Source organism: Herbaspirillum sp. DW155, from assembly GCF_037076565.1.
Lineage (GTDB): Bacteria > Pseudomonadota > Gammaproteobacteria > Burkholderiales > Burkholderiaceae_D > Herbaspirillum.
The window spans coordinates 3,959,901-4,017,571 of the sequence record NZ_AP029028.1 but is presented as its reverse complement, the minus strand read 5'-3'; the positions used below and the strand labels follow the sequence as shown (position 1 = coordinate 4,017,571).

Annotated in this window: 44 protein-coding genes (1 of these 44 only partly in view); 19 read left to right on the top strand and 25 right to left on the bottom strand. The window is 61.7% G+C overall.

Annotated features, from left to right (window positions below):
* Positions 1 to 48 precede the first annotated feature (48 nt).
* Positions 49 to 1,974, bottom strand: coding sequence for a hypothetical protein (locus AACH55_RS18195; protein ID WP_338716068.1), 1,926 nt, complete (start codon positions 1,972 to 1,974; stop codon positions 49 to 51).
* Positions 1,975 to 2,204: 230 nt separating this feature from the next.
* Between AACH55_RS18195 and xopAG the strand changes: the two genes are divergently transcribed.
* Positions 2,205 to 3,710 carry a XopAG/AvrGf1 family type III secretion system effector gene (gene xopAG, locus AACH55_RS18190; protein WP_338716067.1) on the top strand — a complete coding sequence of 502 codons (1,506 nt, stop codon included), beginning with the start codon at positions 2,205 to 2,207 and terminating at the stop codon, positions 3,708 to 3,710.
* A 107-nt stretch (positions 3,711 to 3,817) separates the two neighbouring features.
* Here the strand turns inward: xopAG and AACH55_RS18185 are convergent, their stop codons facing one another.
* On the bottom strand, positions 3,818 to 4,324 hold the full coding sequence (locus AACH55_RS18185) for a hypothetical protein (protein ID WP_338716066.1): 507 nt from the start codon (positions 4,322 to 4,324) through the stop codon (positions 3,818 to 3,820).
* Positions 4,325 to 4,624: 300 nt separating this feature from the next.
* Here AACH55_RS18185 and AACH55_RS18180 point away from each other — a divergent pair, with 300 nt between their 5' ends.
* Positions 4,625 to 4,951 carry a plasmid stabilization protein gene (locus tag AACH55_RS18180; RefSeq protein WP_338716065.1) on the top strand — a complete coding sequence of 109 codons (327 nt, stop codon included), beginning with the start codon at positions 4,625 to 4,627 and terminating at the stop codon, positions 4,949 to 4,951.
* 246 nt (positions 4,952 to 5,197) lie between these two features.
* Here the strand turns inward: AACH55_RS18180 and AACH55_RS18175 are convergent, their stop codons facing one another.
* Entirely contained in the window at positions 5,198 to 6,349 is a 1,152-nt protein-coding gene (locus AACH55_RS18175) for a branched-chain amino acid ABC transporter substrate-binding protein (RefSeq protein WP_338716064.1), read from the bottom strand.
* 192 nt (positions 6,350 to 6,541) lie between these two features.
* Between AACH55_RS18175 and AACH55_RS18170 the strand changes: the two genes are divergently transcribed.
* The 3 genes from AACH55_RS18170 (at position 6,542) to rpiA (ending at position 10,033) form a co-directional block, all read left to right on the top strand.
* Positions 6,542 to 7,054, top strand: coding sequence for an Lrp/AsnC family transcriptional regulator (locus tag AACH55_RS18170; protein ID WP_008331218.1), 513 nt, complete (start codon positions 6,542 to 6,544; stop codon positions 7,052 to 7,054).
* A 448-nt stretch (positions 7,055 to 7,502) separates the two neighbouring features.
* Complete coding sequence (locus tag AACH55_RS18165) at positions 7,503 to 9,266, top strand: cation:proton antiporter (protein ID WP_338716063.1); 1,764 nt, start codon at positions 7,503 to 7,505, stop codon at positions 9,264 to 9,266.
* An 86-nt stretch (positions 9,267 to 9,352) separates the two neighbouring features.
* On the top strand, positions 9,353 to 10,033 hold the full coding sequence (gene rpiA / locus AACH55_RS18160) for a ribose-5-phosphate isomerase RpiA (RefSeq protein WP_338716062.1): 681 nt from the start codon (positions 9,353 to 9,355) through the stop codon (positions 10,031 to 10,033).
* A gap of 84 nt (positions 10,034 to 10,117) precedes the next feature.
* On the opposite strand, the gene AACH55_RS18155 is transcribed toward rpiA, so the two are convergent.
* From AACH55_RS18155 to argA, 3 genes are all read right to left on the bottom strand, one after another.
* Entirely contained in the window at positions 10,118 to 12,865 is a 2,748-nt protein-coding gene (locus AACH55_RS18155) for a pitrilysin family protein (RefSeq protein WP_338716061.1), read from the bottom strand.
* Positions 12,866 to 13,000: 135 nt separating this feature from the next.
* Positions 13,001 to 13,276 carry an oxidative damage protection protein gene (locus AACH55_RS18150; RefSeq protein WP_017453994.1) on the bottom strand — a complete coding sequence of 92 codons (276 nt, stop codon included), beginning with the start codon at positions 13,274 to 13,276 and terminating at the stop codon, positions 13,001 to 13,003.
* A gap of 96 nt (positions 13,277 to 13,372) precedes the next feature.
* Positions 13,373 to 14,686 carry an amino-acid N-acetyltransferase gene (argA, locus tag AACH55_RS18145; protein WP_338716060.1) on the bottom strand — a complete coding sequence of 438 codons (1,314 nt, stop codon included), beginning with the start codon at positions 14,684 to 14,686 and terminating at the stop codon, positions 13,373 to 13,375.
* 185 nt (positions 14,687 to 14,871) lie between these two features.
* Between argA and hrpA the strand changes: the two genes are divergently transcribed.
* A complete protein-coding gene (hrpA, locus tag AACH55_RS18140; protein WP_338716059.1) occupies positions 14,872 to 18,927 on the top strand; it encodes an ATP-dependent RNA helicase HrpA in 4,056 nt (1,351 codons plus the stop codon).
* Between the two features lie 59 nt (positions 18,928 to 18,986).
* Here the strand turns inward: hrpA and AACH55_RS18135 are convergent, their stop codons facing one another.
* From AACH55_RS18135 to AACH55_RS18100, 8 genes are all read right to left on the bottom strand, one after another.
* Positions 18,987 to 19,730 carry a C39 family peptidase gene (locus AACH55_RS18135; protein WP_338716058.1) on the bottom strand — a complete coding sequence of 248 codons (744 nt, stop codon included), beginning with the start codon at positions 19,728 to 19,730 and terminating at the stop codon, positions 18,987 to 18,989.
* Entirely contained in the window at positions 19,711 to 19,965 is a 255-nt protein-coding gene (locus AACH55_RS18130; RefSeq protein ID WP_338716057.1) for a hypothetical protein, read from the bottom strand. Before AACH55_RS18130 ends, AACH55_RS18135 begins: the two co-directional genes overlap by 20 nt.
* 55 nt (positions 19,966 to 20,020) lie before the next feature.
* Positions 20,021 to 20,464: a hypothetical protein gene (locus tag AACH55_RS18125; protein WP_338716056.1), complete on the bottom strand. Its 444-nt coding sequence runs from the start codon at positions 20,462 to 20,464 to the stop codon at positions 20,021 to 20,023.
* A gap of 46 nt (positions 20,465 to 20,510) precedes the next feature.
* Complete coding sequence (locus tag AACH55_RS18120) at positions 20,511 to 21,392, bottom strand: hypothetical protein (RefSeq protein WP_338716055.1); 882 nt, start codon at positions 21,390 to 21,392, stop codon at positions 20,511 to 20,513.
* Positions 21,393 to 22,188: 796 nt separating this feature from the next.
* Complete coding sequence (locus AACH55_RS18115) at positions 22,189 to 23,658, bottom strand: TolC family protein (RefSeq protein WP_338716054.1); 1,470 nt, start codon at positions 23,656 to 23,658, stop codon at positions 22,189 to 22,191.
* Complete coding sequence (locus AACH55_RS18110) at positions 23,648 to 25,525, bottom strand: HlyD family type I secretion periplasmic adaptor subunit (RefSeq protein WP_338716053.1); 1,878 nt, start codon at positions 25,523 to 25,525, stop codon at positions 23,648 to 23,650. Before AACH55_RS18110 ends, AACH55_RS18115 begins: the two co-directional genes overlap by 11 nt.
* Positions 25,526 to 25,646: 121 nt before the next feature.
* Positions 25,647 to 26,699, bottom strand: coding sequence for a calcium-binding protein (locus tag AACH55_RS18105; RefSeq protein WP_338716052.1), 1,053 nt, complete (start codon positions 26,697 to 26,699; stop codon positions 25,647 to 25,649).
* Between the two features lie 44 nt (positions 26,700 to 26,743).
* Complete coding sequence (locus AACH55_RS18100; protein WP_338716051.1) at positions 26,744 to 27,679, bottom strand: hypothetical protein; 936 nt, start codon at positions 27,677 to 27,679, stop codon at positions 26,744 to 26,746.
* 540 nt (positions 27,680 to 28,219) lie between these two features.
* On the opposite strand from AACH55_RS18100, the gene dcd reads away from it, so the two are divergent.
* The gene (gene dcd, locus AACH55_RS18095; RefSeq protein ID WP_198984700.1) at positions 28,220 to 28,789 is read left to right on the top strand and encodes a dCTP deaminase; all 570 of its coding nucleotides are present in this window, start codon (positions 28,220 to 28,222) and stop codon (positions 28,787 to 28,789) included.
* Positions 28,790 to 28,892: 103 nt separating this feature from the next.
* On the opposite strand, the gene AACH55_RS18090 is transcribed toward dcd, so the two are convergent.
* Positions 28,893 to 29,819 (bottom strand): LysR family transcriptional regulator, encoded by a 927-nt coding sequence (locus AACH55_RS18090; RefSeq protein WP_338716050.1) that lies wholly within the window; start codon positions 29,817 to 29,819, stop codon positions 28,893 to 28,895.
* Positions 29,820 to 29,919: 100 nt separating this feature from the next.
* Between AACH55_RS18090 and AACH55_RS18085 the strand changes: the two genes are divergently transcribed.
* Both AACH55_RS18085 and AACH55_RS18080 read left to right on the top strand, forming a co-directional pair.
* Entirely contained in the window at positions 29,920 to 30,552 is a 633-nt protein-coding gene (locus AACH55_RS18085; protein ID WP_338716049.1) for a chromate transporter, read from the top strand.
* The gene (locus AACH55_RS18080; protein WP_338716048.1) at positions 30,549 to 31,079 is read left to right on the top strand and encodes a chromate transporter; all 531 of its coding nucleotides are present in this window, start codon (positions 30,549 to 30,551) and stop codon (positions 31,077 to 31,079) included. Before AACH55_RS18085 ends, AACH55_RS18080 begins: the two co-directional genes overlap by 4 nt.
* Positions 31,080 to 31,224: 145 nt before the next feature.
* Here the strand turns inward: AACH55_RS18080 and AACH55_RS18075 are convergent, their stop codons facing one another.
* Together AACH55_RS18075 and AACH55_RS18070 are read right to left on the bottom strand one after the other, a co-directional pair.
* On the bottom strand, positions 31,225 to 33,477 hold the full coding sequence (locus AACH55_RS18075) for an arginine/lysine/ornithine decarboxylase (protein WP_338716047.1): 2,253 nt from the start codon (positions 33,475 to 33,477) through the stop codon (positions 31,225 to 31,227).
* A 213-nt stretch (positions 33,478 to 33,690) separates the two neighbouring features.
* Complete coding sequence (locus AACH55_RS18070; RefSeq protein ID WP_338716046.1) at positions 33,691 to 34,185, bottom strand: dihydrofolate reductase; 495 nt, start codon at positions 34,183 to 34,185, stop codon at positions 33,691 to 33,693.
* A gap of 406 nt (positions 34,186 to 34,591) precedes the next feature.
* Here AACH55_RS18070 and AACH55_RS18065 point away from each other — a divergent pair, with 406 nt between their 5' ends.
* The 4 genes from AACH55_RS18065 to AACH55_RS18050 all read left to right on the top strand — a co-directional run bounded on the left by AACH55_RS18065 (position 34,592) and on the right by AACH55_RS18050 (position 41,651).
* Entirely contained in the window at positions 34,592 to 36,154 is a 1,563-nt protein-coding gene (locus AACH55_RS18065; protein WP_338716045.1) for a glucan biosynthesis protein G, read from the top strand.
* Positions 36,127 to 38,775, top strand: a complete 2,649-nt coding sequence (gene mdoH / locus AACH55_RS18060; RefSeq protein WP_338716044.1) for a glucans biosynthesis glucosyltransferase MdoH — start codon at positions 36,127 to 36,129, stop codon at positions 38,773 to 38,775. Before AACH55_RS18065 ends, mdoH begins: the two co-directional genes overlap by 28 nt.
* An 85-nt stretch (positions 38,776 to 38,860) precedes the next feature.
* Entirely contained in the window at positions 38,861 to 40,081 is a 1,221-nt protein-coding gene (locus AACH55_RS18055) for an efflux RND transporter periplasmic adaptor subunit (protein WP_338716043.1), read from the top strand.
* A 91-nt stretch (positions 40,082 to 40,172) separates the two neighbouring features.
* A complete protein-coding gene (locus AACH55_RS18050; protein ID WP_338716042.1) occupies positions 40,173 to 41,651 on the top strand; it encodes an efflux transporter outer membrane subunit in 1,479 nt (492 codons plus the stop codon).
* 13 nt (positions 41,652 to 41,664) lie between these two features.
* Here the strand turns inward: AACH55_RS18050 and AACH55_RS18045 are convergent, their stop codons facing one another.
* The 3 genes from AACH55_RS18045 to AACH55_RS18035 form a co-directional block, all read right to left on the bottom strand.
* Positions 41,665 to 42,726 (bottom strand): nitronate monooxygenase, encoded by a 1,062-nt coding sequence (locus AACH55_RS18045; RefSeq protein ID WP_338716041.1) that lies wholly within the window; start codon positions 42,724 to 42,726, stop codon positions 41,665 to 41,667.
* 65 nt (positions 42,727 to 42,791) lie between these two features.
* A complete protein-coding gene (locus AACH55_RS18040; protein ID WP_338716040.1) occupies positions 42,792 to 43,763 on the bottom strand; it encodes a thymidylate synthase in 972 nt (323 codons plus the stop codon).
* Between the two features lie 192 nt (positions 43,764 to 43,955).
* Positions 43,956 to 44,267 carry a hypothetical protein gene (locus AACH55_RS18035; RefSeq protein WP_338716039.1) on the bottom strand — a complete coding sequence of 104 codons (312 nt, stop codon included), beginning with the start codon at positions 44,265 to 44,267 and terminating at the stop codon, positions 43,956 to 43,958.
* Between the two features lie 249 nt (positions 44,268 to 44,516).
* Between AACH55_RS18035 and AACH55_RS18030 the strand changes: the two genes are divergently transcribed.
* Positions 44,517 to 45,158 carry a DedA family protein gene (locus tag AACH55_RS18030; RefSeq protein WP_338716038.1) on the top strand — a complete coding sequence of 214 codons (642 nt, stop codon included), beginning with the start codon at positions 44,517 to 44,519 and terminating at the stop codon, positions 45,156 to 45,158.
* A 205-nt stretch (positions 45,159 to 45,363) separates the two neighbouring features.
* Here the strand turns inward: AACH55_RS18030 and AACH55_RS18025 are convergent, their stop codons facing one another.
* Both AACH55_RS18025 and AACH55_RS18020 read right to left on the bottom strand, forming a co-directional pair.
* A complete protein-coding gene (locus AACH55_RS18025) occupies positions 45,364 to 46,482 on the bottom strand; it encodes an NADH:flavin oxidoreductase/NADH oxidase (protein WP_338716037.1) in 1,119 nt (372 codons plus the stop codon).
* 88 nt (positions 46,483 to 46,570) lie between these two features.
* Positions 46,571 to 48,412 (bottom strand): ABC transporter transmembrane domain-containing protein, encoded by a 1,842-nt coding sequence (locus AACH55_RS18020; protein WP_338716036.1) that lies wholly within the window; start codon positions 48,410 to 48,412, stop codon positions 46,571 to 46,573.
* A gap of 311 nt (positions 48,413 to 48,723) precedes the next feature.
* Between AACH55_RS18020 and egtD the strand changes: the two genes are divergently transcribed.
* Both egtD and egtB read left to right on the top strand, forming a co-directional pair.
* Positions 48,724 to 49,698, top strand: a complete 975-nt coding sequence (gene egtD / locus AACH55_RS18015) for an L-histidine N(alpha)-methyltransferase (RefSeq protein WP_338716035.1) — start codon at positions 48,724 to 48,726, stop codon at positions 49,696 to 49,698.
* 65 nt (positions 49,699 to 49,763) lie between these two features.
* Positions 49,764 to 51,110, top strand: a complete 1,347-nt coding sequence (gene egtB / locus AACH55_RS18010; RefSeq protein WP_338716034.1) for an ergothioneine biosynthesis protein EgtB — start codon at positions 49,764 to 49,766, stop codon at positions 51,108 to 51,110.
* A 54-nt stretch (positions 51,111 to 51,164) separates the two neighbouring features.
* Here egtB and AACH55_RS18005 read toward each other — a convergent pair whose 3' ends face one another.
* The 3 genes from AACH55_RS18005 to leuA form a co-directional block, all read right to left on the bottom strand.
* On the bottom strand, positions 51,165 to 52,892 hold the full coding sequence (locus AACH55_RS18005) for a methyl-accepting chemotaxis protein (protein ID WP_338716033.1): 1,728 nt from the start codon (positions 52,890 to 52,892) through the stop codon (positions 51,165 to 51,167).
* Between the two features lie 251 nt (positions 52,893 to 53,143).
* A complete protein-coding gene (locus AACH55_RS18000) occupies positions 53,144 to 53,458 on the bottom strand; it encodes an NnrS family protein (RefSeq protein WP_338720342.1) in 315 nt (104 codons plus the stop codon).
* 102 nt (positions 53,459 to 53,560) lie between these two features.
* Positions 53,561 to 55,264, bottom strand: coding sequence for a 2-isopropylmalate synthase (gene leuA, locus AACH55_RS17995; protein ID WP_338716032.1), 1,704 nt, complete (start codon positions 55,262 to 55,264; stop codon positions 53,561 to 53,563).
* A 769-nt stretch (positions 55,265 to 56,033) separates the two neighbouring features.
* Between leuA and AACH55_RS17990 the strand changes: the two genes are divergently transcribed.
* The 3 genes in view from AACH55_RS17990 to AACH55_RS17980 are tightly spaced (each overlapping or abutting the next) and all read left to right on the top strand, a layout consistent with a single transcriptional unit that may run on beyond the window.
* On the top strand, positions 56,034 to 56,675 hold the full coding sequence (locus AACH55_RS17990) for a paraquat-inducible protein A (protein ID WP_338716031.1): 642 nt from the start codon (positions 56,034 to 56,036) through the stop codon (positions 56,673 to 56,675).
* Positions 56,672 to 57,448, top strand: coding sequence for a paraquat-inducible protein A (locus AACH55_RS17985; protein WP_338716030.1), 777 nt, complete (start codon positions 56,672 to 56,674; stop codon positions 57,446 to 57,448). Before AACH55_RS17990 ends, AACH55_RS17985 begins: the two co-directional genes overlap by 4 nt.
* Positions 57,445 to 57,671, top strand: the 5' end (the start) of a protein-coding gene (locus AACH55_RS17980; protein WP_338716029.1) for an MlaD family protein. It continues 1,402 nt past the right edge of the window; only the first 227 of its 1,629 coding nucleotides appear in the window; it begins with the start codon at positions 57,445 to 57,447; the stop codon falls past the right edge of the window. Before AACH55_RS17985 ends, AACH55_RS17980 begins: the two co-directional genes overlap by 4 nt.

Below are 57,671 nucleotides of genomic sequence, written 5' to 3'. Positions count from 1 at the left end.
GATCTAAAGTTCAGTCAGATATCGCATCCATATTGGGTGCTCCCAGTCTTACTCCAGGTAGATCTGTGGAGGATTGATACGCCTTCGTACGGCATCTACGGCTGCAATTTCCTCATCATCTATTTCCGGATTTTCACTAAGGTCCACGTGCATCAGCTTCGAGTGCATTACGCCGTTGGCGATTTGTGTTGCGCCCACGTTACTGATCTCGTTACCTAGAAGGCTAAGGTAGGTCAATCGAGAGCCTGTGAGTGCTTCGGCCAGGGCTGTAGCGCCATCGTCGCGCACAAAATTCTCGCTTAGATCAAGGTTGGTTAATCGGGACAGAGGCAGCCGCGCTGCCAGCGCGTTCAGTCCGGCTGACGATATCCTATTGGCCGCCAGTGAAAGCCTCAGCAAGGTGGAGTTTTCCAATGTCGACGTTAGCGCTATCAGTCCCTGATTTCCGATGCCATTAGCGTCAAGAGTAAGATCAGTCAGCTTCGAGTTTTGTAAAGCGCGGCCTATGATGGCTGCGCCCGCGTCTCCTATCATATTCCTCGCTAAGCTTAGTTGGCGTAAGGCGGAATTCGGAATTTTTTCAGCAAGCGCTCTCAGTCCGCTAGTAGTTAAAGCTGCACCATCTAGATGAAGAGCCTCCAGTTTGGAGGATGACAGTGCGTCCGCGAAGGCACTGATGCATTCGTCTGTCAGGTGCACTTCATCCAATGCCAGCCATTTCAGCTTCGAATGCGGGAGTGCATCTGCAAGGCCAAGTACACTTGCTCGGCCCAGACCGCACCGGCTCAGCTGCATGGATGTCACCGCGCTTTCTGGCAAGACATTCACTATCGCCAGTACTCCTTCATCCGAGAGCGGATTGGTGCCAAGTTTTAAATCTGTCACTGCACTTCCCTTGATTCTTTCAGCCAATAATGTTCCACCTAAGTTATCAATCCCCGTATTGTTAATGTCCAGATTTCTGATGCGCGAACCCGGTATTGCGTTCGTGAGTGCTATTGCCGCATCCATATCTATTTCGTTACCACCGATACTCAACTGTGCGAGCGCGGATCTTTTCATCGCCAGAAATATCGCCCTGCAGCCATTTCCATCGATACGGTTGCCGCTGATATTGAGTGAGGATAGAGATGATTGCGGTAGTACTGCGGCGATCGCTGCTGCGCCTGAAGAGCCGATATGGTTTCCCGCTAAATTAAGTGATTCCATACGGGAATTTTCCAGTTTTCCTGCCAGGGCCTTCGCACCTTCCTCACCAAAGGAATTGTCCGACGCTGACAGTTCTTTCAATCCTCCCAGCAGGCGATCAGCGATCAAGAGGGCAATTTCTTGTCCGATGTGATTTTCGTCAAGGTTCAACTTCGTGATGCGTTCGTGGGGCAGACTCAAGATGAATGCCTTCAGACGTTCATTGCCTAGACCATTGAGTGCCAGATCCAAGTCAACGCTCAGCGCATCTGATCCATGACGATCAAGCGCGTTAAGTGCCATTGCGATTCCCCTGAGAGGAAGTCTGGCGGTATTCATGTATGACTTCGCGTCAATGTGCAATCTTTTCAGATGAGCTAATTGCACTGGACGGGAAAGCTCTTCTAGCGTGATTTGTTGTTCTAATGGAGAAAGCCAACTAAAAGGCACTTCGATAAAGCACTGCTCATTGAGGATAGCTACCAGTTCCTGGCGAAAACGCACGCTGCCGATGATGTTATGTATCGCCGTCCTGCTGACAGCCATGCCTACCTCCTCAACATGTTGAGTTGTCTGCGTCACGATATTGCGCATCGCGGGATTCACCAACTTGAGTCGTGCGAATTCCCGCGCGGACAATCTGGCGCGTTCTTCCGGCGTTGCGGAAGGATTGGTGCGCAAGATATCTCCACGAATGGCAGTTTGTATCTGGCCGATGATTTGGCTTTGCACATCCTCCGGTAGATTGGGAAGAGATGTTTGGCTTTGAGGCGGAATGGATCTCATGATTTGGTGTTGAATGTCTCAATTCCGCTAGGTGGTGTTGAGATGTGGATTAGTGCTTCCACGCTAGTGAAATTCCGCACAGCTCTGTGAAATCAATTTCCAGGAACTGGCTGGCTGTACTTTCTCACTCATCAGTAGTAGAGGCCTTTTTCGCGATTGGTAGCCACGACAAAATGTATGAAATGGCTTGATGGTGTCGCAAACTATCAGGCGATAACGGAGTAAAGACTATGCGATTCCCCACTCATTTATCCAGCGCTGCTTTAGAGTTGGCACAAGTAGCCCAAAGTCAGGAGCAGCGCCTGGCTGGCACAGTGCTCAAAGCTGCCGCGACCGCCACGCAGCCAACCTTGAATACTAAGAATGGCACTGAGCAGGCAACTCATTTAGGAGGACAGAAAAATGCCGGCGACGGAGGTATGCGAAATTGGAATTCAAGACGTATGAAATACGTGCTCGGACTTGCCGGGGCCGCGTATGCATACGATCAGGTGACAAACAATTTCTTTCTTTCTACAACCGCCCTGCATGATGATAAGCAAGGCTTTACCAGCAATGAGCGTTTGGACCGGGCAAACACAAAGGCGGAACATTATCTGCAACGGTATGAGAAGCTTGATAGCGAAAGCCGGGCGCGAGATTTCCGGCCGAGCGCTATGGCAAGGCGTGTAGGAAATAATCAGTTCCTTACCATGACGGATTATCGATCCGCTGTTCGTACCTACCTTAGCCGATTGGTCGATAGTGGCGACTCTTATCAATCGGTTGCAAAATCAATTGCATGTCTTAAGGGTGAGCGCGTGAAGCAAGAGAGTATCGAACGCTACCAACCTGCCTTTGTTCCTCAAGATCCTGACCTGACCAAGAGCCCTCTGTACGACAAAAAGGGGAAGTATTCCTTGTCGGGCGTTTTCAACGAAGAGACCGGTTCTACGGGATATGCTTCCCGCTCGATTACTCATCCTTTTGTGCTTAAAGGCTATTCAGATTTTGTGAAGACAATCGAGGAAAAAGGATGGACTCCGCGCCAATGTGTTGATGATCTGGAGGCGAAACTCTCGAGTAGCGCAACGCTTGACGAGAAAAGCCAGTTCGCAGCCGGGCGGGCGATTCTGAATCTGCGCCAGGTGTATGCCCATGAGCAGTATTGGGGGCATGCGGAAAATGTCATCATGAAAATGCTGGCGGATAACGGCCTTCTTTCGCTGGACGAAACTCTGAAGTTAGATCAAAGCCTGATGTTTGAAGATCCGAACAAGAGCGTGTTGACCCGGAACACAAGCGTGATGGGACCAGCTTTGCACAGATTGGAGTCGCGTTTTCATCAATGGCGTCTGCGGGATAACCCCGCTGCGTTGGAAGACTTGAAGCCGATGATTGACGCCAAAAATATAGAAAATATGCCGCTGGCGCATTTCAAGGTTAACGAAAGTTTTAATGGCTTTGAAGATAGCTCTGGCCTGGGCGACTCGTTCACATGTGCAAATGCGGCAGCTTGCATCAATCATGCTCGTTTGATGAGCGGTGAAGAGCGTATGTCGGAAGCAGACGTCATTGCACTCATTGGATGCCTTTATCCGATTTATGCTGACGCTTCGGGTATGCGGCATACCTTGCAGGAAGTGTCTCGGGGCTGCTTCGCGGGAGCGGGATATCGAATTGAAGACGCAGATCGTTTCTATGAAAAGGTCTGTAGGGAGGCATCCCATGCATTCTATGGGGGGAAGAATGCTTAGGCGCCGTTGAGCGAGCAGGTTGAGATATTGCGCCGAAATTTACCGCAGACCTGCTCCAATGGACGGCCAGCCCTGCCAACCCGGGCTGCGCCGCCCCACGGCCATGCTCAGCCGTCGATCTTCTTGTCCTCTTCCTTGGCCTCTTCCATGGCATCGGGCTCCAGTTCCTCGGCTGCGCGGTTGCAATAGATGAAATATCCCCAGGCGGCCAGCAAAACGCCGGTGCCGACCAGCAACGCCGCCGCATAGATCATGTCGGTCGCCTCTTCGTGGGCGGAGCGGAAGGTCATCACCAGGCCCTCGATGGCCAGCGCCACGATCACCACCACGAAAAACCGCGACAGGAAGCGCCGCACCCGCGTCGGCGCACTGATGTTGGCGTCGCGCACGACCTCTTCCTCCGTGATGGTCTCGGCGATCTGGAAAGCCACCACCGCCGCCGCCAGAATGCCGATGGCCTCGATCAGTGCCTGCGCTTGCGCCAGGCCCAGGCCCTCCGTCACCGCGTCAAATCCCATGCGCGCGGCAATGGCGATCAGCGCCAGCGCACCCAGCGCGAACAAGAGCGCGATCACCGCATGCACCGCGCCAAATACGACCGTGATCTGTTTCATCGTGTCCTCCCGTCTCTTTGCAATGAGCGGTTGGACTGATGAGGCGCAGAAAGGTTGTGAAGAACTGACTTGCGATATTTCCCGTCCGTATCCCCGTGCACTGCCACAACAAAGCCTTCCCACCGCATGAAAAGCAGGGCTGCTTCAGCAAGTCTTACAGTGCTTTCAGTCACCATCGGATAGCAGGCAGAAGGCGCATGGACAAAGATGAATCATCGCCAATGGCCCTCATCGGTCCATCATCCGCATCCACCATCACCCGGCGCCTTCAGGCCGGGTACCAGCCCACAGGAGGCCGTCATGCCGCAAGCCGCATGGAGCAACAAACGCGAACGCCAGTACGAACACATCAAGTCCAGCGCCGTCAAGCGCGGCACCGGTACCAAACGGGCCGAGGAAATTGCCGCCCGTACCGTCAACAAGGAGCGCGCGCAGCATGGCGAATCCAGGACCGCCAGCAAGACCTCCACGCAGGACATGTCACCGTCGCGCCGCGGAGGATTGCGCTCGCACGGCGGCGCGCAGGGCCGGACCTACAAGCAGCTCTATGCCGAGGCCGCATCGCGCGGCATCAAGGGGCGCTCATCGATGAACAAGTCGGCGCTGGAAAAAGCGCTCGCCCGTTAAATGGCAGGATCAGTCAGAACTAAGAAAATAGTCCGGTCGCGCCAGCACAAAAACTAAGTAAACGGACAGAAGACCGGGCATAAGGCGTAAATAATTAAAACAATATATATGACCGTCCCGGCAATCTTTCTCGAAGCTTCTGCGCCAGGAAAACGACAGCGCCCCCGACCTGCATCGGAGGCGCTGCTTTTTTAGCCCGCTGCTGACCAGCCCGGGGGGCGGTCTGCAGGGCAGGGCGTCACGCTCTTATTTGGTCACCGCCAGCAGGGTTCGCTGGCCACCCTTGTAGGTGTACAGGGTCAGCGAACCATCCCTGACATCCCCTTTGGCATCGAAGGCGATCACGCCGGTCACGCCCTTGTGGCTGATCCTGGCCAGTTCGGGCAGGTACTTCCCGGGATCGGCGGAACCGGCCTTGGCCATGGCGTCGGCCACGGTCATGGTGGCATCGTAGGCATAGGCCGCGTTGTAGACCACATCGATGCCGAACTTTTTCTTGTAGGCGGCGCGGAAGTCATCCATGCCCTTCTTGCCGGTGGCATCCACGCCACCCGCTTCGGCACAGATCACCTGGTCCTCGCCCAGGCCATCACCGGCCAGGCTGGGCAGGGAACCGGTACAGATGCCGTCGCCGCCCATGAACCTCGCGCTGATGCCCAGTTGCTTCATCTGACGCAGCATCGGGCCGCCCACGGCATCCATGCCGCCGAAGAAAATCACCTCGGGCTTCTTGCCCTTGAGCGAAGTCAGGATGGCATTGAAGTCGGTCGCCTTGTCATTGGTGAACTGGGTGGCGACGACGGTGCCGCCAGCCGCTTTTGCGCCCTTGGCAAATTCTTCTGCCACGCCCTGGCCGTAGGCGGTACGGTCGTCGATCACGGCGATGTGCCTGGTGCCCAGCTTCTGCACCGCATACTTGCCCAGCGCCGCGCCCAGCTGCGCATCATTGGCGACCACGCGGAAGGTGGTCTTGAAACCTTGCTGGGTATACTTCGGATTGGTGGCCGAGGGGGATACTTGCGGGATGCCGGCATCGCTATAGATCCTGGATGCCGGGATGGTGGTGCCGGAATTGAGGTGACCGATCACGGCAGCGACCTTCTGGTCGACCAGCTTGGCGGCCACGGCGGTGGCCTGCTTGGGATCGGAGGCATCGTCTTCGCCCAGCAGTTCGAACTTGACCTTCTTGCCGCCAATGGTGAAGCCCTTGGCGTTCAATTCATCGATGGCCATGCGCGCGCCGTTCTCGTTGTCCTTGCCCATGTGGGCGTTGGGACCGGAGAGCGGGCCCACATGGGCGATTCTGACCACTTCCTGGGCATGCGCGGCGCCGGCGAATGCCAGACCAGCTGCGGTCGACAAGCCGATGAGGGGGATAATGGCGCACTTGAGTTTCATAGAATTCCTCTGTAGATTGGATTGATCATTTTTCTCGCAACACAGTGTTATTCAGATCCTCGTTGCGGCGACCGGGCTGTCCGCTTTGCTTTCGTCTCCGACTTTCTGAATAATGCGACGGTACAACATAAGAATCGGCCAGCCCCATTTTTCTGAGCGGCCGGCCTTGAACAATCATCCTCGACCTAGACCATGGCTGCCAAACTTCACACCCTCGACAAGGTGGACCGCAAACTGCTCAACATGCTGCAGAAGGACAACCAGATCTCCACACGTGTGCTCGCAGAAAAACTGCACATCTCCCAGCCGACCTGTCTGCGCCGCATCCGCGAGCTGCGCGAGGCCGGGATCATCAGCGCCGAAGTGGCGATGGTCGATCCCTTCGCGCTCGGCTACGGCATGCTGGCCTTCCTGGAGATTTCGCTGAACAACCAGTCCGACCAGCACATGCAGGACTTCGAGCAGCGCATGGCCAAGGAGGCCGAGGTGATGCAGTGCTACTTCGTCTCGGGTGAATACGACTACTTCCTGGCCGTACACGTCATCGACATGGACGCCTATTATCAGTTCGTGCGACGCGTGATCTCGGGGTCCGGCAACGTGCGCCACTTCCAGTCGCGCTTCCCCATGAAGCGGGCCAAGTTCACCACGCGTATTGCCTTCGATGAAAAGGCGGTCGAGGTGCAGGTCCGCGTGCCGGGCTGAGCGGGAGCGGCAAGCTCAGCCGTGACGGTTTTGTTAGATTTCAGTGCTGGCCCTCCTATGAGGCCGGCAGGATTTACTAAGTTTTTCATTTTCCGTCCGGGCAGTCTCGCCCCGCAAGACTGCGTGATCTGAAGAGCGGGCAGGCCGTTTGCATTGCAGTGCGCTTGTCAGTTGTGTTATTTTCGGGGCTTCCGGCAGTGCGCCATCAAGATGTTTTGCCGCCACTGCGTCTTCGCTGAAGCAGTACCGTCGTCACGGCAACAAGAGCGGACACAGATCAGCACCCCGCGCCGGCGCCCGCAAGGCCGGCCCGCCAGCAGTACCAGCAATCCCTATCATCCACCGTCCGCGGCCTGCGCCGCAGGGCGCAGCCTTGCCGGGGGGGCGGCGTTTCTTGCGCGCCGTCGCCCGCCATCTCTACCGCACTACAGAAAGGAAATCCCGCACGATGCACGAAGTCGAGTTATTCATCCAGGACATGGCCATCATCATGCTCATTGCCGGCATCGTCACCGTCGTCTTCAACAAGTTGAAGCAGCCGGTGGTGCTGGGCTATATCGTGGCCGGCGTCATCATCGGTCCCCATACGCCACCCTACGACCTGATCCAGGATGAGAAGACCGTGCACATTCTTTCCGAGCTGGGCGTGATCTTCCTGCTGTTCTCGCTGGGGCTGGAATTCAGTCTGAAGAAACTGGCCAAAGTCGGCGCCACCGCCTTCATCGCCGCGGCGGCCGAGATCCTGCTGATGATCTGGGTCGGCTACGAGATCGGTCTCTACTTCGGCTGGAAGCGCATGGACGCCATCTTCCTGGGCGCCATGCTGGCCGTATCTTCGACCACCATCATCGTCAAGGCCCTGAACGAACTGGGCATGAAGAACGAGAAGTTCGCCCAGATCATCTTCGGTATCCTCATCGTCGAAGATATCCTGGCCATCGGCATGATCGCGCTGCTCTCGGGCGTGGCCACCAGCGGCTCGGTGGATTCCACCGAAGTCTTTACCACGGTGGGCAAGCTGATCCTATTCATGACCGTCTCGCTGGTGGTGGGCATCCTGGCGGTGCCGCGCCTGCTGAGCTTCATCTCCCGCTTCAAGAGCAACGAGATGCTGCTGGTGGCGGTGCTGGGCGTGCTGTTCGGCTTCTGTCTCCTGGTGATGAAGCTGCAATACAGTGTGGCTCTGGGCGCCTTCCTGGTGGGTGCGGTCATGGCCGAGTCGCGCCAGCTGCATCGCATCGAGCGCCTGGTGGAACCGATCCGCGACATGTTCTCGGCCATCTTCTTCGTGGCCATCGGCCTGCTGTTCGATCCCAACGTGCTGGTCAAGTACTGGATGCCGATCACCGTCATCACGCTGGCCGTGGTCTTCGGCAAGCTCGTCAGCTGTGGTCTGGGTACCTTCGTGGCCGGGCAGGGCGGACGTACGCCCATGCGCGTGGGCATGGGTCTGGCGCAGATCGGCGAGTTCTCCTTCATCATCGCCGCACTCGGCCAGAGCCTGAAGGTCACCAGCGATTTCCTCTATCCCATCGTGGTGGCGGTCTCGGCGGTCACCGCCTTGCTCACGCCTTACCTCATCAAGGCCGCCGATCCGCTCTCGGCCAAGGCGGTCACGCTGGTGCCGGCGCGGGTCTCGGGCTTGCTGGGCATGTATTCGCGCTGGCTGGAAAGTCTGCAACCCACCGGCGACCGCGCCGAACTCACGCGCATCATCCGGCGCATTCTGGTGCAGGTGATGGTGAACCTGGCGCTGGTGATCGCGGTGTTCCTGGCCGGGGCCTTCTTCGTGGATGGCCTGTCGCGCCAGCTGTCGGCCTGGACGCCGGACCCGGACGTGCAGAAGGCCATCATCTGGGGCTGCGCCCTGGTGCTCTCCTTGCCTTTCCTGATCGCCACCTATCGCAAGCTGCAGGCCCTGTCGATGCTGCTGGCCGAGGTCAGCGTCAAGCCCGAGTTCGCGGGAGCGTATACTTCGGGCGTGCGCAAGATCGTCTCGGAGATCTTGCCCATCATGTCCATCGTGGGCATCATGCTGCTGATCTTCGTATTGAGCGCCAGCATCCTGCCGCCCCTGAACCTGCTGGCCTTCGTGCTGGCAGCCGCTGCCGGGCTGCTGTGGTTGCTGTGGAGCAAGCTGGTCAAGCTGCATTCGCGGCTGCAGATCGCGCTCTTCGAGACCCTGGACGAGCAGCCTGACGATGTGCATTGAGCACGTCGATCCCGTCATCCGAGAATTTTTTTTGCGTTGCCGAAATGCGAACGCACCTGGTTTTATTTACGTTGAACTGACACATCATGACTCAAGACGAACTCAAGCAGGCCGTAGCCAAGGCCGCCATCGACTACGTGGTCGACGGCGAAATCATCGGCGTGGGCACCGGCTCCACGGCCAACTTCTTCATCGATGAACTGGGCAAGATCAAGCACCGCATCAAGGGGGCGGTGGCCTCTTCCGAAGCCACTGCCGAGCGCTTGCGTTCCCACGGCATCACGGTGTTCGATCTCAATGAGGTCGAGACCATGCCCGTCTACATCGACGGCGCCGATGAAATCAATGGCGCCGGCGCCATGATCAAGGGCGGTGGCGCTGCGTTGACGCGCGAGAAGATCGTGGCTTCCGTGGCGCGGAAATTCGTCTGCATCGCCGATGGCTCCAAGCTGGTCGAGGTGCTGGGCAGCTTCCCGCTGCCGGTGGAAGTGATCCCGATGTCGCACGCCGTGGTGGCGCGCAAGCTGGCTGCCCTGGGCGGCCAGCCGCGCCTGCGTCTGAACAAGAATGGCGACGGCAAGCCGCTGGTCACCGACAACGGCTGCTACATCATCGACGTGCTGGGCCTGGCTATCAACGACCCGGCCGACATTGAAGACAAGATCAACAATATCGTCGGCGTGGTCACCAACGGGCTGTTTGCACGCCAGGGAGCCAACGTCTGCTTGCTGGGCACGGCTGATGGCGTCAAGAAGCTGGAGTTCTGAGGCGAACAGGCTCAGGCGACTCGCAGACGAAAATGCCCGTGTCTTCCGACACGGGCATTTTTTCCGTCCTATGCGACCGACGACTCAGGGCTGGCGAGCCTTGGCCTCATCCCGCGCAATCACTACCGTCATGCGCGCCGGATCGATGTACTTGCGCACGGCCGCATTCAATTGCGCCAGCGTCAGGTCGGCCAGTTTGAGGTCCAGCTGTTGCTGCCACAGGAAGCTGCGATCCAGGTTCATCAGGGCGCTCCAGCTGGTGGCAATGCCGCTGTCGTCGGCGCGCTGCTGGTTGCGCTGCTGCAGGATGCCGGACTTGGCACGCAGCAGTTCGTCCTCGGTAAAGCCCTCCTGGAGGAGGCGGGTGATTTCCTCGCGCACGGCCGTCTCCACCTTGTCCAGATTCTGCGGTGCCGCGATAGCCTGCACGGTCAGGTAAGCTGCATCGCTGATGGCGCCGATCTGCAAGCCGCTGTGGATGCCATAGGACAGGCCATCCTTCTGGCGGATGCGGTCCGCCAGGCGCGACTGCTGGCTGGAACCGCCGAGCAGGTAATTGGCCACGGCCAGTGCGGGGTAGTCGGGGTCGTCATCACGCAAGCGGATGTTCTGGCGCGCCAGGTAGATGCCGTTCTCCTTGTCGGGTGTATCGATGAGGATGCGCGTGGCCGGGATATCAGCCCAGGTCCGCAGCACGCGCGCGTAAGGCGCAGCACTGCTCCAACCGCCGAACGCCTGATCGATGGCCGCGCGCGCGGCTTCGGCATCGAAGTCGCCGACCACGGCCACCTCGCCGTGTGAGGCGCCATAGAAACGCTGATGGAAGGCCCGCACCTGTTCCAGCGTCACAGCCTGTACATCGGCGATGCGCTGCTCCAGCGTGCGTGCGGCGCGCCAGTCACCCTCCGGGTAATGCTCGAAGTGCAGCTGCAAGGCTTCGGCCGCACGGGCCTCGGGCTCCTTGCGGGTGGCTTCGAGCGCGGCCACGGTTTCATTTTTCAATTGCGCGAATTCGGCCGGGTCCATGCGCGGATAGCGCAACACCTGTCCCACCAGCGCAAAGGCCGGCGCCAGATTCTCGCGCGTGGTCTGGAAGCGATAGACATTGCCGTTGATCTTCAGGCGCGTGAATTCATCGGCCAGCTGGCGGCGATCCAGTGTCCGGGTACCGCGCATGAGCATGGCAGCGGTCAGCTGGGCGACGGCGCGCTGGCCGAACAGGCTCTCGGCATCGCCGAACTCCAGGTTCATGCTCACCGAGACGGTCTGTCCGCGCGACTGCTTGGGCAGCAGCGCCAGCTTGAGTGCAGCGTGCGGCGGCTGGCCGGGGGCGATGCGCGTGGTGCGCTGTTCAATGTTGGCGGGCGCCGGATCGAAGGCTTCGCCAGAGGCGATGGCCGCACGCGGCTGATATTGCGCCAGCAGCGATGCCACGCTGGGGGCGGCCGGTACGTCGGCGCGTTGCGGATGATCTTCCGGCAGGTAGAGACCGACGGTGCGATTGTCGCGGCGGAAGTAACGACCAGCCGCAGCGGCGATGTCAGCACTGGTCAGGCGCTGCTCCCGATCGCGTTCGATGAAGAGCAGGCGCCAGTCACCGCGTGCAATCGCGTTGGATATGGCCATTGCCATCATCTGCGGATCGTTCTGCAGCGTCTCGAAGCTGTTGGCGCTTTCGCGGCGCAGGCGCGCCACTTCCTCCTCGGTCGGCGGGTTGGCACTGAAGGATTCGACCGCAGCGATCATGGCTTGTCTGACCGGTTCGACGTCAGCCCCCGCCTTGACCTGCGCCACGATCATTTGCAGGCCGGGGGCGAAGCCGCCGAGCTGCATCGGATAGACCGCCGTGGCCAGCCCCGTTTCCACCAGCGCCTTGTGCAGGCGGCCATTGGGCGTATCGGCCAGGATATCGCTGGCAAAGCCGAGGGCGGTGGCGTCCGGATGCAGCAGGGAGGGCATCTTGTAGCCCAGCGCCACCAGCTGCTGTCCGCCGCGACGGCGGATCACGAACTGGCGCTCGCCATCCTGGGTCGGCTCTACCGTCCAGAAGTCGGGCAGCCTGCGTTTGGGCTTGGGCAGGCGGCCGAAGCTCTGGTCGACCCATTGCAGCACCTGGGCCGGTTCGAACTTGCCGGCGATGAGCAGCACGGCGTTGTCGGGCTGGTAGTAGGTGCGGTAGAAGGCTTGCAGATTCTCGATGCGTACGTTCTCGATATCACTGCGCGCGCCGATGGTGCTGCGGCCATAGCTGTGCCAGTCGTAGGCCACGCTCTGCATGCGCTTCATCATCACGCGGGCGGGCGAGTTCTCGCCGGCTTCATACTCATTGCGCACCACGGTCATTTCACTGTCGAGGTCCTTGCGCGCGATGTGGGAGTTGACCATGCGGTCGGCTTCCATGGCGATGGCCCATTGCAGATTGTCCCGGCCGGCCTCGAAGGTCTCGTAATAGTTGGTGCGGTCCAGCGAGGTGGTGCCGTTGAAGTTCATGCCGCGCTTGCTGAATTCCTGCGGGATCGCCGGATTGTGCGGTGAGCCCTTGAACATCAGGTGTTCCAGCAGGTGGGCCATGCCGGTCTCACCATAGTTTTCGTGGCGCGAGCCGACCAGGTAAGTGATGTTGACCGTCACCGTGGGTTTGGAGTCATCCGGCAGCAGGAGCAGCTTGAAGCCATTGGCAAAGCGGTACTCGCTGATGCCCTCGGCGCTGGGGCCTGGCGTGACGCCGGGCGGAAGCGCCGGTGCGGCGGCTGTCGCCGGAAGCAGCGGAGAAAAGAGAGTCAAGCCGAGACTGGCGGACAGCAGGGCAAGGCGCAGACGACGCAAGGACAAGATAGGCTCCAGCAGGAAGTCGGGAACGGAGCCGGCATTGTAGCGTCCGGCGCGGGGCTGAAGGCATCGGCCGCAAAAACAAACGCCGCCGTGGCGGACCAGGGCGGCGTGCAGGGCAGGGAGTGCCTGGCGCGATTATTCGCTGGGCGGCGGCACGTAACCGGCGGCGGCATCGGCGCCTTCGCCGAAGAAATGTTTTTCCATCTGCGCGGCCAGATACTTGCGGGCGCGGGCGTCGGCCAGCATCAGGCGGTTTTCGTTGACCAGCATGGTCTGGTGCTTGAGCCAGGCGGCCCAGGCTTCCTTGGAGACGCTTTCATAAATGCGCTTGCCCAGCTCGCCCGGATAGGGCGGGAAGTCCAGGCCTTCGGCTTCCTTGTTCAGTTTGATGCAGTGGACCATGCGTGCCATGTCGATTCCTTGGTTCGTTAAGTTGAAATGCCTGGGACGGGCGGGCCGCGATGGGTGTCAGCGGTTGAGCCTGCTCACGTCCTGACGGATAAATCATTAATACAAATTCTTGATCAGTACCTGCGACTTGCGCTGCCAGTTGTAGATCTGCTGGCGATCCTGCGGCAGGTCGTTCACGCCTGCCAGCACGAAGCCGCGCTTCAGGAACCAGTGTGAGGTGCGGGTGGTGAGCACGAAGAGCTTGGTCAGTCCGGCTTCGCGCGCACGGGTTTCGATGTGCTTCAAGATACGGTCGCCGTCGCCCTGGCCCTGCACTTCCGGGTTCACGGTCAGGCAGGCCATTTCGCCCATCTTTTCCTTGGGGAAGGGATAGAGCGCGGCGCAGCCGAAGATGACGTTATCGTGCTCGATCACCGAGAAGTAATGAATCTCGCGCTCGATCAGTTCGCGGCCGCGCTTGACCAGGGTGCCATCGGCTTCCAGCGGTTCGATCAGCTTGAGGATGCCGCCCACGTCCTCGATGGTAGCCTGGCGCAGGCTTTCCAGGTTTTCGTAGGTGACCATGGTGCCTACGCCATCGTGGGTAAACAATTCCAGCAGCGCCGAGCCATCGGTGGAGAAGGGCACGATGTGGGCGCGTGATACGCCCGCATTGCAGGCCTTGACCACGCTGGCCAGGTAGAACGCCGCATCGGCAGGCAGGAAGCCGGCCGAGAGTACGGCCTCGGCCTGGTGCGAAGACAACTCGCGGATTTCAGCGCCGGCGGCATCTTTCATCAACGGGGTTTCCGAGAGGAAGATGAGCTTTTCGGCGCGCAGGGCGATGGCGGCAGAAACGGCCACATCTTCCATGGTCAGGTTGAAGGCTTCGCCGGTGGGCGAGAAACCCAGCGGTGAGAGCAGCACGATGCCGCCCGCGTTCATGATGGGCTGGATCACGTCGGCGGCGATCTTGCGCACCACGCCGGTCAGTTGCAGGTCCACGCCATCGATCACGCCCATGGGACGGGCCGTGACGAAGTTGCCGGAGATCACGCGGATGGCCGAGTGCGCCATCGGTGTATTGGGCAGACCCTGGCTGAAGGCGGCCTCGATATCCAGGCGCAGTTCGCCGGCGGCTTCCTTGGCGCATTCCAGGGCGGCGCTGTCGGTCACGCGCAGGCCATTCTGGAAGCGTGCCTCGACGTTGCGCAGGGCCAGTTGCTCGGCCACCTGCGGACGCGAGCCATGCACCACCACCACGCGGATGCCCAGCGCATGCAGCAGCGAGAGATCCTGGGCCAGCACCTGCAGGCCGCCAGCCGTGACCAGCTCGCCCGGGAAGGCGACCACGAAGGTCTTGCCGCGAAAGGCGTGGACGTAAGGCGCGACGGAACGCAGCCAGTTGACGAATTCGGTCTGTTTTTCCATGACGCGCATTATAACCACCGTCGCGGCGGGGCGCAGGTTTGCGGGCCGCTGGAGGGCAGATTTCTTGCAAGGATGTTGCAAAGCCGGTCCATGCGACCGGCCGCCTTCGCCCAGACCTGCACCATCGGCCGTCCAGCCGCACGCAGCCTGACCGGGCGGGCGGTGGCAGGTATAATGTCGGCCTCATGTCCGTTACCAAAGCACCCAACACTCCCCCAGGCGCCCTGCCGCAGCAGAAACCGCAACAGGACCGTGCGCGCGGCCCGCGCGAGCCACGCGGCCCCCGCCGCACCGAGCCTGCCGCCGAGGCCGCGCCGCCCGTACGCAATCCGCTGCCCCCGGTCACCTTCCCGGAAGAGCTGCCCGTCTCCGGCCGCCGCCACGAGATCGCCGAGGCCCTGCGGGCGCACCAGGTCATCATCGTCAGCGGCGAGACCGGTTCCGGCAAGACCACCCAGCTACCCAAGATCTGCCTGGAGCTGGGCCGTGGCGAGAAGGGCCTGATCGGCCACACGCAGCCGCGCCGTATCGCTGCCTCCTCCACCGCCAAGCGCATCGCGCAGGAATTGAATTCGCCGCCGGGCGAGCTGGTGGGCTACAAGGTCCGTTTCAACGACACCCTTTCCAAGGGCGCGTGGATCAAGCTGATGACCGACGGCATCCTGCTGGCCGAGACGCAGACCGATCCGCTCTTGCGCCAGTACGACACCATCATCATCGACGAGGCGCATGAACGCAGCCTCAACATCGATTTCCTGCTGGGCTACCTGAAGCAGCTGCTACCGAAACGCCCGGACCTGAAGATCATCATCACCTCGGCCACCATCGATGCCGACCGCTTCGCCCGCCATTTCGGCCGCGAGGTCAAGGGCGAGATCGTGCCTGCACCGGTGATCGAGGTCTCGGGCCGTCTGTATCCGGTGGAGATTCGCTATCGTCCCATCGACAATGCCGACCGCAGCGGCGTCTCCACCGAAGTGGCACAGGCCCGCGCGCGCGCCGAAGGCCGCGCCAGCCAGGCCCAGAAGGACCGCGAGCAACGCGACCTGATGGATGCCGTGGTCGATGCCGTCGATGAACTGGCCCGCATCGGATCGGGCGACGTGCTGGTGTTCCTGCCGGGCGAGCGCGAGATTCGCGATGCTGCCGAAGCACTGCGCAAGCATCATCCGCCGCACGTGGAAATCCTGCCGCTGTTTGCGCGCCTCTCCGCGCAGGAGCAGGAGCGCGTCTTCAAGACCAGCAATGCCCGCCGCATCGTGCTGGCGACCAATGTGGCCGAAACTTCACTGACCGTGCCGGGCATCCGCTATGTGGTCGATGCCGGTCTCGCACGGGTGAAGCGTTACAGCTACCGCAACAAGGTCGAACAGTTGCAGATCGAACCGGTGGCGCAGTCGGCCGCCAACCAGCGCGCCGGCCGTTGCGGCCGGGTGGCGGCGGGCGTGTGCATCCGCCTGTATGACGAGCAGGATTTCCTGCAGCGCCCCAAGTTCACCGATCCCGAGATCCTGCGGTCCTCGCTGGCCTCCGTCATCCTGCGCATGAAGTCGCTGCATCTGACCGATGTGGAGAGCTTCCCCTTCATCGAACCGCCGCTGGGCCGCGCCATTGCCGACGGCTACCAGCTCTTGCAGGAACTGGGCGCGGTGGAAGAGCAGGGCGGCGTCAATCGCCTGACCCCGCTGGGCAAGCAACTGGCACGTCTGCCGCTGGACCCGCGCGTGGGCCGCATGATCCTGGCCGGCCGCGACAATGCCTGCCTGACTGAGCTGCTCATCATCGCCGCAGCGGTATCCGTGCAGGACCCGCGCGACCGGCCCATGGATGCGCAGAATGCCGCTGACAACGCCCACAAGAAATTCGCCGATGAGAAATCCGAGTTCGTCAGCTACCTCAAAATCTGGAAGTGGTTCGAGGATGCCATCGCGCACAAGAAATCGAATCGCCAGTTGCAGGAACATTGTCGCGAGAATTTCCTCTCGCAGCTGCGCCTGCGCGAGTGGCGCGATGTCCATTCACAACTGCTGACCATCGTCAAGGAACAGGGCTGGCGCCTGAACGAAGCACCGGCAACCTACGATCAACTGCACCTGGCCTTGCTGACCGGCTTGCTGGGCAACGTCGGTTTCAAGAGCGAGGACGATGCGCAATACCTGGGCGCACGCGGCATCAAGTTCAACATCTGGCCCGGCGCGCATCTGACCAAGAAGCCCGGCCGCTGGGTGATGGCGGCCGAGCTGGTCGACACCGCCCGCCTGTATGCGCGCTGCGTGGCCAACATCCAGCCCGAATGGCTGGAAAAACTGGGCGGCCATCTGTTGAAAAAATCCTGGGGCGAGCCGCGCTGGGAAAAGCGCGCCGCCCAGGTCACCGCCTCCGAGCGCGCCACGCTCTATGGCCTGGTGGTGTACAGCCAGCGCCGCATCAACTACGGCAAGATCAATCCGGCCGAAGCGCGCGAGATTTTCATTCGCGATGCGCTGGTCGGTGGCGACTTCGAGACCCGTGCGCCGTTCTTCGCGCACAACCAGAAGCTGGTGCGAGAAATCGAGAACCTGGAACACAAATCGCGTCGCCTCGATGTGCTGGTGGACGATGAACTGATCATCGGTTTTTATGACAAGCTGATCCCGCACGACATCTGCAATGGTGTCGATTTCGAGAAGTGGCACAAGGAGGCCACTGCCGCCGATCCCAAGCTGCTGTACCTGAACCGTGACGACCTGATGCGTCACGAAGCGGCCGGCGTGACCACCGAACTCTTCCCCAAGACCATGAACGTGGCCGGCATCGCCATGGCCCTGAGCTATCACTTCGAACCGGGTGCGGCGCGCGATGGCGTCACGCTCACCGTGCCGCTGTATGCGCTCAATCAGGTGTCGGCCGATCGCTGTGAGTGGTTGGTGCCGGGCATGTTGAAGGAGAAGGTGCATCTGCTGTTGAAGTCCCTGCCGCAGAAGCTGCGCCGTCACTGCGTGCCGCTGCCCGATTACGCCGTGCGTTTTTGCGAGCGCATGGAAGAGCGCAAGACCTTCGGCCGGGGCAACCTGATCGACGCCATCATTGCCGACATCCGCGAGCAGATCACGATTCTGGTCAAGCCCAGCGACTTCAAGCAGGAAACGCTGTCAGCCCATCATGCGATGAACTTCAAGATCGTCGACGAGCATGGACGCCAGCTGGAGATGGGACGCAACCTCGCCGCGCTGCAAGCCGAATTCGGCGGCCAGGCACGTCAGCAGTTCCAGAAGCTGGCCGAGCAGGTGGCCATCGCGCCGCGCGAGGACGAGGACAGCGCGGCAACTGCGCCTGCGACTGCCTCGGGCAAGGCTGGTGGGGCCAGCGCGGCACCGGCTGCGCCAGCGTCGGTGGGGGAGTACAGCAATCTCACCAGCTGGAGCTTCGGCGAATTGCCCGAGCTGCTGGAGATCACGCGCGGCAGTGGCAAGCAGGCGCAGACGTTGATCGGTTTCCCCGCGCTGGTGGATCGCAAGACTCATTGCGATCTGGAAGTCTTCGACGATCCGGCCGAGGCAGCGCGTTTCCATTACGCCGGTCTGCGACGGCTCTTTGCCTTGCAGATGAAGGAGCAGCTGAAGTACCTGGAGAAGAATATTCCGGGCCTGCAGCAGATGGGCATGCAATTCATGGCGCTGGGTTCGCAGGAAGAATTACGTGAACAGATCCTCAATGCCGGACTGGAACGCGCCTTCCTGCAAGACCCGCTGCCGCGCAATGCCGATGAATTCAGCCGCCGCCGCGATGAAGGCAAGGCGCGTTTGGGTTTGCTGGTCAACGAAATCGCGCGCCTGTGCGGCCAGGTTCTGGCCGAGTACCACGCGCTGCCCAAAAAGCTGCAGGGCATCAAGGCGCATGCGGCCGCTGCGGCTGACATGCAGGCGCAGTTGTCGCAACTGGTGGGCAAGCGGTTTGTGGCGGAAACGGATTACGGCAACCTCAGCCACTATCCGCGCTACCTCAAGGCCATCAACGTGCGGCTGGACAAGCTGCGCGCCGATCCGGCCCGCGATACGCGCCTGATGGCAGAGTGGAATTCGGTGGCGCTGCCTTACCAGCGCGCCCTCAAGGACCGCGCCGGCCGGGTCGATCCCAAGATGACCGAGTTCCGCTGGATGCTGGAGGAACTGCGCGTGTCGCTCTATGCGCAGGAACTGAAGACGCCCATGCCGGTGTCGGTGAAGCGCTTGCAGAAGGTGTGGGAGAGCATGCAGCGGTGAGGATGAGCGGGATATATGGATTTTCTTTTCATCCCACCCGAGGTCTATCCCAGTGGTGCTTATGGGAGCACCCGGAATTTCGGTTGTTCAACTGCTTGGCTACTCTGCCGACGCGGATTCTTTGAAAAGAAGTCTGGGTCTGTTGATGCCTCACTGTCGAGCGGCAAAATGGCCAGAATCTTTCCGGATAATTCTTCGTGTTCCTTGTCGTTCCTCGTGTGCCACATCTCTAGAAATTGGGCCTTGCTGTAGGTTCTGTTTCCGAGGCTGGGATCTGCTAGCCAGACCGTGTTTTCATTGATGCCGCGCAGAACCGAAAAGTGATCATCCTTGCGGTGTTTGAGATAAACCACGACTGGCGCTTTGAGCTTGACCAGTTGCTCATAACTTGCAGCAAATCCTTGCGCCTTGAATCCGAATCTCGGCAGTATCTTTTGCATGTCTTCGAAAGATGCCTTCAAGTCGCCCTTGTCCATCGCCTTGAGCAAAGACTCCTCAGTGAGAGACTGGCCGTAAAACCCGTTGAGTAAGGTTGCCAGGGATGCCGCACTACACGAGTAGTCGAAGTCTTGCTTGACTACATCTACATCGCGTAGGCTCTTCCAGCTTCTGATGGCAATGCTGATTTGGGCAGTATGCGTGTTCAGCAGAAGAATGCTGTCAGGCGGATTTTTCTTTCCTAAATAACCGGGCAGGTCTAAAGAGAAAGCAGAGCTGGGGGCAAAGAGGCTGGTCAGAGAAAGGATGCATGCAAGTGCGTCGGTTCTCAAAGAGTAGAGCTTCTTACTTCTTGGTTTTTTCATGTATATAAATGGTCAGTACAAAAAAAAGGCCGAGACTTACCCCTAATATGGCTGACCCTGAGATGGCCAAAAGTACCCCGATTCCATGTTCAAAAACAAGAAGATTGACCAAAGAAAGAGCGAAAAAAGTAGCACTCGTCAAAAAAAATGTTTTGACCTTACCCCATTTCTTTTGCGCGGAATATTCCGCCAGCATGCCGCCCAACATACCTGCCAATTCAATTATCAAGCTCATAGGTTCTCCTAAGGGATGAGATGAATTCACGACTCATCTCATCCTTCGAGGTCAGTTACCAACCGCGGTATCGGCTGTATTGCGAGAAGCCAAAGTTTGCTGCATGGATATTGGGGCGCCAAGCGATCTGTCCGGCAAGGCCGCCTCCAGATGCACGTATTAACGCACCACCCATTCCACCTGTAAGTGCCCCGGTGCCGAATGAATATAATGAGCCTTGCCAGGTAATTGGCTGATGCGTGAGTAAATTACTTACAGCATAGACGCCGAATCCTGCGGCTCCACCAAGTGCGAAGTTCACGAAAGCTCCCTCAGTTTCTTTCATTTCTTGAGGTGAAAGCGCTGCCAATTGCATTGACTTTGTATCGTTGTCAAATAGGATTTCAGTGTCTTTCGTTGTGAATTGAGGCAATGTCTCTGATGCGACTTCATTCGCGTAGACAGGCTGAGCCATGCTGACAGTCAGGACGCATAACACAATAATCTGATTAAATTTCATATCTATCCTTAGGGGGAGATCAAGGCAGGATTTCAACCGGCAGGCATCAGAACGTATGCAGCCAATTGAGCCTCAGGTCTGCCTCGTTTGAACCTGAGACATTGGATTTAAGAGTGATGTTGATGGCGCTTGCTTTTGAAATGCCATATCCCACGCCAAGTAACAAGGCGCTGCTTGTACGTCGGAATCCTTGAGCCTTTCCATCCCATTTATCCGCTTGACGATTGGTCCACTGCATACCGGTTGTCAAAGTGATGCGATCGTTGACGGCAAACGCGATGCCAGGGTGGATCAATAAAAAGTTGCCGGGTTTGTAGTCCTGATCACCATCTTTGCGGCTTTGGTTGAAGCGATAAGCACTGGTGAGAGAGAAAACGATAGGGTCAAGCGCTGTGTATGCAGTAAAACCCAGCAGGGCAGAATGGAAAGAACTGCTGCTTCTTGTATGCCTTTCGCGCAGGGCGATCTCCGAAAAGCCTATCAACGCCGGAGTACGGTCGTCTTCTTTGATTTGATAGTTGATACCTGCCCAAGCATCGGAAAAACGGCTTGTGCTGTCAGTGGTCGTTCTGGATAGATCTCTATTTCTCGTGCTGCTATGCAGATATGAGGTGCGGAAGAAAATCTCGGTTTTGTTAGTTAATCCGTAGCGAAACCCTAGCGTGCTTACCAACGAATCGTTGTTGCCGCGACTCTCCCCGATCAATGCCGGTAAAGTAATAAATGAGCTTTCTCCTGTCTGAATGATGATTGGCTCGCCAGTGAATACGCCTTGCCTGTCACTATTGGAATACGCCAGTGATACATCAATCTTGACCTTACCTTTTTCTGTGGTCAGGTCTTCAATTGTCAGCGGTAAATCTGCCGATGCACAGTGGCTGTACGTCAATAGCGCCGCCAATAACAGGCCTCGCATTTTGTTGGTCATATCAATTCCTGAACTCGTGACGATTCTAAGTTTTTGCCTACTCATTTAGCGACTTTTTCTGGCTCGATAAGGGGACTTGATTGCCTGCTTGCTGGCATTAGACTCTCTGCGCTCGCTGATCGCTATCGAAACTGTTCGAACTCTTTACGGCGGTTTTTCATTCTTTCCCGCCGGGGAAAATATTCGGGTAGCCGAGCAAAAGCGCAGATAGTTTTCGAGAGATTTACGAGACGGATCTGCGCGTGTAATTGGCGCAAAGATGTGATGTCGTCTTCAAGCTCTTCGAGCCTGACTCCATGCCGCTAGAGATCCTATGGCTGTATATAGGAGTGTCTTCTTTTCGCTGGTGAACTGTATCGATGCCGAAGGATGGCCGGCCAAGATCGTATCGAAGGTGATGTAGAACCAGAGCTGTCTCATGCAGCCCTGCCGTCATTTGCTGGAATAGAGATCCGCTATCGAGCGTGCCAAAGTCGGTGGAGCGCACCGAGTGATTTTCTAAGTTGTTCGCGCTGGTGTTCTTCGCAGGATGCGGCTGGATAGGGGGCAGCGGCGGGATACGCCGTCACAAGGATGAGCGCTTCCCACTGCTGGATCACTGCGGCACGGTCTTCAGGATGTGGTAGTTTCTGAACTGGCGACGATGCTCAGCCTGCTGGAGGAGCTGCGCATGTTTCGCTCCATGCGCAGGAACTGAAGACGCCCATGCCGGTGTCGGTGAAGCGCTTGCAGAAGGTGTGGGAGAGCATGCAACGGTGAAAACCGTTAGCGTCCGTCATGCGCTGATCGCTCCAGCTTACTTGCCCTGTTCAGCGACCCGCGTACGTCCCAATTCCCCGGCGCCAGCCAGCAGCCTCAATCGTGCTGAACGCCATTCGGCCAGGGCGCGGATGCGCTCCTGGCTTGCATCGGCCAGTGCAGCCTGTACATTGAGGATGGCGATGATGTCGCTGAGTCCGCGTTCATATTTGCGCTGAACGTCGTCCAGCGCCATCCTTGCGCTTTCCAGCAGACGCCGGGACGATACCAGATTGCGTTGGGCGGCCTCATTTTCTGCGTATGCATTGGCCAGTTCGCTGATGACCTGTCCCTCGGCGTCGAGCAGTTCGGCTTCCTTCAGGTCGATCTGCGCCTGTGCGTTGCGTACCTTGTAAGTGTGGGAGAAGCCGTCGAAGAGCGGGAAGTTCAAGGACAGTGCGCTCACCGTCTCGCGTGTTTGCGTGCCCGAACTCCCCTGATTGGGACGTCCGTTGACGTAGTACCCGTGAGAAAAATCCAGACTGGGCAAGCCCTCGGCGCGCGTGGCCGCCAGCTTCTCGCGCGACGATGCCAGCTGTGCCCTCGATGCCAGCAAGGCCGGATGTTGCTGGCGCGCCGTCTCCATCCATTGCACCAGATCCTGCGCGATCTGACCGGCCTCGATGACCGAATCGGGACTGTCGATGGGCACTTGCAGGCGTGGCCCTTGCCCTCGAAGTCCCAATGAGACCGACAAGCTGACCAGGGCCTTTTCATGCTGGCCGATGGCACGCGCATGTTCCAGCTCCGCCTTGGACAAGGAAGTCTGCGCTTGCAGCAGGTCCGAACGGGCCGCCATGCCCCGTTCGGCGCGCTTGTGGGTGGTCTCCATGATCTGGCGTGTCAGGCGTTCGTTCAGTTCTCTCGCCTGGCGATTGGCGCCGGCGGTCTGCACTTCGTAATAGGCCGCAATGACGCTGGTCATGGTCTTCTGCAAGATGGCGTCATGACTGGCCAGCGCGGCGTCGAGCAAGGCATCGGCGGCGCGCAGGTTGGCGCTCCTGCCACCGAAGTCCAACAGGCGCCAGGTCAGCGTGTAGTACTGCGAGCGGGTCTTGCGCTGGCTGTCCAGCGGCAGCAGCGCATCAGGCTGGCGTACGCGTTCTTGCTGATAGCGCAGTCCGGCGTTGATGCTGGGCAGATAGGCCGCGCTCGCTTCGCCCTTCTGCGCCGCCTGCACCTTGATGCGCGCCCATGCGGCCCTCACTTGGGCGTGGTGACACAAGCCCAGGTCGACGGCATCCCCCAAGCTGAGCGGCCCGGCCGGTACGGCAGTGCGGCCATCACAAGCCAGCGGCTGGGCGTCACCCGGGAGCAATTTGCCCTCGTCCAGTTCCGGTGGGCGGGCCAGCAAGGGATCGTCAATCGGCGTCGCAGCCCGCTCCAGCCATTCCCGTGCGTGAGTCGTGTGGGCAACCGATGTCAGCACCGCTGCCACGAGCAATGTGGAAAAAGCTCTAACGTTCATTGAGTGACTCCCGCTGGTGGCGAATCAAAGGAGAGAGCACGTACTCGATGACCCGGCGTGTGCCTGTACGGATCTCGACCGTGACCGACATGCCGGGAGAAAGCTGCAGGCTGCGGCCATCTGCCGTGAGCGTATCGCGGGCCAGTACGATCTTGCTGGCGTAGATCAGGCCGCGCTTCTCGTCTTCAATGGCGTCGTGCGAGACATGCCTTACCGTTGCCGGGACGGTACCGTATTTGGTGTAGTCGAAGGCTTCTATCTTGACGTTGGCGTCCTGACCGACCTCGACGAAGCCGATATCCTTGTTGTCCAAAAAAGCTTCCACCTCGACGGCGGCTTCTTGCGGAACGATCTGCATGAGCGGCTGGGCCGCCGGCACCACGCCTCCGACCGTGTGCGTATTGAGTTGCTGCACCGTTCCGCTCACCGGCGCCACCAGCTTGAGCAACTTGCTATGCTCACCGGCGCGACGCTGATCCTGGAGCGCAGCTTCCATTTGCCTGCTGGCGTTGATGCCCTCGTCGTGCGCTTCCTTCATCGAGATCCCGACCTGCTGAAAATCGTTCCACAACTGGGCCAGCCTCAGCACGGGCGCGGCCACCTGACCCGCCAGCATATTGAACGCCACCAGTTCGCCGACCGTAAGCTGCTGGTCGATCACCAGAGTGGCGCCCAGCCACATGATGGCGGCCGTGACCAGTTTGCTCACCAGGCTGACGCTGCCGCTTGCCAGCAGGCCGATGTTGGCCGTGCTGAGCCCGGCGCTGACATAGGCGGCCAACTGCTTGTCCCACTTCTGCTGCCAGCGCGGCTCGACGGCCAGGGACTTGATCGTATCCATGCCGGTGAGCGACTCCACCAGAAAGGCCTGGTTTTCCGCGCTCTTGTTGAACTTGTCGTCCAGCCTGGCCCGCAGGATGGGGGTGAACACAAAGGACAGGCCCAGGTACAGGGGAATCGACACCAGCACGATCAGGGAGAGGGTCACGCTGTACCACAGCATCACGCCGAGGAAGACGAAGGAGAAGACCAGATCCAGCAGCAGGGTCATGGCATTGCCGGTCAGGAAGGAGCGGATGTTCTCCAGCTCGCGGATGCGCGCGATGGAGTCGCCCGCGCGCCGCGACTGGAAATAGGTGATGGGCAGGCTCAGCAAGTGCGCGAACAATCGGGAACCCAGCTCCACATCGATCTTGCTGCTCGTATGGGCAAAGAGGGCGGTCCGGATGCCGCCCAGGATGGCTTCAAACAGGGTTGCCGCGATCAGCCCGATGGCGATCACGTTGAGCGTCTTCATGGCGTGATTGACCAGCACCTTGTCCATCACCACCTGAAAGAACAGCGGGGTACACAAGCCGATAAGCTGCAGCACCAGCGAGATCAACAGCACTTCCCCCAGCGCCTTGCGATACTTGACCACGGCCGGGATGAACCAGGTGAAATCAAACTTGCTCATGGTCCCGGCAAAGCTTGCCTTGCTGGTCATGAAGATCATCTGTCCGCTCCAGCATTGGTCGAAGTCGGGACGCAGCATGATTGCCGGCCGTTCACCAGGGCGTTGCACCAGAATGCGCCAGATGGATTGGCTGCGGTCGATTTTTCCGATCAGGAAGAATTTGCCGTCACGGTCCATGGCGATGGCCGGTAACGGCACCCGATCCAGGCGGTCCGGGTTCTGCCGTACGCAGCGGGCGGACAGCCCCAGTTTTTTGGCTGCCAGCAGCATGGTCTGCAGGCTGAAGGGCTCCGGGCCGAATTCATGCTGCAACTGGTGCGGATCTGCCGCGATGTCGTGCAGCCTGGCCATCATGAGCAGGCACAGCAGCCCGCTATCGGGATTGTCAGGTTGATGCTCTTGCTTGTTCACGCTGATGTTCTTTGCAGGATGGGTCTGGATGAAGAGGGCGGTGGTGCAATGCCGGCGCGGTGGGGAGCAGGCAGCAGCAGGTTCCGCCTTCAGACGGATGAGCTGCCGCCGCTGCCGTGGATCAATGCGTCACGCTCATCAGGATGCGGCCATTGCTGGTCTGGCCGTTGGTCCAGCTGGTCTGCGCAGCCGAGGGTGCAGCGAAGCCGGCCATGGCCTGGACGAACTGCTCCACATCGGTATCGTGCAGGCTCAGGCCATCGGCGGTCCTGATGCGTTCGATGCGGCCGGTGCTTTCCTGTGCGCCTGTGCCGTACCAGCCCTTGACGACAATCTGGTCCGCCGTGCCCATCACGTCGATCTGCAGATCGTCGCCTACATGCCTGAACCACAGGTTTTGCTGATGGATGTCCGCCAGTTCCAGTACATCGAGATTGCCCTGCGTGGTATCGCTGTCGATGATGGTATCGACGCCATCACCCCGGCTGAAGCGATAGGTGTCGTTGCCGGCCTGGCCGATGATGGTGTCATTGCCACGGCCACCGGTAAGGATGTTGTCCCCCCGGTTGCCGGTGATGATGTTGGCCAGTTCGTTGCCGGTGCCGTCGATGTTCTCGTTGCGCAGCTTGATCGGGTCGATGGTATAGATGCTGTAGGCATTGGCCACGTTGGCATCGCGGCGGAATTCGTCCAGCGACAGATAGCGCGTCATGTCACTGACCAGGCCTCGGCCCGAGTCGGCGATATAGAAGCCGTTGATGGCGCCGGTGGCCGCATCGCAGGCCACGCCGGTCACGGTCACCACGTGGTTGACGCCGCCGCCGTCCACGTAGGCGCTGTCACCCCACAACTTGCCCGCATTCACGGCGATGATCACGCCCCGACCGCCCTTGATCAGGTTGGCGATGCCCTGTTCGTTGTAGCCCTGCATGAGGCCGTTGCGGATAACCACCTTCATGCCGCCCAGGTCGCCCACCACGTCCTTGGGCGTGTATTGCGCAACCGCCAGTTCTCGCGGGCCAAATCCCCACAAGCTGGCGTTGACCACTTCAAGATAGAGCAAGAACAGCCCCAGCAAGGTCAGCAGCATCGCAGCGAGCAACACCACGACCCACCGACCGCGCCCTGGTGGCGGCGTGTTTTGCGCGGCAACAGATGGTTCTGGTGAATGCATGTGAAGTGGCCCCTGCTTGTCGGTGAATGGTTGGAAATCGACGCTCACAAATTCTTGAGCGCCGGTTCGGTGGAGGAAGCATCGCCGTTTGGCGCTGCGCGGAAACCCAATAGCGTTTGCGTGATCATCTTTTGTATTTCGCGCCAGTTTTTTCGCTTCTCGGGACCGTAGGCCACATAGACCTCTGCATGTACTCCGTCATCTTCCAGACTCCATGACTGCTTGCACGCGGAGGAATGCCATTCCTTAGGATGGCAATCGATGTAGGTCTTCACCTTGCCTGTTTTGTCGCGATGGATGTAGACGTCCTTGACCATGAAATCCAGTTTCTTTTGAGGGTCTGCCAATTCCGCTTCAATTCCCTTGACTCGATAGACCGTCAGCCCGTGCTCTTTGTGGGGAAGCTTGTCGAATTTTTGCCACCAGGGCCTTCCAATCGGGGCATCAAGTTTCACCGAGATCCTATCGAGAAAGCCATCTCGTGAATAAAATTTCCCCGATGAGACTCCTGGTCTGAGCCATAGATCACCACCCCGGATTCCATGATTGAACGCCCTTTCGCGCGTGCCATATTTCTCATAGTCCTTGCGCATCTCGGGATCAGCGAAAGTCGCTCCATCCGGGTAACGAACATAAAAGCCGAAGCTGGCCAGTCTGGAATCGAAGGTTCTGACGGGGCGAGGGCCTTTGCGTTTTTCACCCCAGGTCGGGTCGTCGTCGTACTCGACCAGTTCTGCCACACCGCGTGGGATAACCACCTTCATGCCGCCCAGGTCGCCTACCACGTCCTTGGGCGTGTATTGCGCAATCGCCAGTTCTCGCGGGCCAAATCCCCACAAGCTGGCGTTGACCGCTTCAAGATAGAGCCAGAACAGCCCCAGCAAGGTCAGCAACATCGCAGCGAGCAACACCACGACCCACCGACCGCGCCCTGGTGGCGGCGTGTTTTGCGCGGCAACAGATGGTTCTGGTGAATTCATGCGGAGGGATTCCTTGTTTGCCCATTACGGTGTGACGATATCGACGCTCGCAGCTGGCTGGCATTAAACGATGTGGATGGCCCTTCCTGCGATGCGCTGAATGTGCTTTGCGCTTCATCCGCATCAAGGGCCGCAGCAATCTCCGTATCGGCAAATGCCTGCGCAAAATAGTTTATGAAATTAAGGACTAAGCAGGGGCCGAATCTGCCATGCGAAATTTCCTAGTGGAGGGGAGTAGAGGGGAGGGCGGGCTGGCAGTGAGATGCTGCCCGGCTCATTTTTCTATCGTCGGGCCGGAATGCGTGTGAGCCTCTGCGTCTGGCTCGTGGACATGGAAAACTGCAGATCGATGATCCCTGCCGATGAGCGGTTAGCGTTGCCGGTGGGCGCTTTGTTGTTGACAGGCCGCGCCATCCCTTTCGCAAGAACTGGACAAGCCAACGAGCCCCGGCGCGGCTTGCAGCGCCGATTCGGCCAATTTCGCCCGTTTTTCGCGTAAAATGCCGACTTCTCCGAATCAGTTGAATACATCGAACAACCATGGCCATCAAGTCAGACAAGTGGATCCGCCGCATGGCGGAGCAGGAAGGAATGATCGAACCCTACGAGCCCGGTCAGGTGCGCCTGGCGGCCGATGGCAGCAAGATCGTTTCCTACGGCACCTCTTCCTATGGCTACGATATCCGCTGCGCCGACGAATTCAAGATCTTTACCAACATCAATTCCACCATCGTCGATCCCAAGAACTTCGATGAGAAATCCTTCGTGGATTTCAAGGGCGATGTCTGCATCATCCCGCCCAACTCCTTCGCCCTGGCCCGTACCGTCGAATACTTCCGCATCCCGCGTAGCGTGCTGACCATCTGCCTGGGCAAGTCCACCTACGCGCGCTGCGGCATCATCGTCAACGTCACCCCCTTCGAGCCGGAGTGGGAAGGCTACGTCACCCTGGAGTTCTCCAACACCACGCCGCTGCCGGCCAAGATCTATGCCGGTGAAGGCTGCGCCCAGGTGCTCTTCTTCGAGAGCGATGAAATCTGCGAAACCTCCTACAAGGATCGCGGCGGCAAGTATCAGGGCCAGCATGGCGTGACCCTGCCCAAGACCTGAAAACGATATAAATCATTTCCGCAATAAAAAAATGGCTTCCTGCGGGAAGCCATTTTTGTATCGATCAACGCATTGCCATATATCCGTAATATGCCTGCCGGAGTCAGCGTCGCTTGCGTCCGGCACTCAGCTTCAATGCCTCTTCGCGCATCAGCCGTGCTGCACCGCTGATGCTGCCGGTCCGGTAAGCCAGATGCAGCGGGGCTTTCAGCTCGGGTGCGCCGGTCAGCTTCAGATAGACCACGCCCTCCGCATTGACCCGCGTCATCGATGCCGGGATGATCGCTACCCCGACCCCCGCCGCCACCAGCGAGAGCGTGGGGAGATTCTTGCGCGCCTCCTGGATCACCTGCGGCGAGAACCCGGCCGCGTGGCAGGCGGCGATGATGGTGTCGTACAGGCCGGGGCCGTTGGGGCGGCGCGTCATGATGAAAGATTCCTCGGCCAGCGCGTGCAGGGCGAGGCTCTTGCGCTTGCCTTGCTCTGATAACGGATGGTCGATGGGCAAGGCGGCCACCATGTCTTCGACCAGCATGGTTTCGATGGTCAGTCCGCCCGAATCGCCCACGGGGGAGCGCACGAAGGCCAGATCAAGCCGCTTCGCACGCAGCGCTTCGATCAGCTCGTTGGTGTTGCTCTCTTCCACCGTCATCGCCACGTCCGGCGCATCGGCACGGAAGGCGCGGATCACCGAATGCACGAAGGGATGCAGCGATGCCGATTCGGTGAAGCCTACGGCGATGCGTCCCATCTTGCCCTCGGCGATGCGGCGCACGCTGGCCACCGTCGTATCGAGTTGCGCCAGCAGGGCGCGGGCATCGTTGAGCAGGGCGGTGCCGCTGTCAGTAAGCTCCATGCCGCGCGGCAGGCGGTTGAAGAGCGTCACGCCCAGCTCGCGCTCCAGCAGGCGGATTTGCTGCGATAGTGGCGGCTGCTGGATGCCGATACGCTCGGCGGCCTTGGTCAGGTGGCCCTCTTCAGCCACGGCGATGAAGTAGCGCAGCAGGCGCAGATCGATGGAAGGTGACATATCTGAATAATATGGATAGGGTGTCTGACATATATTAGACAAAAACCCTCCCCAGGCGTAGCCTTTCGTTCATCCGGCAATCACGCCGCGTTCGCACGAGATGATGATGAGTACTCCTGACCTGCTGGCCCCTGAGCGGCCTGTTCCCACTACCAAAGAAATATTCCTCGGCTTCCTGGGCCTGGGCATGACGGCCTTCGGCGGTGCGCTGCCGCTGGCGCATCGCATGATCGTGGAGCGCCGCCGCTGGCTCAGCGAGCCCGAATTCGTCGAGCTGCTGGGCCTGTGCCAGTTCCTGCCCGGCGGCAACATCATCAACCTGTCGGTGGCGCTGGGCATGAAGTTCCGAGGCTGGAAGGGGGCGGTGGCGGGCATCACCGGCTTGATCGCCGTGCCCTCCGTGGTGGTGATCCTGCTGGGGATGATCTACCAGCATTTCCAGCATGATCCCAACGTCAAGCATCTGTTCGCCGGTTTGGCGGCAGCCGCTGCGGGTCTGCTGATCCAGATGGCCGTGAAGATCGCGCTGCCGCTGCGCAAGAACCTGGTGCTGGCGGGTGTGGCGGTGATCTGCTTCATCGCCATCGCCTTGCTGCGCATTCCGCTGTTGTGGGTGATGCTGGTGATGACGCCCATCAGCGTGGTCCTCACCGCCCGCTACGGTGATCGCTTCGCCGCCAAGCCGCAGGGTGGGGGCGCGCAGCATGAGGGCAAGAAGGAGGGCGCGCAATGAGCCAGACCCTGATCGCATTGGTCATCATCTTCACGCAGTTGTCGGTGCTGGCTTTCGGTGGTGGCAACACCATCCTGCCGGAGATGCAGCGCCAGGTCGTGGAAGTGCATCACTGGATGAGCGCTGAAGATTTCAGCGCGCTCTTCGCGCTGGGGCAGGCCGCGCCCGGTCCCAACCTGATGGTGGTCACGCTGGTGGGCTGGCACGTGGCCGGCTTCTGGGGGATGCTGGTGACCAGCCTGGCCAAGTTCGGGCCGTCGTCGATCATCACCGTCATCATGTTGCACGTCTGGGAGAGGTGCAAGGACAAGCCCTGGCGGCGTCATGTGCAGGCCGGTCTGCTGCCCGTCACTGGCGGGCTGGTCGCGGCTTCGGCGCTGCTCATCACCCAGGCCTCGATCACGCATGGCTTCCTCGCGGCGATCACGGCGACCACCGCCATCATTGCGCTCAAGACCAAGCTTCATCCGCTGTGGTTGTTATTTGGCGGGGCACTGGCGGGTTACTTCTATCTCGGGACTTTTTGACTGCGTAACTGTCGGGCGGAGTGCCACCACCTTCGATACGCGGCGCAGCCGCTACTCAGTGCGAACGGGGGAGGGAGGTCGGGCCGAAGATAAAAAAAGCCGATGCCATCGCAGGCATCGGCTTTTTTACATGCAGCGCTGAGGCTTACTGCTTGACGCAATCCACGAAGTAATCGCGACGGCCGTTGACTTCGCGCTTGACCAGTCCGTGCACGTCGGTTTCGAAGCCGGGGAATTTCTCGTTGAAATCGCGCGCAAACTTCAGGTAATCGACGATGGTCTTGTTGAACATCTCGCCCGGGATCAGCAGAGGAATGCCCGGCGGATAGGGGGTCAGCAGGATCGAAGTCACGCGGCCTTCCAGTTCGTCCAGGGGGACGCGATCGATTTCGCGGTGGGCCATCTTCGCGAAGGCGTCCGAGGGCTTCATGGCCGGTTGCATGTCCGAGAGATACATCTCGGTGGTCAGGCGGGCCACGTCGTAGGCGCGGTAGGTCTCGTGGATCTGCTGGCACAGGTCGCGCAGGCCCAGGCGCTCGTAGCGCGGGTTGCGCTGGGCGAACTCGGGCAGGATGCGCCAGATCGGCTGGTTCTTGTCGTAGTCGTCCTTGAACTGCTGCAGCGCCGTCACCAGGGTGTTCCAGCGGCCCTTGGTGATGCCGATGGTGAACATGATGAAGAAGGAATACAGACCGCACTTCTCCACGATCACGCCGTGCTCGGCCAGGTACTTGGTCACGATGGAAGCCGGGATGCCGGTCTCGCCGAACTGGCCGTTCAGGGCCAGGCCGGGGGTGACGATGGTGGCCTTGATCGGGTCCAGCATGTTGAAGCCCGGTGCCAGATTGCCGAAGCCGTGCCAGTCGTCCTCTGCCTTGATGACCCAATCTTCGCGTTCGCCGATGCCATCGGCGGCGAAGGTGTTGGGGCCCCAGACCTGGAACCACCATTCATCGCCGAATTCCTGATCGATCTTCTTCATGGCGCGGCGGAAGTCCAGCGCCTCCAGGATGCTTTCTTCCACCAGTGCCGTGCCGCCCGGCGCTTCCATCATGGCCGCCGCGACGTCGCAGGAGGCGATGATGGAGTATTGCGGCGAAGTCGAGGTGTGCATCAGGAAGGCTTCGTTGAAGGCGTCCTCGTCGAGCTTCACGGTTTCCGATTCGCGCACCAGGATCTGCGAGGCCTGCGACAGGCCGGCCAGCAGCTTGTGGGTCGATTGGGTCGAGAAGATCAGCGACTTCTTGGCACGCGGACGGTCCTTGCCGATGGCGTGCATGTCCTTGTAGAAGTCGTGGAAGGTCGCGTGCGGCAGCCAGGCTTCGTCGAAGTGCAGGGTCTCGATCTCGCCGTCGAGCATGTCCTTCAAGGTCTCGACGTTGTAGACCACGCCGTCGTAGGTCGATTGCGTGATGGTCAGGATGCGCGGCTTCTTGTTCTTGGCTTCGCGGGCGAAGGGGTTGGCTTCGATCTTTTTCTGGATGCTTTCCAGGGTGAACTCTTCCAGCGGGATCGGGCCGATGATGCCGAGGTGATTGCGGGTCGGCATCAGGAACACGGGGATCGCACCGGTCATGATGATGGAGTGCAGGATGGACTTGTGGCAGTTGCGGTCCACCACCACGATGTCGCCCGGCGCCACGGTGGAGTGCCAGACCATCTTGTTGGAGGTCGAGGTGCCGTTGGTGACGAAGTAGCAGTGGTCGGCATTGAAGATGCGCGCCGCATTGCGTTCGGAGTTGGCCACCGGGCCGGTGTGGTCCAGCAGCTGGCCGAGTTCTTCCACGGCATTGCAGACGTCGGCGCGCAGCATGCGTTCGCCGAAGAACTGGTGGAACATCTGGCCCACGGGCGACTTCAGGAAGGCCACGCCGCCGGAGTGGCCGGGGCAGTGCCAGGAATAGGAGCCATCCTGCGCGTAATCGACCAGGGCGCGGAAGAACGGCGGCGCCAGGCCATCCAGATAGGACTTGGCTTCGCGGATGATGTGGCGGGCCACGAACTCCGGTGTGTCTTCGAACATGTGAATGAAACCGTGCAGTTCGCGCAGCACATCGTTGGGAATGTGGCGCGAGGTGCGGGTTTCACCGTAGAGGTAGATGGGGATGTCGGCGTTCTTGTGACGGATTTCGCTCACAAACGCACGCAGGGCCTTGAGGGCGAAGTCGGTTTCTTCGTCCGAGCCGGCGCCCATTTCTTCATCGTCGATGGACAGGATGAAGGCCGAGGCGCGCGACTGCTGCTGGGCGAACTGGGCCAGATCGCCATAGCTGGTCACGCCCAGCACTTCCATGCCTTCGGCTTCGATGGCGTCGGCCAGGGCGCGGATGCCCAGGCCGGAGGTGTTTTCGGAGCGGAAGTCTTCGTCGATGATGACGATGGGGAATCGGAATTTCATGGATTTCTCCAGGCTTTGCGCACGGGCAGCCGGGGCGGCACACGCGCGCAGGGGGTCAAAAGAAAAGCGCCTGGGCTGGCAGTGCTTGCGCGCCGGAAAAATGAAAGCGGGATTGTCGCAGATATGCGCGCCGCGTGCGCGGCAACTGCGCTAAAGAGGTGCGCACTGCAAGCAAAAAAAGGGAAAAAACAACAGCCTGCCGCCAAGTCCGTTTCAACGTCTTTCGTATGTCACAAAAGCGTAGTCCAATCCGGAAGTTTCGGACCGGTGAGCCTCGCGCGCCGTTTCCTGCCACAGGGCCTCGTCCAGGGCCGGGAAGAAAGCGTCGCAATCGAACGCCTTGTCGATGCGGGTGATGATGAGACGGTCCACCAGCGGCAGGGCTTCCGCATAGATCTGCGCCCCGCCGATGATGAAGGCCGGCGCACCCTGCGCCAGCGCGGCCGCCTGCTGCAGCGAGGTGGCGGTCTCCACGCCCGCGTGTTGCCAGTCGGCATTGCGGGTGATGACGATGTTGCGCCGGTTGGGCAGGGGACGACCGATCGATTCAAAGGTCTTGCGGCCCATCAGGATGGCATGCCCCGAGGTGGTGCGCTTGAAGTGCGCCAGGTCTTCCGGCAGATGCCAGGGCAGGGTGTTGCGGATGCCGATGCCGTTGTTGAGGTCGGTGGCGACGACGATGGTGAGCGGGCCGGAAGCAGTGGTCATGCGGGAATCTGTGTGCGGAGGGTAATGAAGCAGGCCCGCAAGGGGCCGGCTGCAAGGTGCGAAAAACATAATGTTACAGCAGCCATGCTGCGGCACGGAACTTTATACAGCGCCATCTGCCCTTATACGTGAACCGGCTGGCCGCTTGCGCCCGCCAATGCCGGGTTTGCGGTCGGATGAAGTTTCTTGCATGAAACATCGCCCCAAGGGCCATTCCTTCTGCAAGCGTGCCATCTCCATATGAACTAGCGAACAATCCCGGCCACATTTGGGTAAACTAGCGCCTGCTTTCCGATGCGGCGCTGAGCTCAGTGTCTGCCGGGGCAATCAACCAGAAAATTGCATGTCAGACAAAACAATAATGCTGCTTCACACCACCTCACGGCCTGGCGACGGACCTGATTCCATGCGCAGCGCCGCCCGATTGACCTGGTGGCGCCGTCTTGCCGCACCGGCGGCCCTGGCGGGTCTGTTGGCGCTGGCCTTGCCGCAGGCTGCGCTGGCCTTCGATTTCAACACCGTGGCCGCCCGCGCCAAGGCGCTGGCCGGCAAATCGTACAAGAAACCGGACGATGATCTGCCCAAGTCGCTCAAGGACCTGAGCTACGAGCAGGCCAGCCAGATCTACTTCCGCGATGAAAAGTCCTACTGGCGTGCGCAGAAGCTGCCCTTCGAGCTGTCCTTCATCCACCTCGGCGCCAGCTATACCGAGCCGGTCAAGGTCAATGAAGTCGTCGGCGATGCCGTGCGCGAGATCCATTTCAGCCCGGCCCTGTTCGATTACAGCGCCAACCGCAGCATCGATCCGCGCACCTTGCGCAATATCGGCTTTGCGGGTTTCCGTATCCGCTTCCCGCTCAATTCGCCCAAGGTCAAGGATGACGTGCTCACCTTCCACGGTGCCAGCTACTTCCGCGCGATGGGCAAAGGACAGAGCTACGGCCTGTCGGCGCGCGGCCTGGCCATCGATACCGCGCTCTATTCGGGTGAGGAATTCCCGCGCTTTACCGAGTTCTGGCTGGAGCGTCCTTCCGGCGAGGCCAAGGAACTGGTGATCTATGCGCTGCTGGATTCGCCGCGTGCCACCGGGGCTTATCGCTTCGTGTTGAAGCCGGGCGTCGATACCGTCATGGACGTCAAGGCCCAGCTCTACCTGCGCAGCAATGTCACCAAGCTGGGCATTGCGCCGCTGACGAGCATGTTCCTCTTCGGCGAGAACCAGCCCGGTCCGGCCGATGATTTCCGTCCGGAAGTGCATGATTCGGATGGCCTGTCGATGCAGTCGGGGACCGGCGAATGGCTGTGGCGTCCGCTGGTGAACCCCAAGCGCCTGCTGGTGACCTCGTTCTCCTTCGACAATCCGCTGGGCTTTGGCCTGATGCAGCGCGACCGCAATTTCTCGCACTACGAAGACCTGGACTACAACTACCAGTCCCGTCCGAGTGCCTGGGTCGAGCCCAAGGGCAAGTGGGGTTCGGGCCGCGTGGAGCTGGTGCAGATTCCCACGCCCGATGAGACCAACGACAACATCGTCGCCTACTGGATTCCCAATACGCTGCCCAAGCCGGGCCAGCCGTTGAACGTGGAATATCGCCTGTCCTGGCAGAAGGACAACGAGAAGCGTCCGCCGCTGGCCTTCGTCACGCAGACCCTGTTCGGCCACGGCTATCGTCCCAGGCAGGACGGCAAGCCGGACGAGGTACAGCAGCTGGCGATCGACTTCGATGGCGGCAATCTCAAGAAGCTACCCGCCAATGCGCGGGTGGAAGGTGTGGTCGAGGCCGATGCCAATGGCAAGCTGGCCAGCGTGACCACCCGCAAGAATGACGTGACCGGTGGCTGGCGTGTGGAAGTCAAGCTGCGCCGTCTGGAAGAAAACAAGCCTGTCGAGCTGCGCGGTTTCCTGCGCAATGCCAATGGCGGCACAACCTTGTCTGAAACGTGGAGCTACATATTACCCCCCAACTAAGGCAGACTTCGGCAGCCTCGCAGGCGCTTGAGGATTACCTCGCGCGCCTGCCGCTGTCGCCTGAGCAACGCCAGGACCTGGCCGCGCGGGCGGGAGCGATCGGCTCCGGCGATCCGGTCGCCGACCTGCACCGCGTACTGGCCGAGGCCTCCGGCCGCGATGCCAGCCTCGCGCCGGCCGCAGCGCAAGCGTCGGTCGATGCGCGCCTGCGCCTGATCTATCCCGCCGCCCAGCCGGCACCGGTGCCTGCGGCACAAGCTGCGCAGGCGGTGCAGGGTGCGCCCGTGCCGCCCATCGGTCAGGAGCGCGGCCAGCCGCGCATTCCGGTCGGTCCACCCCTGCATCGCAAGTCCATGGTGCCGCGTCCCTGGGGCGAGCTGAATCCGTTTGCGCGCTGGGTGGAAGAAGAAAACCGCCGCCTGGAACGTCGCCCCAGCCGCTGGCGTCGCGCCCGCAAGGGCCGCGCCAAGGTGGTCGAAGCCGCACCGCCCGTGGATGACGAGCCGCGTTACATCGAAGACCACCTGGACCAGTCCGAGGCCCCCGATCCCAAGGGCCACTGGCAGCACACCGGCAACATCCGCCGTATTACGCTCCTGGTGCTGATGGTGCTGCAGACTTCGATGGCCACCTATTTCATGAGCGACGTGCTGCCGTACCACGGCACCAAGCCGCTGGAGATGGTGGTGCTGTTCCTGTTCGGGCTGCTGTTCCTTTGGGTCTCGGCGGGGTTCTGGACGGCCATGACGGGCTTCCTGGTCTTGATGCGTGGTGACGACAAGTACCTGATCTCGCACGAGAAGGCCGGCAATACCGAGATTGCACCCGAGGCGCGCACGGCCATCGTCATGCCCATCTGCAACGAGGATGTGGCCCGTGTCTTCGCCGGCCTGCGCGCGACCTACGAGTCGCTGGAACGCACCGGGCAGATCCGGCATTTCGATTTCTTCATCCTGAGCGACAGCGGCGAGGCCGACATCTGCGCCGCCGAAACCGCCGCATGGGATCGCCTGTGCCGCGAGACGGGCGGCTTCGGGCGCATCTTCTATCGCCATCGCCGCCGCCGCGTCAAGCGCAAGAGTGGCAACCTGGACGACTTCTGCCGCCGCTGGGGCGCCGACTACCGATACATGGTGGTGCTGGACGCCGATAGTGTCATGACCGGCGAATGCCTGACCAAGCTGACGCGCCTGATGGAAGCCCATCCCGGCGCGGGCATCATCCAGACCGCGCCCCGTGCGGCCGGGCGCGATACGCTGTATGCGCGTATCCAGCAGTTTTCCACGCGCGTGTACGGGCCATTGTTTACGGCGGGTCTGCACTACTGGCAACTGGGCGAATCCCACTTCTGGGGCCACAACGCCATCATCCGCCTGCAGCCCTTCATGAAGCACTGCGCGCTGGCGCCGCTGCCGGGCAAGGGCAACCTGTCCGGGCCGATCATGTCGCACGACTTCGTGGAAGCGTCGCTGATGCGCCGTGCCGGATGGTCGGTGTGGATCGCCTACGACCTGGACGGCAGCTACGAAGAAATGCCGCCCAACCTGCTCGATGAGCTGAGCCGCGACCGCCGCTGGTGCCAGGGCAACCTGATGAATTTCCGGCTGTTCCTGGCGCGCGGCATGCACGTGGTGCATCGTGCGGTGTTCGTCACCGGTGTGATGGCGTATGTCTCTGCACCGCTGTGGGGGCTGTTCCTGATCCTCTCCACCGTGCTGCTGGCGGCGCATACGCTGATCGATCCGCAGTACTTCACGGCGCCGCGCCAGTTGTTCCCGATCTGGCCGGAATGGCATCCGGAAAAGGCGCTGGCGCTGGTCTCGGCCACCGCGACCATCCTGTTCCTGCCCAAGATCCTGGCGGTGCTGCTGTTTGCGGTGAAGGGCGCGCGCGGTTTCGGTGGCGCGCTGGCGCTGCTGGTGAGCATGCTGATCGAACTGCTGTTCTCGATGGCGCTGGCCCCGGTGCGCATGCTCTTCCATACGCGCTTCGTGCTGGGTGCCTTCCTCGGCTGGAATGCCGGCTGGAAGTCGCCGCCACGGGCCGACAATGAAACCGGCTGGGGCGAGGCGGTGCGCCGTCATGGCTGGCATTCGGTGCTGGGCGTGGCCTGGGGCGCGCTGGTGTACTGGCTCAACCCGTCCTTCATCTATTGGCTCATTCCCATTGCCGGTTCGCTGGCCGTGTCGGTGCCGGTGTCGGTGCTGTCGTCGCGGGTCACGTATGGCCGCGGTTTCCGTCGTGCGGGTCTGTTCAAGATCCCGGAAGAAACCTCGCCACCGTTCGAGCTGCGCGAGACCGTGCGCCATCACGCCGAGACGCCGCCGCTGCCGGGCTTCGTCGAAGCCGTGGTCGATCCTTGCTTCAATGCCCTGGTGTGTGCCACGGCACATGCGCATCCGCAAGTGCCGCAGCTGACGCAGCACCTGCGCGAGAAGCTGGTGCGCACCGCCTTGAAGGATGGACCGGACGCCCTGACCGACAAGCAGAAGAACAGCATCCTCGAAGAACCGGGCCTGCTGTCGCAGTTGCATCAGGCGGTCTGGAGCGACGTGCCCGAGGTCCATGCGGACTGGCGCGCCGCCCTGGGGCGCCAGGTACCACCGGCACTGGCCGCCTGAGGGGGCGGAGCGGGACCGGGACGGCCGCAGACATTCGGCCGTCATCATTGTCTGGGATCATCCTTTCCGTTTGCCGCAAGCCATCATGACCGAGCCGCACGACCCACTTCCGCACATCGTTCCCACCACCCACGCGCCTGCCCGGCAGAAAGCGTGGTGGAGTGGGGCCGCGCTGGTCCTGCTGCTGGGCGGCGGCTATGCGCTGTATGCACGCCAGTCGCCGCCGCCGGCACCGGCCAAGCCGATTCCGGTCAAGCTGGAGACGGTCACGGTAGAGCGCGCCGACCTGGAACAGGTCGTCAATGCCACCGGCAACGTGGTGGCGCAGGATTATGTGGACGTGGGCTCCAAGGTGGCCGGCCAGATCTCGGATGTGGATGTGGTCATCGGTGAAACGGTCAAGGCCGGGCGCCTGCTGGCGACCGTGGCACCGGCCGTGCAGAGCAGCCGCGTCGAGAGCAACCGCGCCACCCTGGCGCGCCTGAAGGCCGAGCTGGCCGGACAGAATGCCCAGCTCGACTTTGCCCAGTTGCAGTTCCAGCGCCAGACCCAGCTGAAGGCCGAGAACGCCACCCGCGAAGAATCCTACGAATCCAGCCGTATGAACATGGTGGCAGCGGCCTCCCGCGTAGACGCCACCAACGCCCAGATCCAGCAGACCGAGGCGGCGATCCGTGAAGACGATGCCCTGCAGAAGCAGACCCGCATCGAGGCTCCGGCCGGGGGCACCATCGTCACCCTCAATGCGCGTCCCGGCCAGATGGTCAGCGCCAATCAGGAAGTGCTCATGCGCATCGCCGATCTGTCGCGCATGACGGTGCAGGTGCCTGTGTCGGAAGAAGACGTCACGCGCCTGCAGAAGGGCATGACCGCGTATTTCACCACGCCCGGCTATCCCGGCAAGCGCTGGAGCGGCAAGCTGCGCCAGATCATGCTGCTGCCTACCGATGACTCCGGACGCCAGGGCAAGAAGGCGTACTACACAGTGCTTTTTGATGTGGCCAATCCCAGCCGCGAACTGATGAGCGGCATGAGCGCCGACGTGTATTTCGTGCTGGCCCGGGCCGAACATGTGCCGACCATTCCGCGTGCGCTGGTGACCAAGCCCGGTATGGATGGCACCCAGACCGTCAAGGTGGTGGCAGCTGATGGCACGCTGGAGACCCGCAAGATCAAGATCGGCATCCGCGATGGCGAACGCGCCCAGGTGCTGTCGGGCCTGAAGGAAGGCGAGCAGGTGCTGCTGCCGGCCAACCCGCCCGTTCCCTCCAGTGGCGATGCGCCGGCTGGAGGAAGCGGCAAGTAGGCGGCAAGTAGGCGGCGGCAGGCTTGAGGTACAGTAGCGGCTGCGCCGGGCTGCCCGGTTTTCCTGTTTGCGTATTTCGATGTTCAAGGCCATGACACAGCGTCGTTCACCGTTGAAGACTTCTTTTCCCTTGCCCCGCATCACGCGCGTGGCGATGGCCGTCGCTTTGCTCCTGGCCATCGGTGGCTGCGTCACCCGGCCGGTGCAGACCGATCCCATTCTCGAAATGCAGGTGCCCGACAAATGGGGCGCTGGCGTCGCGGCCGATGCCGCGCGTGGCGAGCAGCTGTGGCCCGACACCGACTGGTGGAAGCAGTTTGGCAGCAGTGAATTGTCCGAGCTGGTGCAGGAGGGCCAGCGCAACAATTACGAGATCGCCGCCGCCTATTCGCGCGTCAAGCAGGCCGAAGCGCAAGCCCTTATCGCCGGCGCACCGCTGTTGCCCAACGTCGGCCTGACCGCGGGTGCCACGCGTGAAATGCCCATCTCCGGCGGCACGCCCACCAATACCGCCAATGCCAGCCTGCAGGTCAGCTACGAGATCGATTTCTGGGGCAAGAACCGCGCGGGTGTCGAGGCGGCCGAAGCCACCCTGCGTGCCAATCGCTATGACCGCGAGACGGTGGCCCTGACGGTCACCAGCGGCATCGTTTCCACCTATCTGCAGGTGCTGTCCTTGCGTGACCGGTTGGAGATCGCGCGCCAGAACGTCAGCAATGCCGAGCGCGTGCTGCGCCTGGTGGAAGCGCAGAGCCGTGCCGGTTCGGCCTCGCCGCTGGACCTGGCACGCCAGCGCTCGGCCCTGGCCAACCAGCGCCAGCTGATCCCCGACCTGCAGCAGCAGGAGCAGGATGCGCAGACGGCGCTGGCGATCCTGCTGGGCCGTCCGCCGCAGAATTTCAAGGTCGAGGAAAAAGGCCTGGCCAGAATCCAGATGCCGCGCATCTCGGCCGGCCTGCCCTCGGAACTGCTGACCCGCCGCCCCGACATCCGCCGCGCCGAAGCCAATCTGGCTGCGGCCAATGCCAATGTCGCGGTGGCGCGGGCTGCGCTCTTCCCCAGCATTTCGCTGACGGGCGCGACCGGTGCGCAGAGCAGCGCCTTGCTGTCGCTCTTCGATGGGCCCAACCTGTTTGCCAGTCTCGGGGCCAGCCTGATCGCACCGATCTTCGACGGCGGCACCCTGCGCAACCAGCAGGCCCTGGCCGAGGCGCAGAAGGAAGAGCTGGTGCAGGTGTATCGCCAGCGCGTCATTACCTCGCTGTCGGAAGTGGAAAAGGCCCTGGGCGCCATCCGCAGCCTGGAAGAACGCTATCGCCTGAAGGTCGGCGAAGTGGACCAGGCACGCTTCGCCTTTGAACTGGCCGAGATCCGTTATCGCGCCGGGGCCGAGGATCTGCTGGTGGTGCTTGATACCCAGCGCACCCTCTCCGAAGCGCAGAACCAGCTGGGCCAGATCAAGCTGCAGCGCCTGCAGGCGACCGTCTCGCTCTACAAGGCGCTGGGCGGCGGCTGGCAGGACAAGCAGGTGCCCGGCGATACCGGCACGGCCACTGCCACCGTGTCCTGAAGAGGGCGCCGGCTCAGGCTTGCGCCTGCCACTCCTGTACCAGCAACTGCACCAGTTCGGCCACCGTATAGCCATCGCGGATGAGCGGCGCGCCCTGGCCTGCCCAGTGGGCGCCGAACTCGTGCACGTCCCTGGCCGTGGCCATGGCATGCAATTGCTTGCCGGCGTCGTAGGCGGCTGGGTACGCAGGAATGCGGGTTCCAGGCGATATGTCGATTTCTTCCATGAACCGGTTGACGATGCCCCTTGCACGGCGGCCCGAGATGGCTGCCGTCACGCGCGTGTGGCGGGCACGTGAACTCTTGAGCAAATTTCTATAGGCGGCATTGGCTGCCGATTCGCGCGTGAGCAGGAAGGCCGTGCCCAGCTGCACCGCCTGTGCGCCCAGTTGCAGGGCCGCAGCAATGCCGGCGCCGTCCATGATGCCGCCAGCGGCGATCACTGGCAGCCGGCACTGCGTGGCCAGCAGGCGCACCAGGGCGAAGGTGCCGATTTCTTCATCATGCTGTTCATCGAAGATGCCGCGATGGCCGCCGGCTTCGATGCCTTGCGCCACGATGGCATCCAGTCCGGCGGCTTCGATCTGGCTTGCCTCGTCCAGATTGGTGGCAGTGGCCATCAGGAATACGCCCGCGTTTTTCAGTGCCCGGATCACCGTCGCGTCGGGCAGGCCGAAATGGAAGCTCACCACCGCCGGTGGCTGCTCCAGCATCAGTTGCTGCATGCCGGTATCGACGATGAAGCTCTGGTAGATCTCTTTCAAGGGCAGGCTGATGCTGCCGCCGAATTCGTCCAGGTGGCCTTGCAGATGCCTGATCCAGGCCGCGTCGCGCTCGGCATCGAGTCGCGCTGGCTGATGGCAGAAGAAGTTGACGTTGAAGGGTTTGTCCGTCAGCGCATGCAATTGCGCCAGCGCTTCGCGCGCCTGCGCCACCGAGGAAGCCCCCAGTGCCAGCGAGCCCAGCGCGCCGGCATTGGAGGCCGCCGCCGCCATCGCCACGGTGGAGCTGCCCGCCATGGGAGCCTGGATGATGGGGTGGGCCAGGCCCAGTCGTTGCAGCAGCGCAGTGGACATGCGGACTCCCTCAGTACGGGCCGGTAGCGGGTAGCGGGTACCGGGTACCGGCGTGCCGGTGTGGATCAGACCGCCATGGGGGCGGTCAGCGGTGCGTGGTGCTGGTAGTTCACCAGCGAGAAGTCGGACGGCTCGATCAGTTCCAGCCATTGCGGCGCGTACTCGCCGGTCTTTGCAAACTCCGGCACGCGCTCGGCGATGGCCAGTTGCGGCAGCGGGTAGGGCGCACGGGTCAATTGTTGCTTGACCATATCGATATGGTTTTCGTAGATGTGCGCATCGCCCACGAAGTAGCTGAACCAGCGCGGCTTGTAGCCGGTCAGGCGCGCCACCAGGTGCAGCAGCGCGGCGCCTTCGGCCAGATTGAAGGGCGTGCCCAGGCCGATGTCGTTGCTGCGCACGTACAGGCAGAGCGAGATTTCGCCGGTGCTCTGGTTGGGCAGGAACTGGTACAGGAGATGGCAGGCGGGCAGGGCGATCTCGTCGAGGACCGCGCAGTTCCAGCCGTGAAAGAGAATGCGGCGGCTGCCGGGATTCTTGACGATGGTGTCCAGGCATTCACGCAGCTGGTCCACGGCCTTGTAGAGCAAGACCTTTTCCACGCCGTTGTCTTGCAGCGAGGAGACCACGGCAAAGCCCTTGGCACGGGCAGCGTCGATCTGCGCGGTGTGCGTGGCGTCGATGAGCTTGTAGGCCGGCCACTGGCGCCATTGCACGCCGTACACCGGACCCAGGTCATCGGTGCCGGTGCGGAAGGGATTGGCCAGCCAGTCGGCGTTTTCGTTGGCGTTCTGGTCCCAGACCTTGCAGCCCAGGGCGCGGAAGTCCGCAGCGCTGCGCGTGGCGCGCAGGAAGCCACACAATTCGCCGATGACCGATTTGAAGGCCAGGCGCTTGGTGGTCACCGCCGGAAAACCCTTCTGCAGGTCGAAGCGCATCATCGCGCCGGGAATGCTGAGCGTACGGATGCCGGTGCGGTTGTCTTGCCAGGAGCCATTCTCGAGGACGTCCTGGATGAGGTCTTGGTATTGTTTCATTGCAATGTTCGGAGGCTGGCCGGGCGGCCGGAAGATGGGGGATTGTAGCCTATCGACAGTCCGAACATCCGGATGGCACACGTGTCTGCCATCGCAGCAAGGCCAAGCGGTGATGCGGGAGGAGGACAGGACGCCGTGCATTACGGTGCCGCGCCCGTCCTCCGCTGGATCGCACCAGTGGGTGCGGTCCGGTCAGCGGCGCTCATCCAGATCATAGGTGGCTCGCAGCAGGGCCTTGCGGCGCTCCAGCTCCTGCTGGCGCTGCCAGCGCGATTGACGTGGCTTGCGCGGCTTGTCGCGCATGGCCCAGCCGAAGGCCAGCAAGACGGTCGTCAGCGGCAGGATCGCCACGGCGGCGGCCAGCATGTCGAGGTCGGCGCGCAGCAGGATGTCGCGCAGCACACCCGAGAAAATGCATGCCAGCAGCGTCAAGCCGATGGCCGCACCGGTCATGGGTAGCGCATCCAGGGTCTTGTCCAGCAAGGTCAGCAGTTTGGTTTTCATGATCGGCTCCATGGGTCCGGGAAATGCACAAGGGGAACAAAGCTGTCATCGCGGCCGCAGCACGACCGCTTGTTTCAGGTATCGGATTGCCGTTCCACAACTTGCGGGGCGAGGGCGGTAAAGAAAGGTAAGACGGTGTGAGGGCGATATTTGCAATCCTGGCGTGCGCCTGAAAGCCGCGGCAGTGTTTTTGCGGGAGGCGGTGCGGGATATTGGTACAATGCCCACTTTTCCTTTCCTGCAGGCCTCATGGATATTCTTCTGTTCCTGGTGGATTTCATCGTCCACATCGACCGCCACCTGGCCGAACTGGCCGTGTCTTATGGTCCCTGGCTGTTCCTGATCCTGTTCCTGATCATCTTCTGCGAAACCGGCCTGGTGGTCACGCCCATCCTGCCGGGCGACTCGCTGCTGTTCGTCACCGGTGCGCTGGCCGCAACCGGCGCATACGACATCCACCTCATGCTGCTGACCCTGACCGTGGCGGCCATCCTGGGGGACAGCACCAACTACCAGATCGGCAAGATGCTGGGCGTCAAGGTCTTCGACAAGCCCGATTCGCGCATCTTCAAGAAGGAATATCTGGAGAAGACCCATGCCTTCTTCGAAAAGCACGGCGGCAAGGCCATCATCATTGCCCGCTTCGCGCCCATCGTGCGCACCTTCGCACCTTTCGTGGCGGGCGTGGGCGCGATGACCTATACGCGCTTCTTCCTCTACAACGTCATCGGCGGCATCGCCTGGGTGACCAGTTTCGGCTATGCCGGCTACTTCTTCGGCAACCTGCCCATCGTCAAGCAGAACCTGAGCCTGCTGATCCTGGCTATCGTGGTCTTGTCGATCCTGCCGGGGATCATCGAGTACTTGCGCCAACGGCGTCGTCCGGGCTGATTGACCGGCCCAAGTTCAAGGCAAGAAAAAATGCCGATCAGCGTAAAAGCTGATCGGCATTTTTCTTGCACCGTGTATCGCATGCCGTCCGTCCTGACTAGATCCGTCAGGATGGTATCGAAGGCGTGACAGCGGTGGCGCAGGTGCGTCTTCGATACGCCGCCTGCGGCGGCTACTCAGTCCGAACGGTAAGCCGAGCGCAGCTTCATTGCGCTTTCAGGCCATAGCGTACTTCCGGCCGCAATGGCGTCTTGCTGGATGCAGCGCGCACGTATTGCGGCGGCCAGGCCACGTCTTCGCGCAATTGCTGCGCGGCGTGCAGAGGCCAGTAGGGATCGCGCAGCAGTTCGCGCGCCAGCAGTACCAGATCGGCCTGACCGGTGCGCAGCACATGCTCGGCCTGGACGGCCTCGGTGATCATGCCGACCGTACCGGTGGCGATGCCGGCCTCGGCTTTGACGCGCGCGGCGAAGCCGGTCTGATAACCGGGACCGACCGGAATGGCCGCCGAGGGCAGGTTGCCGCCGCTAGACACATCCACCAGATCCACGCCCAGCTCACGCAGGCGGGCCGAGAGGGCCACCGTGTCATCGGGACTCCAGCCGCCCTCGCTCCAGTCGGTGGCCGACAGGCGGACCAGCAGGGGCAGTTCGGCGGGCCACACGGCGCGGGTCGCTTGCACCATTTCCAGCAGGAAGCGGATGCGGTTCTCGAAACTGCCGCCGTACTGGTCGGTGCGGCGATTGCTCAGCGGCGAGAGGAACTGGTGACCCAGGTAGCCGTGCGCGCCGTGCAATTCGATCACCTTGAAGCCGGCCGCCAGCGCGCGTTGCGCCGCCTGTGCAAACGCCTGCACCAGCGCCGCGATCTCGGCTGCCGTCAGGGCGTGCGGTTCGGTAAAGGTGGTATCGAAGGCCAGGGCGGAAGGGGCTTGCGGCAGCCAGCCACCCTCGGCCACCGGCACGCTGGCGGCCGGGCCATCCCAGGGGCGCAGCACGCTGGCCTTGCGGCCGGCGTGTGCCAGCTGGATGCCGGGCACGGCGCCTTGCTGTTCGATGAAGCGGGTGATGCGGCGCAGAGGGGCGATGTGCTCATCCTCCCAGATGCCCAGGTCGGCGCTGCTGATGCGACCTTCCGGTACCACGGCCGTGGCTTCTGCGATCACCAGACCGGCCCCGCCCACGGCGCGGCTGCCCAGGTGAACCAGGTGCCAGTCGTTGGCAAATCCATCCTCGGCCGAATACTGGCACATCGGCGAGACGGCAATGCGGTTGGGCAGAGTCACGCCGCGCAGGGTCAGCGGCGAAAACAAGTGACTGCTCATGCAAGAACTCCTGTCGTGTCATGGCATCAGGACGATGCCGAGATGCGCAGTCTAGGGGATTTCCGCAAAGCGCGTCGGCGGGCGTCTTCTATTGCGTCTCGAACTGCAATGCCGCCAGACTGGCGTAGAGGCCATCGCGCGCCACCAGTTCGGCATGGGTGCCGGTTTCGACGATACGGCCGTGTTCCAGCACGATGATGCGATCGGCACGCTGCACGGTAGCCAGGCGGTGCGCGATGACCAGCGTGGTACGTCCTACCATGGCCGCTTCCAGCGCGCTTTGCACGAGTCGTTCGGATTCGGCATCGAGAGCGCTGGTGGCTTCGTCCAGCAACAGCAGCGGCGGATTCTTCAACAGTGCGCGCGCAATGGCGATGCGCTGGCGCTGGCCACCGGACAGGCGCACGCCGCGCTCGCCCAGGAAGCATTGATAGCCCTCTGGCAGGCGTTCGATGAATTCATGCGCAGCGGCCATCTGGGCGGCCGCGATCACTTCCGCGTCGCTCGCGCCGGGGCGGCCGAAGCGGATGTTTTCCATGGCATTGGCCGAGAAGATCACGGTGTCCTGCGGCACGATGCCGATCGCATTGCGCAGGTCCTGCAAGGTCAGGTAGCGGATGTCCACGCCATCGAGGCGGATGCTGCCCTGCTGCGGATCGTAGAAGCGCAGCAGCAGCTGGAACAGCGTGGTCTTGCCGGCGCCCGAGGGACCCACCACGGCCACCGTCTCGCCAGCCCGCACGTCCAGCGAGAAGCCCGACAGCGAGGCACTGCCGGGGCGCGAAGGGTAGTGGAAGTCGAGCCCCTCGATCTGCAGCGCGGCGCCGTTGGCGGTACGCGGCGGCAGTTTTTCCGGCAGCAGCACGGATTGCACCGGCGACTGCGCCGCCAGCAGATCGAGCAGCCGTTCGGTGGCGCCGGCAGCACGCTGCGTGTCGCCCATCACCTCCGACAGTGCGCCCAGGGAACCTGCCACCAGCGAGGCATAGAGGATGAACTGGCCCAGTTCGCCAGCGCTCATGCTGCCCTGCATGACCGCATGCGCACCCAGCCACAGCACGAAGACGATGGCGCCGAACACCAGCAGGATCGCCACCACGGTCAGCAGCGAGCGCGCGCGGATGCGGTCCATGGCGGTCTGGAAAGCGCGCTCGACCGATTCGCCGAAGCGGCGTGCCTCGATCTCTTCATGCGTGAAAGCTTGCACGGTGGGCATGGCATTGAGGATTTCACCGGCCATGGCGGCAGCATCGGCCACGCGGTCCTGCGAGGCGCGCGAGAGCTTGCGTACGCGGCGCCCGTAAAACACGATGGGCAGCACCACCGCCGCCAGCATGACGATGATGATGGACGTCAGCTTTGCGCTCGTAATGAAGAGCATGCTCATGCCGCCCAGAAACAGCAGCGCATTGCGCAGCGCCATGGAGATGCTGGTGCCGACCAGGGTCTGGATGAGCGTGGTGTCGGTGGTCAGGCGCGAGAGCACTTCGCCGGTCTTGGTGGTCTCGAAGAATTCGGTGCTTTGCGTCACCACGTGCGCATAGACCGCGCTGCGCAGGTCGGCCGTGACCCGTTCGCCCAGCCAGGACACCATGTAGAAGCGCGCTGCCGTGGCCACTCCCAGCACGCAGGCCACGCCAAACAGCGCCAGAAAATACAGGTTGATGTGGCTGGCGCTCTTGCTGCCGGCCGCGCCAAAGCCGAGGTCGATCATCTGCTTGAAGGCATACGGCACGGCCAGCGTGGCGCCCGCTGCCACCAGCAGGGCCAGCCCGGCCAGCAGGAATTGCTTCTTGTAGGGCGCGAGGAAGGGCGCCAGCCCGCGCAGTGCCGCCAGCGCCGATTTGCGGGCGGTGGGCGAATCCGGCGCGGGCGTGGCGTCAGCAGGAAGGGAATCGGTGAGAGGAGAAGTCGTGGAGGACATGGACATGGATGAACTGTTGAGGCGGCCGGGCGAACCCGGCCGTGCATGTTGCCGCACGGCCAGAGGCGCCGGATGGCGCCGGGAAAATCTTGTTGCCGCGTTGAACCACCGGGGGCTGCCTTAGTCGGAAGAGGCATCAGTATAGACAGTCCGCGCAAACATCGCGCAGCTTGCGCGGTGAGGCGATGTTGTTCGTCAGCCATTGCTTGCCTGCTTCACGCTGCTAGAGTATGCGGATTCACGCACCGTCGACGTGACCGGAGCAGCGCAGCAGGCATCAGCATCATCCCAACCCCGTTACTGGCAAGGAGAGTCGCTTGGCCCAACCCGCACTGATCCCCTCCCCATGGGAGAGTTCGCAAGAAGACCATCCGGCCCATGCCGAGCTGCTGGCCGGACTGGCCGCTGCCGAGGCCGTCATTCCCCCCAAGTATTTCTATGATCCGCTGGGCAGCAAGCTCTTCGAGGCCATCTGCGCCTTGCCCGAGTACTACCCCACCCGCACCGAAGCCGCCATCTTTGCAGCACATCAGCAGGCCATCGCCGCCGCCGTCGGCCAGGGCTGTACGCTGATCGACCTGGGCGCGGGCAACTGTGCCAAGGCGGCCGCGCTGTTCGAGGCCTTGCAGCCGCGCCAGTATGTGCCGGTGGATATCTCCACCGATTTCCTGCACCAGTCGGTGGCGGGCTTGCAGAAGCGCTTCCCGCAGTTGCCGATGCTGCCGCTGGCGATGGATTTTTCGGCCACACTGGAACTGCCTGAGAGCGTGGATGCGCAGGGCCGCCTGTTCTTCTATCCGGGCTCGTCGTTGGGCAACTTCGATCCGGGGCAGGCGCTGGCTTTCCTGCGCCGCCTGCGGGCGGCCCTGCCGCCGCAGGGCGGTGACGGCGCCATCCTGATCGGCCTCGATCTGGTCAAGGATGCGCGCGTGCTGGAGGCGGCCTACGACGATGCCATCGGGGTGACGGCAGCCTTCAACCTGAACGTGCTCAACCACGTCAACGCCCTGACCGGCGCAGACTTCAACGCCCGCGACTGGCGCCACGTGGCCTTCTACAACGCCCGCCAGCAGCGCATCGAGATGCATCTGGAAGCGCGCCGCGACCTGATCGTGCGCTGGCCGGGCGCTCGCCGTACCTTCCATCAGGGCGAGCGCATCCATACCGAATACAGCCACAAGTTCAGCGAGCAGGACATCCTGGGCTTGTTGGAGCAGGCCGGTTTCGGGCGCTGCCGCATGTGGTTCGACGAGCGACGCTGGTTCGCGGTCTGCCATGCACAGGCGCGCTAGTGCTGCTTCCTGCATGCGCTGGCCGATGCTGATTTCATGATCCATTGATTCTTGCAGGAGACCGGATGCCTCCCGTCGTCATCACCCAAGACCCTGCGGCACAGCAGGACCCGGCCGCGACGGCGGCCACCATCGATGCCGTCATCGATGCTGCCGTCCAGCAGATCCACCAACGTCCGCGCGAGCGCCTGGGCGACCGCTACCGGCGCCTGCGCCGTCAATCACTACTGATCGCCGAACCCCTCTCGGCCGAGGATTGCTGCGTGCAGGCCATGCCTGATGCGAGTCCCATCAAGTGGCATCTGGCGCATACCACGTGGTTCTTCGAGACCTTTTTGCTGGAGCGTTTCGAGAGCGGCTTCGCGCCGTTCCATCCGCAGTTCCGCGTGCTCTTCAATTCCTATTACGAAGGCGTGGGAGAGAAGTTTCCGCGTGCGCAGCGCGGCTTGCTCACGCGTCCCTCCCTGGAAGAGGTACTGGCCTATCGCGAGCAGGTCGATGGGCGCATGCTGCTGCTGATTGATGCGCTGGAATCGGAGTCCGATGCACCGGCCGGGCAGGCTGGCAGTGCACATCCTCAACTGGCCGGATTCCTGAACTTGCTGGAACTGGGTATGCAGCATGAGCAGCAGCACCAGGAGCTGATGCTGACCGACATCAAGATTCTGCTCTCGCTGAACCCGCTGCAACCGGCCTACCAGCCTTTGCCCTTGCACCTGCGGCTGGAGGGACCGGCCGAGCTGGCCTTGCAGTGGCATCACATCGCCGCCGGTGTGGTGGAGATCGGCCATGCCGGCAGCGGCTTCTGCTTCGACAACGAGACGCCGCGCCATCGCCAGTTCGTTGAAGCCTACCAGTGCGCATCGCGCCTGGTGAACAATGCGGAATACCTGGCCTTCGTCGAGGCCGGTGGTTACGACGATGCCAGTTTATGGCTCTCGGAAGGCTGGGAATGGAACAAGCAGCAAGGGCTGGCACATCCCCTGTACTGGCGGCGCGCCGATGGCCAGTGGTGTGAATTCACGGAGTACGGCGTACAGCCGCTGCAGCCGCACCGCGCGGCGGTGCATCTTTCGTATTACGAGGCCGATGCCTATGCCCGCTGGGCCGGCGCGCGCCTGTTGACCGAGGCCGAGTGGGAACATGCCGCCGCACGCCTGCAAGGAGGCGGACGTGAATTTTTTGGCGTGGCCTGGCAGTGGACCAGCAGCAGCTATGCGCCTTACCCCGGCTTCGCTGCCGCACCCGGTGCGGTAGGTGAATACAATGGCAAATTCATGGTCAACCAGTATGTGTTGCGCGGATCATCGTCGGCCACGCCGCTGAACCACGCACGGTTGACCTATCGCAACTTCTTCCCGGCCACTGCGCGCTGGCAGGTCAGCGGCATCCGCCTGGCCCGCCAGGGCTGAGTTTTCGTTACCCCGCCCGGAGCTGCCGGGGGCGGCAGGCTGCGCGACTGCCGCTCAGAAGGTCTCCCACTCTTCTGGTTTGCCTTCCTTGCTGGCTGCCGGCAGGGCGCGCGGTGCGGGCACCGCCGTCGCCACCCGCACGGCCGCTGGCTTGGCGGCGGCAGGCTTGGCGGCCAAGGTGGCCGGCGGGGGCGCTGCCTGTACGGTGCGCAAGACCGGCGTGATTTGCGCACCCGACTCATCCAGACGGAATACGCTCACCAGTTCCAGCAGACGCTGGGCCTGATCCTGCAAGGCCTGCGCGGCCGCTGCAGCTTCTTCAACCAGGGCGGCATTCTGCTGGGTGGTGTTGTCCATCTGCATGATGGCCTGATTGACCTGCTCGATGCCATCGCTCTGCTCGCGCGTGGCCGACGAGATTTCACCGACGATGTGGCTGACCTGTTCGATGCTGTTGACCACCTCGTCCATGGTGCTGCCCGCCTGTGCGACCAGCTCGGTACCCGCCGTGACCTGTTCCACCGAATCGTTGATGAGTTCCTTGATCTCCTTGGCCGCGGTGGCCGAGCGCTGGGCCAGGCCGCGCACTTCGGAGGCCACCACTGCGAAGCCGCGTCCCTGCTCGCCCGCACGCGCCGCTTCCACTGCGGCATTCAAGGCCAGGATGTTGGTCTGGAAGGCGATGCCGTCGATGACCGAGATGATGTCCACGATCTTGCGCGAGGAGTCATTGATCGCCCCCATGGTCTGCACCACCTGCTTGACCGCCTGGCCGCCCTGGTTGGCCACGTTGGTGGCATTGCCGGCCAGTTCGCTGGACTTGCGGGTGTGGTCGGCGTTCTGCTTGACGCTGGAGGTCAGCTGTTCCAGCGAGGAAGCGGTTTCTTCGAGCGCACTGGCCTGCTCCTCGGTGCGTGAGGACAGGTCCAGGTTGCCGGTGGCGATCTGGGTCGAGGCAGTGACCATGGAGTCGGTACCACGCCGCACTTCCAGCACGATGGCCTTGAGCTTCTGGTTCATCGCCGCCAGCGCCTGCAGCAGACGGCCGGTTTCATCGGTGGATTGCACTTGGATGACGGCAGTGAGGTCGCCGGCCGCCACCGTTTCGGCAACTTCGACGGCACGGCTGAGCGGTCGGGTGATGCTGCGTGCGATGGTCCAGGCGATGAAGGCCGCAAACAGCGCCGCGAGCACGCCCGAGACCAGCATGATGGTGCGCGTGGTGTCGTAGGTGGCTTCGGCATCGGAGACCGACTTGTCCATCAGTTTTTGTTGGGTGTCGGAGAGTTCGTCGAGCTGGGCGAAGTAGATCTTTTGCAGCGGCACCATCTTTTCCAGCATCAGCTTGATGGCCGCGTCCTTCTGGCCGGAGGTGGCCAGCTTGTCGATTTCCTTGCGCAGGGCGGAGTAGCTCTTGCGGGTCTCGGTCACATTGTCGAACTTGGCGCGCGCCTCGGAGTTGACGATCAGGCTGCCCAGCTCTTCGTAGAGCTTGGTGTTTTCCGCTGACAGTTTTTCAATGGTCTTTTGCTCATTGGCAATCTGTGCCGGATCGGTCATGAGCAACTGGTTGCGCAGGGCAATGGCAATGTCATCCACCTTGCCGGAGACCGTATTGATGATGGCGATCTTCTTGTAGCGGTCATTGACCACCAGTTCCAGCGATTTGTTGATGTCGGCCAGGCGAGCCAGGCCCAGGCTGACGATGGCAGCGATCACGGCGATCAGCACCGAGAATGCGATGGCGAGTCGTACGGAAATGTTGAGATTGTTGAAGCGCATGATTTTCCCCCCGAAAAATATGGATGCGGCTTGCTTGTCTGAGCGGCCGTAGTCGAGCGTGGGCTTGAACTGGTGTGACGACCAGAAAAACAATCATAAGCCAGTTACGTGGAACGCGAGCATTCCCTGCAAGTAAATTGTGGCGGGAGGAAACGCGACAATGGCTACGGAAGAGCTTGCGGGGTCTGCACCTGCGCGCCTGCCTCTACCGCACCCGGGGGGCGGCGGCGAGGCAGTTCAGGAGGGTTTCGTCAGCGCAGGCGCGGCCGCACCAGCAGCGGCGCGTAACGCCACACGAAGAACAGGAAGGCCAGACTCCAGCACAAGGCCGACAGCCACAGCCACCAGGCATTGCTGCTGATCAACGTGGCGGCGATGCGACAGACGGCCGCCGCGCTGATCGCGATGTAGATGGCCGTGGTGTGGCGATCGGCCTGCAAGGCAGGGCTGGTATGGCCCAGCGATACGCGGGTCATGACGCCCAGGACCAGCGTACCCATTGCGCCGGCAGTCAAGGCGTGGATACCGGCCAGCAATGCCAGCCACAGTCTGGCCAGAGCGGCCAGCAGAGTGCCCCGCTCATGGCGAGGGCGGATGTGACGACGCCCGCCTGTAGGCCGGCGTCGTGTTCAGGGAAGCACGCCGGGATCGCCGGCGCGGTTCCGTTGTCAGGCAGCCTTGGCTTGCGCAGAGCCGGCCTGGTTGGCGCTCTCGCTGATGGCGATCTGGCGGTTCACGGCAGACAGCACGGCCTTGAAGGATGCGGTCACGATGTTGGCATCGATGCCCACGCCGAAACCGGTCGGTGCTTCGTTCAGGCGCAGCTCGATGTAGCTGGCGGCCTTGGCGTCGGCACCGGCGCCGATGGCGTGTTCGTGGAAGTCCATCAGTTTGATGTCCAGGCCCAGCGCATGCACGAAGGCATCGATGGGACCGTTGCCGCTGCCGCGCACGGTGACCGGCTGGCCATTGCGCACGATGTCGACTTCGATGTTGATGGACTCGGCCTTGGAGCTGTCTTCGGACATGCGGTGGGCACGATAGACGTAGGGCTCTTCGCGTTGCAGGTATTCACGCTGGAAGATGGCGTAGATGTCGGCTGCGGCGATTTCCTTGCCGGTGGCATCGGCTTCGCGCTGGATGGCGCGCGAGAATTCGATCTGCAGGCGGCGCGGCAGGGCCAGGCCGTATTCCTGTTCCAGCAGGTAGGCCATGCCGCCCTTGCCGGACTGGCTGTTGACGCGGATGACGGCATCGTAGCTGCGGCCCAGGTCGGCCGGGTCGATCGGCAGGTAGGGCACTTCCCAGATGGCGTCGGGCTGCTGCTTGGCGAAGCCCTTCTTGATCGCATCCTGGTGCGAGCCGGAGAAGGCCGTGAAGACCAGATCGCCGACGTACGGATGGCGCGGGTGCACCGGGATCTGGTTGCATTCTTCCACCACCTGGCGCACCACGTCGATGTCGGAGAAGTCCAGGCCCGGGTTCACGCCCTGGGTGTACAGGTTCAATGCCAGGGTCACCAGGTCGACATTGCCGGTGCGCTCGCCGTTGCCGAACAGGCAGCCCTCGACGCGATCGGCGCCGGCCATGACGGCCAGCTCGGCGGAGGCGACGGCGGTGCCGCGGTCATTGTGCGGGTGGACCGAGATGATGGCGCTGTCGCGGTGCTTCAGGTTGCGGCACATCCATTCGATCTGGTCGGCGTAGACGTTGGGGGTGGCGCACTCCACGGTGGAGGGCAGGTTCAGGATGATCTTGCGTTGCGGGGTGGCGCCCCAGGTTTCGCAGACGGCATCGCAGATTTCCTTGGAGAAATCCAGTTCGGTGGTGCTGAAGGATTCCGGCGAATATTCGAAGCGCCATTCGGTGCCCGGGCGCGCATCGGTCAGTTCCTTGACCAGGCGGGTGCCGGTGACGGCGATGTTCTTGATCTCATCGCGCGACATGTTGAAGACGATCTTGCGGAAGGCCGGGGCCACCGAGTTGTACAGGTGGACGATGGCCTTCTTGGCGCCTTCCAGCGATTCGACGGTGCGGCGGATCAGTTCTTCGCGCGACTGGGTCAGCACGATGATGGTGACGTCATCGGGAATGCGGTTTTCGACGATGAGCTTGCGCACGAAATCGAAATCGGTCTGCGAGGCGGAGGGGAAGCCGACTTCGATTTCCTTCAGGCCGGTCTTCAACAGCAGTTCGAAAAAGCGCAGCTTGCGCTCGGCGTTCATCGGCTCGATCAGGGCCTGATTGCCATCGCGCAGGTCGGTGCTCATCCAGATCGGCGGCGTGTCGATGACCTTGCCGGGCCAGGTGCGGTCGGGCAGGTCGATGGCAGGGAAGGGGCGGTATTTGGCGGCGGGGTTGCTTAACATCATGATGGACCTCTTGGTTTCCGGATGGCGTGGAATGCTTCAGTGCTTGAATGCGTTTCAGTACGTCAGATGTGGCGGATCGGGTTGCCTGGCTGCCACGGGCGCGTGGCCAGGCAACCCTTCATAGAGCCAGAGGCGGCATCTCCTGCAAAGCGCAACCTGCCTGACGGGGCTGGGGGCGCTGCTGGCGGATGGTGCTGGTGTTCGAATGCATATCGCTTCGCCTTTGGGCGGCGACGCCGGCTTTCATCACGAAGAGCGCGTCACTGCCTGGTTGTAATACGAGTGCTGCTGGATTTGGTGGGTTTGCCGGATCGCGTGCAATCAGCGGAAACGGCAGGAAATACGGATTTTAGCGCGAGGCTAGTAGTAGCGACACCGGTAGCAACGCTAGCAGGGCGCTGGCGCTGTTGTGGCGGTAGGAGAAGGTTGCTGCGGAAGTCATCCGTGCAATGTAGAAGATCGGGCGAGCGCTTGTCAAGCGCTATCTTTTTTACACAGGTAAAAGAAGGGCGCGCTCCAATAAATTCGTTGTTAGAATCCTCTTGTTACTAACTTTTTGGTCATTTATTTCCATTGTCGCAGCGCCAATTCCTTGTGCGGACGGAACGCCGCTGGGGGAAAATGCTCCAAACCGAGCGCTGCAGTAGCCTTTTGCATTGTCCGGCGGCCCCGTAAATAGACCGGACCGCTGCTCGCCACGAAGAAACACTCACAGAATGCCGACGTCTCCGCCATCCCGGGAGAGGATCGTCAAGAACCGTCATCATCCATGCAAAAACGCACCGACCTCATCGTCTGCGAAGAATGCGACGCTGTATATCAGCGCATGGCGCTGGGCCAGCGCGAGATCGCCTGCTGCCTGCGCTGTGGCGCCGAGCTGGAGCGCGATACCAGCGGCCGCCTGCAGCACCTGCTGCCGCTGACCATCGGAGCGCTGATCCTGTTCCTGATCGCCAATGTCTTTCCCATCGTCACCATCGAGCTGCAGGGGCTGTCCAGCCAGACCACCCTGATCGGTGCCGTGGTGGCACTGACCCGTGACGGCATGTCGGAGGTGGCGCTGCTGGTGCTGGCGACCACCTTGCTGTTCCCGCTGATCCAGCTGGCGATATTGCTCTATCTGCTGCTGCCGGGGGCGCGCGACCGCCGTCCGCCCGGATTCGTCCTCCTGTTGCGCCTGATGCAGGCAGCGCGGCCGTGGGGCATGATCGAAGTGTTCATGCTGGGTGTGCTGGTGGCGCTGATCAAGCTGTCCAACCTGGCCGAGGTCATCCCCGGACCGGCGCTGTGGTCCTTCGGCGGCCTGACCGTACTGCTCACCGTCGTGGTGTCTTTCAATCCGCGTTACCTCTGGCACCTGTGGGAACAGCAGCAAGCCGGGCAATACGGCGACCGGGAGAGCGGTGCATGAGCCGTTGGCGCTTCTCCTCCAGCGTGGGCCGCACCGCGCCTCCGGCTCCCGACCTCACCCGGGAGCCGGATGAAGATTTGCAGGTGCAGGATGCCGCCTCGCTGGGCGTGATCGGCTGCCATCACTGCGGCACGGTGTGGGAGGGCGCGCAGCCCCACCAGCCGTGCGGCGTGTGCCACGCTCCGCTGCACGTGCGCAAGGCCGACAGCCTGACCCGCACCTGGGCGCTGCTGATCGCGGCCTGCATCATGTACATCCCGGCCAATATGATGCCGGTGATGGTGACCAGCACCTTGTTTGATGAACAGCGCGACACGATTCTCTCCGGCGTCATCTATTTCTGGACCGCCGGTGAATGGGGCCTGGCGCTGGTGGTGTTCGTGGCCAGCTTCCTGGTGCCGCTGTTCAAGCTGGTGGCGCTGGGCATCCTGGTGTTTTCGGCGCGTCGCCGCAGCCGCTGGCGCCGCCTGCAGCGTGCGCGGCTGTACCGTGTGGTCGAGTCCATCGGCCGCTGGTCCATGCTGGACGTCTTCGTGGTCTCGGTCCTGACCGGGCTGGTAAAAATCCGTGGCTTTGCCGATATCCACGCCGGTATTGGCATCGCCGCCTTCGGTGCGGTGGTGGTGCTGACCATGCTGGCCTCGCTGTCCTTCGATCCCCGCCTGATCTGGGATGACCGTCCACAGGACCAGGATTCGCATGATCCCGGCCAAGCCATTCCCGCCATCCCCTCTCCCCACGACACTGCCCACAAGCCACAGGAAACCGCATGACTTCACCCGACCATTCCGATGACAAGCCGGCGCTGCTGCAACCGCGCCGGGCACGCCAGCGCAACTGGCTGCCCTCGCTGGTGTGGCTCATCCCCATCGTTGCCGCTCTGGTCGGCCTCACGCTGGTGACCAAGATCCTGATTGACCGCGGTCCCATGGTCACCGTCAGTTTCCGTTCTGCAGAAGGGCTGGAAGCTGGCAAGACCAAGGTGAAATACAAGGA

Bases quoted from the DNA above. Each gene is read 5' to 3' on its own strand.
- AACH55_RS18195 (WP_338716068.1), bottom strand. From the start codon at position 1,974: ATGAGATCCATTCCGCCTCAAAGCCAAACATCTCTTCCCAATCTACCG.
- xopAG (WP_338716067.1), top strand. From the start codon at position 2,205: ATGCGATTCCCCACTCATTTATCCAGCGCTGCTTTAGAGTTGGCACAA.
- AACH55_RS18185 (WP_338716066.1), bottom strand. From the start codon at position 4,324: ATGAAACAGATCACGGTCGTATTTGGCGCGGTGCATGCGGTGATCGCG.
- AACH55_RS18180 (WP_338716065.1), top strand. From the start codon at position 4,625: ATGCCGCAAGCCGCATGGAGCAACAAACGCGAACGCCAGTACGAACAC.
- AACH55_RS18175 (WP_338716064.1), bottom strand. From the start codon at position 6,349: ATGAAACTCAAGTGCGCCATTATCCCCCTCATCGGCTTGTCGACCGCA.
- AACH55_RS18170 (WP_008331218.1), top strand. From the start codon at position 6,542: ATGGCTGCCAAACTTCACACCCTCGACAAGGTGGACCGCAAACTGCTC.
- AACH55_RS18165 (WP_338716063.1), top strand. From the start codon at position 7,503: ATGCACGAAGTCGAGTTATTCATCCAGGACATGGCCATCATCATGCTC.
- rpiA (WP_338716062.1), top strand. From the start codon at position 9,353: ATGACTCAAGACGAACTCAAGCAGGCCGTAGCCAAGGCCGCCATCGAC.
- AACH55_RS18150 (WP_017453994.1), bottom strand. From the start codon at position 13,276: ATGGCACGCATGGTCCACTGCATCAAACTGAACAAGGAAGCCGAAGGC.
- argA (WP_338716060.1), bottom strand. From the start codon at position 14,686: ATGGAAAAACAGACCGAATTCGTCAACTGGCTGCGTTCCGTCGCGCCT.
- hrpA (WP_338716059.1), top strand. From the start codon at position 14,872: ATGTCCGTTACCAAAGCACCCAACACTCCCCCAGGCGCCCTGCCGCAG.
- AACH55_RS18135 (WP_338716058.1), bottom strand. From the start codon at position 19,730: ATGAAAAAACCAAGAAGTAAGAAGCTCTACTCTTTGAGAACCGACGCA.
- AACH55_RS18130 (WP_338716057.1), bottom strand. From the start codon at position 19,965: ATGAGCTTGATAATTGAATTGGCAGGTATGTTGGGCGGCATGCTGGCG.
- AACH55_RS18125 (WP_338716056.1), bottom strand. From the start codon at position 20,464: ATGAAATTTAATCAGATTATTGTGTTATGCGTCCTGACTGTCAGCATG.
- AACH55_RS18120 (WP_338716055.1), bottom strand. From the start codon at position 21,392: ATGACCAACAAAATGCGAGGCCTGTTATTGGCGGCGCTATTGACGTAC.
- AACH55_RS18115 (WP_338716054.1), bottom strand. From the start codon at position 23,658: ATGAACGTTAGAGCTTTTTCCACATTGCTCGTGGCAGCGGTGCTGACA.
- AACH55_RS18105 (WP_338716052.1), bottom strand. From the start codon at position 26,699: ATGCATTCACCAGAACCATCTGTTGCCGCGCAAAACACGCCGCCACCA.
- AACH55_RS18100 (WP_338716051.1), bottom strand. From the start codon at position 27,679: ATGAATTCACCAGAACCATCTGTTGCCGCGCAAAACACGCCGCCACCA.
- dcd (WP_198984700.1), top strand. From the start codon at position 28,220: ATGGCCATCAAGTCAGACAAGTGGATCCGCCGCATGGCGGAGCAGGAA.
- AACH55_RS18090 (WP_338716050.1), bottom strand. From the start codon at position 29,819: ATGTCACCTTCCATCGATCTGCGCCTGCTGCGCTACTTCATCGCCGTG.
- AACH55_RS18085 (WP_338716049.1), top strand. From the start codon at position 29,920: ATGATGATGAGTACTCCTGACCTGCTGGCCCCTGAGCGGCCTGTTCCC.
- AACH55_RS18080 (WP_338716048.1), top strand. From the start codon at position 30,549: ATGAGCCAGACCCTGATCGCATTGGTCATCATCTTCACGCAGTTGTCG.
- AACH55_RS18075 (WP_338716047.1), bottom strand. From the start codon at position 33,477: ATGAAATTCCGATTCCCCATCGTCATCATCGACGAAGACTTCCGCTCC.
- AACH55_RS18070 (WP_338716046.1), bottom strand. From the start codon at position 34,185: ATGACCACTGCTTCCGGCCCGCTCACCATCGTCGTCGCCACCGACCTC.
- AACH55_RS18065 (WP_338716045.1), top strand. From the start codon at position 34,592: ATGCGCAGCGCCGCCCGATTGACCTGGTGGCGCCGTCTTGCCGCACCG.
- AACH55_RS18055 (WP_338716043.1), top strand. From the start codon at position 38,861: ATGACCGAGCCGCACGACCCACTTCCGCACATCGTTCCCACCACCCAC.
- AACH55_RS18050 (WP_338716042.1), top strand. From the start codon at position 40,173: ATGACACAGCGTCGTTCACCGTTGAAGACTTCTTTTCCCTTGCCCCGC.
- AACH55_RS18045 (WP_338716041.1), bottom strand. From the start codon at position 42,726: ATGTCCACTGCGCTGCTGCAACGACTGGGCCTGGCCCACCCCATCATC.
- AACH55_RS18040 (WP_338716040.1), bottom strand. From the start codon at position 43,763: ATGAAACAATACCAAGACCTCATCCAGGACGTCCTCGAGAATGGCTCC.
- AACH55_RS18035 (WP_338716039.1), bottom strand. From the start codon at position 44,267: ATGAAAACCAAACTGCTGACCTTGCTGGACAAGACCCTGGATGCGCTA.
- AACH55_RS18030 (WP_338716038.1), top strand. From the start codon at position 44,517: ATGGATATTCTTCTGTTCCTGGTGGATTTCATCGTCCACATCGACCGC.
- AACH55_RS18025 (WP_338716037.1), bottom strand. From the start codon at position 46,482: ATGAGCAGTCACTTGTTTTCGCCGCTGACCCTGCGCGGCGTGACTCTG.
- AACH55_RS18020 (WP_338716036.1), bottom strand. From the start codon at position 48,412: ATGTCCATGTCCTCCACGACTTCTCCTCTCACCGATTCCCTTCCTGCT.
- egtB (WP_338716034.1), top strand. From the start codon at position 49,764: ATGCCTCCCGTCGTCATCACCCAAGACCCTGCGGCACAGCAGGACCCG.
- AACH55_RS18005 (WP_338716033.1), bottom strand. From the start codon at position 52,892: ATGCGCTTCAACAATCTCAACATTTCCGTACGACTCGCCATCGCATTC.
- leuA (WP_338716032.1), bottom strand. From the start codon at position 55,264: ATGATGTTAAGCAACCCCGCCGCCAAATACCGCCCCTTCCCTGCCATC.
- AACH55_RS17990 (WP_338716031.1), top strand. From the start codon at position 56,034: ATGCAAAAACGCACCGACCTCATCGTCTGCGAAGAATGCGACGCTGTA.
- AACH55_RS17985 (WP_338716030.1), top strand. From the start codon at position 56,672: ATGAGCCGTTGGCGCTTCTCCTCCAGCGTGGGCCGCACCGCGCCTCCG.